Here is a 53130-nt window from a genome sequence, read left to right as displayed (position 1 = left end):
CGAGCAGCCGACGGAGGAGGGCGCCGCCTGCGGCCATTGCCCGAGCTGCCACGCCATCGAGGTCCGCACCCATGCCGACCTCTGCGTGCTGATGCCCGAGGTGGCGATGCTGGACCTGGGCTGGCCGCTCGACGAGAAGGCCCAGGCCGACATCGACGACAAGAAGCGCAAGGCCAGCCGCGAGATCCGCGTCGAGGCGATGCGCGACGCGGTCGGTTTCGCGCAGCGCACCAGCGCGCGCGGCCGCGGCAAGGTGGTGCTGGTCTATCCGGCCGAGCGCATGAACACCATCACCGCCAATGCGCTGCTCAAGACGCTCGAGGAGCCGGTGGGCGACGTGCGTTTCGTGCTCGCGAGCGAGGCCGCCTGGCAACTGCTGCCGACTATCCGCAGCCGCTGCCTCGGCTTCACCTTGCCCTGGCCCGACACGCAGCAGGCCGAGGCCTGGCTCGCAACGCAGGACGTTCCCGCCGCGGATGCCGCCGCCCTGCTGCGCGCGGCCGGCGGACGCCCGAGCGACGCCTTGCGGCTCGCGCGCACCGGCCAGTCGCCCAAGGCCTGGGCGCTGCTGCCCAAGGCCGTGCTGCGCGGCGACGTCGGCGCGCTGGCCGACCAGGCGCCGGCGCAGGCGGTCGGCGCGCTGCAGAAGCTCTGCCACGACCTGATGGCCGTCGGCAATGGCGCCGCGCCGCGTTTCTTCGAACCCGGCGACCTGCCGGCCGCGCCGTCGCGGCTCGCGCTGGCGCGCTGGTCGAAATCGCTGGCCGCGTCGGCCCGGACCGCGGAACATCCGTTCAATGCAGGACTCATGCTGGAAGCGCTCGTGAGCGAAGCGCGCAGCACCCTCAACTCAGCCGCTCGCCGCCCATGAACCAACCCGCAGCCCCTTCCGCCAATTCCGCAGCCACCGCTGCCGCAGCCGCAGCCGCAGCCGCCGCCGCTGCGGGTGGCGCCACGCCGCACCGGCCGAGCGTCATCCAGCTCGCGATCAAGGAGAAAGGCGCGCTCTACGCGGCCTACATCCCGCTGTTCTCCGAGGGCGGTATCTTCATTCCGACATCGCGCGAATACCGGCTCGGCGACGACGTCTACGTGCTGCTGACCCTGCCCGAAGACCCGCAGCGCTATCCGGTGGCCGGCAAGGTCGCCTGGATCACGCCGGCGCGCGCGGCCGGCAGCCGCGCGCCCGGCGTGGGCATCCGTTTCCCGTCCGACGAGAAATCGCGCCAGCTCAAGGCCCGCATCGAAGCCGCGCTGGGCGGCTCGATGGCTTCCGACCGGCCGACGCAGACGATCTGACATCCGGGGCGGCCTGGCCGCCTCTTGCGCTCGCCAGTTTTCGGCTCCCTTCGTTTCCTCAGATTCCTGGCGATGTTCACCGACTCCCACTGCCACCTGACCTTTCCCGAATTCGCCGACCAGATGGACACGGTACGCGCCGCCATGGCCGCCGCCCAGGTCGACCGGGCTCTGTGCATCTGCACCCGGCTCGAGGAGTTCGACGAGGTGCAGGCATTGGCCGCGCGCTACGACAACTTCTGGGCCAGCGTGGGCGTGCATCCGGACACCGAGGACACGCTCGAGCCCAGCGTCGACGACCTCGTGCGCCTGGCCGCGCGGCCGCGCGTGGTGGCGATCGGCGAGACCGGCCTCGACTACTACCAGATGGAGGAACGCAAGGGTGGCCGCAGCATCGCCGACCTCGAATGGCAGCGCGAGCGCTTCCGCGTGCACATCCGCGCCGCCCGGCAGACCGGCAAGCCGCTTGTGATCCACACGCGCGAAGCTTCGGCCGACACCATCGCGATCCTCAAGGAGGAGGGCGAGGACGGCTCCGCGGGCGCGGCCGGCGGCGTGTTCCACTGCTTCACCGAAACCGCCGAGGTGGCGCGCGCCGCGCTGGACCTCGGCTTCTACATATCCTTCTCGGGCATCCTGACCTTCAAGAAGGCGCAGGATCTGCGTGACGTGGCGGCTTTCGTGCCGCTCGAGCGCATGCTGATCGAGACCGACAGCCCGTACCTGGCACCGGTGCCGTACCGGGGCAAGACCAACACGCCGGCCTACGTGCCGTACGTGGCGCGGCAGATCGCCGAGCTGCGGCAGTTGCCGGTCGAGGCTGTGGCCCAGGCGACCAGCGACAACTTCGAGACACTGTTCAAGGGGGTTCGACAATGATGAAGAAAAACTTCAAGAAACTCGTTTATCTGTCTGCTTTTGCAGCAGTTTTCTCCGTGCACGCGGGTTCGTTCGAGGACTTCTTCCGGGCCGTGCGCGCCGACAATCCGAGCGGTGTCCGCAGCCTGCTGCAGCGCGGCTTCGACCCCAACACGCGCGACGAGCGCGGCCAGACGGGTCTGCTGATCGCGCTGCGCGAGCCGTCGCCGAAGGTGATCCAGGTGCTGCTCGAGTCGCCGCAGACCAACGTCGAGCTGCGCAACGCCAAGGACGAGAGCCCGTTGATGCTCGCGGCCATCAAGGGCCAGCAGGACCTCGTCACCCAGCTCATCAAGCGCGATGCCGACATCAACAAGCCCGGCTGGACGCCGCTGCACTACGCGGCCACCGGCGGGCACCTGGCGATCATGAAGCAGCTGCTCGACAACTTCGCCTTCATCGACGCGCAATCCCCCAACGGCACCACGCCGCTGATGATGGCCGCGATGTATGGCTCGACCGACGCGGTGAAGCTGCTGCTGGCCGAGGGTGCGGACGTCACGATGAAGAACCAGTTGGGCATGACCGCGGTCGATTTCGCCAACCGCGCCAATCGATCGGAAGCCGCGGCGCTGATCGCCGCGACGTCTACGGCGAAGCCGATTCCGAAGGATGGGAAGTGGTAGTAAATTGTTAATAAAGTAGTAGTTTTTGTTTCTGACGGCTGTAGTTCGTGACTTATTTCCTGCCAATCAAGTGAAAGCTTGATGAAGTTTGTATTTGTTGGAAACAGGCGCGGACAGAATGAGGGCTTCGATGAAGCCCTTTTTTTCGCCCTGAACATCCATGCAAGTCACCATCCAGCAGCTCGGCGGCGGCGCCTTGGCATGGCAGATGTCTTTGCTCGCAGCGATCCTGATCGCCGGCACGCTCGTGGGCTGGCTCCTGTACCTGGTCATCAAGGCCGGTGTGCGTGACGGCATGAGCGAGGCGCTGCGTCGGCGCCGCCAGATCCGGCAAGCGGATCTGGCGATCCATGGCGGGTTGGACGCGCGGGATTGAGGTTTCGCATGCGGGGCTGAGAGCCCGCGAGTGCAGAGACTGCGATCGCAGTCGTGGGCATCGAAGCCTCGTGCCGGGCAGTACCCGGATCAGGTTCCATAAGCGCCCGAGCAGTAACGTCATCGAGCGACATTCCTGCAGCACTGGAGCCATGGCCCACGAAACCCCGCCTCTCTGCTTTCCCGGTTAATCCGCACAATGTGCACTACGGTAAAACCGCAGACACAACGACGCTTATGTCAAGCTTTTCCAGCTTGAAAATCGTAAGTCTCTGCAAGACTAGCAGCAAAATCGGGCCTCCACACGGAGGCCTTTTTTCATGCCCGTCGACCAGACAGCACGTGCTATCCAGAACATCGAGCGCGTGGCCGCACAGATGCTCATCGCCGAGATCGCCATGACGATCATCGGCACGCTGATCTTTTTCTACCTGCTGTATCTAACGATCCGCTATGCCATCCGCGATGGCCTGCGGGATGCGCAGCGCGCCGATCGACGGCCGACCGTGACACGTGATCGCGATCGCATCAGCGCGCCAGACATGCGCGCCGACTAGGGCAGGGGCCGCAAGCGGCTTCATCGAGATCTATCGCATCAGGCACTAGCCGCATCGGCAAGTCACCAGTCGCGCCAGTCGGCTGCGCCTTGTCGCTGCGCTGTGTCACGCCTGGTGCTTTTGCCGCTGCTACGCGGTGAAAAATCCGCCCAGCTTGGAACCCCGCAAACACCCCCGTTGACCCCACACTTTGTGAGGGGCGCAACGGGGGTGTTTTTTATGCGGGGTTCCGGCGCTGGCCGGATTTTTCTTGTGGCACGACGAGCCCACTCCCCCCCGCCCCTCGCCCTGCGAGGGGAGCGAGGAAGCGACTGCTGAAGGTATTCCCAAAACACCAACAGCCATGATCGCAGCCAACTACCGCCGATACGCCGATGCGCTGATCCGCCAGCTCGAGCTGGACCTCAGCACGCCGGCCGAGGCCGCGCCGCAGCAGCGCGCAGCCTGGTGGTCGTGGCTCATGCAGGCCGGCATCGTGCAAGCGCTGCCGAAGGCCTCGCGGCCGGCCTGGCTGGTGGACGCGATGCGTGTCGCACGTGCAGCTGCACGTGCTCTGCGCGGCGCGATCGGGAAGCTCTTCTGATCGATCCACAACCTCGCACTTAAGGACCGCCATGGCCACGAAGAACCGCAAGACGCCGGCAGCGCCGGCAACCACCACCCCCGCACCTCAGCTCCAGTTCGTCGAGCTCGGCCACATCCGAGCCGCGGCGCAGGTACGCACGGAGTTCAACGACGAGGACCTGGCTGAGCTGGCCGCCAGCATCCAGCAGCAGGGCATCCTGCAGCCCGTGCTGCTGCGACCGGACCCGGACGCGATCGAGAGCTACATCATCATTGCCGGTGAACGACGGGTGAGGGCGGCGCACCTGGCAGGACTGACGGCGGTGCCGGCGCTGATCGGCGAGGTCGACCAGGCCAAGGCGGCCGAGATGCAGCTTGTGGAGAACATCCAGCGGGAGGAACTGAGCATCACGGAAATGGCTGCGGCCATTGCACAGCTCTACGAGAAGCACAAGGCGCTTAAGCCGATTGCAACGCTCACGGGCAAGTCGATATCGTGGGTGTCAAAGCACCTGGCACTAGGGCGCGGCCTCGGCTGGCGCGCAACCAGGCTCCTAGATAGCGGAAAGAGCGAGGATCTCGAGCTGGTGCTCATGGTGTCGCAGATCGAAAAACTGGCGTGGGGCCGGCCGCAGCAACAGCTGCTCGAAAACATCGAGCAAGGCACGGCAGGGCGAGAAGAGGCGAGGGCGCTGCTGGCAGACATCAAGGAGAGCGTCGCGGCAGAGAAGAAGAAGGCCAAAGCGAAACAGGCCAAGGCGAGCAAGTCCAAGCAGCCAGCGCCCTGGACGGCGCACGACGGCATGGGCAAGCTGGGCGAGCTGATAAACGCGAGGGGACCCTTCGACATCGACGCCGTACTGGCGACATGGACAGCCGAGCAGCAAGATGCCATGTGCGCACTCGTGAGGAAGTCGTGGGACGCCGGCACCCTGACCAGCAGCGCCGACAAGCTACTGAGCATGCGACGCATGGTGCAGCACAAGAACGTTCGATACGGTGACGAAGAGGACGACGCAGCCTACATCCTCGGCGCGAACGGCATCGAGCTCAGTTTGCGCGACCTGGTCATTGAGTGGCGCGCGATCGCAGACTGACTTTCGCATGCGAAAAAATCAAAGCCGCCCGCGGGCGGCTTTTCGTTTAAGCAGCCGCCTAATTCAATCGCGCTCGATGTCGCGCTTGATAAGCAGCATGGTGCGCACAACGAGAACCAGGACCCCGACCACCCACGCCACGAGGGCCGCTGCCTCAACACTCATCGCTGACGCTCCCGATCAATGCGCTCGACCTCGCGCCAGATCTCGGCGACCACATCCGGCCTGGCCAGCCATCGGAGGAAGCGATACAGACCGAAGGCCATCGCGACGCCCCAAGCAAAGTCCGGATCGATCGTTTCCATGGTCACTTTCTACGGCCGAAACGACCAGGGCGAATCGGACTTGACGCGCGGCTGCGCAGAAGGCTCAGGAGGGGCCGCAGGCGGGCTCGGCGCGGTAGGGATGCCCCCACCGATCAAAACGAGCCCTGGCGAGGCGCTGGCGGCCGTCTGGACGGCTTCGGGAGGCTTCGCCGGTTGCTGCACCTGGTTGCGCCCCGTCAGCTCACCTTCCGCCTGGAAGGCCAGAAACACACCATGGGCAACGATCTGCCGGCACATCATCAGATCGACAGGGTAGGGCGTGGCGTCCTGCGTGTAGCACTTGCAGCCCTTCGTGGGCATCTCCACACACGCAGCAGGGACCGGGACCCGTTTCGGCGTCGTCAACCCGTCGTAGGCCGGCGCAGTGTGCATCAGCGACGAGATGCGAGGCTTGTAGCTCTCGATGTATTCCGCCGACGTTTTGACCTGGCCCACAGCACCATTCGCCGCGGCACCGCCAACGACTTTCGCGGCCTCGGCTTTGTCGCTGGACTTCTTCGCACTCTCGCCCCTACCGACCTTCGAAAAGCCGCTCCAGAACAGGTAGGGAATCAGCACGACCGCGAGCAAGATGAACCACACACGCCAGGGGATGCGCTTCCTCCCGGTGTGAATGGTGGCCGACTCGTACCAGGCATACACCTCGGTCGGATACGGGCGCGTCCGCGAGTTGGCATCCTTCGCGCTGCCGAACTTCTCGCACTGCAGGTTGACCGCATCCCACTGGTGGAACATCGCGACAGGCATCGCACCACCGAGCCGCTTGATGTGCTCATGCCAACCAGGTGCCTGCACCAGGTTGCGCACGAAGCTGTCGATGTTCTTCGGATGCTGCGTGAGCAAGAAAAAATCGAAGCCTCGCGAACGATGCTCGGTGAGACGCTGGATATGCGGCGGCGGGACCTTAGTCGACCTGACCGGCAGATCGTAGTGACACTCATCGATCAGGAAAATCGTGTTGTCATCCTGGGCTTCCCAGTCCTCGAAACGAACGAGCTTCCAACCGAATTCCGCCAGCTTCTCGGGCCTGATATTGCAGTAGGGAAGATTGGGCTTCTTCTCGTCAGTGGCAGGCCTGATGTTGATGCAAACAGGCCTACCAGTCTCCAGCTGGAGCGCACGAACGTCCTTGAGCGTAAGCAGCGTCTTGCCGGAGCCGTTGCCACCAGTGCGCAGGTACAGCATGGCTCAGAGCTTGAAAAAGCGTTTCACGGCGAGCGCACCCGAAGCGGTGCGGATCATCGTCATGCTCATGCGAGCGACCATCGCGCTCGTGACGATGTTGATGAAGACACCGACCTTGGCATAGCCCAGCGCGCCGATCATTTCCGCAGGTAGACCACCAAGTGCCTGGATGGCCTGCTGCTTGAGGTATGTCAGGCTGATGTCCATGCCGCTGTATGTGACCAGGCCGATGCCGAGGCCAACCAGTACCTGAACAGCGAGAGAGCCCATGACATAGCGCAGGCCGCCGAAAAAGGCCGCAAGGACCCAAGGAAGAAATGCCGGCATGGTCAGCCCCTTATAACGATGCGGGCCGCGAGCAGGGAGCCAACGACCACGAGGATATTGCCCAGGATCGCCAACCACGGGCAGACGATGGAAAGCGGAATGGCAACAGATCTGCCCCAGATCGACACACTACGATCCGTGAAGCACTGCTGGGGACCAATCGCACTCGAGTAGTCGAAATCACCAGGACCGATGGTGACCTCACGCCTTGAGCTCGCAGGCAAATCGGCAGTCTGATCAACGCCTTGCTTGCCCTTGGCGCGCATCTCATCGTGGGCCTGCGTGTCCTCGGTCGGATCGGGCGCCTTCTCGAAAAACTGACAGTTACGCTTGTACTGTTCCTCCGCCATGGCGTTGAGCACGGCGTCCTCACTGACCGCTTTAAAACCTGCAACACAGTTGCCATTGAACGAGTTGCCATCACCTTCGCCGCCACCGGCTCCACCCGCACCGGTCGCTGTGCATGCGCCGTTGCCCTTGTCACGCGCACAAAGAGAGCCCGCACTCTCTTTCGTCGTCGTCGTGTTCGTGCCAATGACCGTGCCGGAGCTGTCGCGCGTCGTCTCCTTCGTGGTCGTGTTGCACATGCCGTCCTTGCACTTCGTGTCGCTCTCGGTCGTCTTGGTCGTACCGTCCGAATTGATCTCAGTCTTCGTACCGGCCCAATCGATGCCCTTAGACGTGTCGGGCTTTGCGCAGACCGTAGTGCCATTGACAGTGCCCTCATAACCGCCCACGCACTTCGGCGGCTTGGCCTCAGGCTGCTTCTCTGTGCCTGCGGGATCACCAGCCGCCGGGTCACTCTCCCGGCATGTGCCACCAGTCACAGAGGCATCGCCCTGGGTGTACCAAGAGCCATCGGCATCAGGAAACGAGCGACTGTTGCCGAGCGTGATCTTGCAGCCAGCGTCCTGCGGCACCTCACCAGGGATGTAGCCGGGCGTGCTGATCGGAGAGCCAGCAAGCGTCAGGTTCTGACAGCCCGAACGAACGTTGCGGCCGGGCATTTCGGCGAAGCCAAGCGACTGCCCAGCAGCAGCCTGACACCACGCCTTCCATTTTTCCGAGGCAGTCGGAACAGGGACACACGCGTTGTGCGAAGCGTTCTCCTGATAGCCTGAGTTGCAAGCGCACTGTGTCCCACTCAACGTGCTGTTCGAAGGGCAGAACGTTGCGCTACGCTGAGTGATCAGGATGGTGTAGGTGTTCGGATTCCCCAGGCTGCTGGTGTATGGATATACACACCGACCGGAGCTACTCGCATAGGAGGGACTACCCCAGTTCGTACCAGTCGGAACGATCACATCTCTCACTCGCGGAAAGTAGTCCAGGCAAGCCGCCTCAGGAGTGTCCCTCCACGACATATCGGAGCTAACGCGATACTGCAAGCCGCTCACCTGAGGTATGAGCGCATGGGCAGCCGACGAGCCCAGCAGCATCACAGCGACGATCAGGCGGAAAACAACAGCCACGCAGCCCCCAAGATCGCGATCATCACAAACAGCCCCATTTGCTTTCCCTCTGCGAAACGCTCGACATGAGCGCTTTGAAGAAGCCCCCGGGTGATCAAGCCGGGGAAGCAACCACCGAGGTGATTACTTGATGGAACGACGCACCCAGACGATTGCAGCGATGGTCAGAACCACCAGCAGAATCGCGCCGCCGATGTTGACGATGGGCGAGTCAGTGCCGCTGTATTCGGCGATGCCGGCGGTTACTGCCGACACGTCGATGGCAGCGCGTGCGGGCAGCGCGAGAAGCGTGCCGAGCACCGCAGCACCACTGCCGACAGCGGGCGCGACGAAGCGCTTTGCCTTCGCCTTGAATTGACCGATTGCGAAATTGTTCATGGCTCTATTTCCTCTTTGTCTGCACCGGATTTACGAATGGTGAGAATGACCTGCCGGATGCCCCAGGCCACTGCCCACACGCTCACGATTGCGAACGCGATTTGCTCCCCTTGCTCGTGTGTGATTTCGAGCAAAGGGAATGTCAGTTCGTGCACCACGGTCACAGTGCACGCGGATACGCACTGGATGATCTGTGGATCAGCCATAAAAGCCCCTGACGATGCCGACTACCGCCACGGCGGCGAGTGCGCCAAGCTTCCACACGAAGCTACGGCCGAAGGTGCGCAAGAGCCAACGGAACATCACTCGACCCCTTGCCCGAACCGCAAGGCCTCGCGGCGATTGCGCTGCGCTATGCGCGACCACAGGGCCACAGCACGCTCTCTGCGCTCCTCAAGGCGCCTTGCACGCTCCGCGAATGGAACCGCAGCACGACGCGCACGCAGCCGGTCGCGGATGGAACACGCGATTTCACCGATCCCCCTGGCAATGAAATAACCAGCAAACGCCGTGAAGAGCGGAATGAAAGCGACCATGAGCGTGAAGTACTCCCAGTCAGCCACGGGGATGGCAGTGCATGTCATGACGGCTCCTTCCAACGCATCGGCGGCACCTTCGAGTGATCGCGATGGCGGGCCTTGTAGATGCGCTCCCCGCGACGTGCGACGGCATCAACCCACATGGCAACCTCAAGCGCCACGCAGAACACCGACACAGCAACGAGGAATGCATCCATCACTCGACCGCGTCCAACGTCATGTCCACCGGCGTAACCATCGTCGTCTCGCCGGTGTCCTTGTCGGTCGTTCGGAACGCCTTGCGCGTATAGCCGCCAAGCTTGCAGCGCTGATCGATCTCGTCACCGACGCTGCCGAGGGACTGCTTGCTGCGGATCTCGACCACCTGCGGGCGGCTGTATGCGTCCGCTGCCGGCGTGAGAACACGCGTGTAGTGGGTGCCGTCATGACGGCGGCGCGCATCGATTCGGCCGCGAATCAGAACCTCCATCGGGTTCGCCTGCGTTTTCGCATGCGAAATTGGGGCAGGGGAGGCCATGGGTTGCACAACTGCGTTCATCTCTTCAACTCCTACGCCGCAAGGCGCATCAAATCCCGGCTGACGTGGTACTCGGGGCGGTTCCGAGCCGGTTGATTGCAGAACCGCCTGTCGCCCCTCATGGGCGTGAAGTCGTGGATCAGGGAGTCATTGGCGACCAGAACGATGTCGCTACCGCGCCAGCTCACGCCGACCTCCTCGAGGAGCTTGCGATTGCGATAAAAGGTGGCTTTCGTGTACCGCTCCTTCGCCTTGTCATCACCGCGCGTGGCCATCGTTTGCCAGAACGCATGCAGCACATGGGCGAGCTTTTGGGGGTAGCGCGACTGGAGGCGCTGCCATACGGCCTCCTCGGTGCGTACGGTGTCCATGCCTTGTTTCCCTTCCCGAAGGATTCGCTCTATCTCGCTGTCGTGAATGCGCTGCAGATATTCGTCCGTGACCTGGGAGGCGAGGGGGTTCCGCCCGAAGTCGTACTGCAGCTTGTCGCTGTGGATCTCGACCTCGACGCGCAGGCGTCGATCGGCGAGACGTTGAAGGGCGCGCAGCTTGTGCTCGACCCGGTCCAGGTTCTTCACGTCCGTGCCGTACAGGTGATCGAACAGCAGCTTGAAGAAGCGACGCAAACGCGCGTAGTCGTGAACCTTGAACTCGGGACCCTTGTGATAGAACTTCACGGTGGTGGTCTTGCCCGGGAAGTAGATGCTGTTTGCACACTTCATCGCCTTCGCGCCGCGGCGCGGGAAGCTCATGAGCTGCATGCTGTCGAAGAACTGCCTGATTGCAGCTGGCGCCAGGTCGAAGACGTTCGCGACATCGACGCGATGCACTGTCCAGTTATCAGCCGGGGGCAGCTCGGTGTCGAGCAGCTTCTCAATCAGCGCGATCAGATCGCGCGCGGCCGCGAGGAAGTTGGTCGGGCCACCATAGACGTTGTGACCCAACATGACCTTGTGCACGCTGGCCTCGACAAGCAAGTAGGGCTCGCATGGCTGCAGTCGCACGCGTCCGTTCTTATCGGCCACATGCTCCTCGTGCATCGGCTTGATGCCAATGCGGGCATCCCAACTGCCCAGCAGCTCACCAGCGTGCAGCTCATACAAGATCTCGCCGGTACCGAGGTGCATCCCCGAACGCAAAATGCATTGCTGTTCGATGCGGCGCATCACAGACAGGTCCATGAAGGGAGAACGAAGCTTGATCGTGTCGTAGGCCACGCTCAACGATCCCCACTCATCAGCTGCGACTCGGCATAGCGCTCTTCAGACGCAGCCAACTCGTCCGCCTCGCGCTCCGCGCGACCCACTTCCCACGCTTCACCCATCGCGTCCAACTCGCAACGCGTTTTCTCATCCATGAGACTGTCAGGCGGTGCTACCACGCCCGCCTGACAAAAAATCGGGGAGGGGAGCACCGCCGAACGGCCCGTCGCGGCCGCCTGCGGCTGGCCGCTCATGGGCTCGTTCGTCGGGCTGACGCCCCACCCGATCAAATCGCCGGCGAGCAGCCGCACGCGGTGCTCGTCCTCGAAGATCTCGCGATCGCGCTGGGGGTTGCGAGAGGGGTTCTCAAGGCGATAGAGCACCGAGAACCACAGACGGAGGAAATGCTTTGCCTGGGCGCTCATACAAGCCCTCGCAGCCAGGTCCCGGCCCGGCATTTCCCGTTGCGTCCCTCACGCGCCATAATTACCTCGGTTGGTCATTACGCACGACTGGTTATTACCCAGAAGTGATATAGGCTAGGACCATACCAGAAGTGGGTATACATGAAACATCTTGACTCATTGAATGAACTAATCGACCAAGCACGGTCCATTGCGGGTAGCGATTACCGCCTCGCGAAGACCCTCGGTGTTCCGCCTGGCCACGTGAGCGACTGGCGTCACGGTCGACGGACAGCGACACCGGCGGACCAGGCTCTGATGGCCCACATCGCCGGCCTCGATGCAGTTCAGACCCTGGCGCGCGCGACGGTCCAGCAGTACGAGGGCAAGGCGAAGGGAGATGCGCTGATGAAGGCGCTGGGAAAAGCTTCGCTAGCGACTGGCGCGGTGCTCGGTTCCGTTGGCGCCAGCGCACACCAGATTTTTTCGACGACCCCAATGGGCTCTCACGTCCTTGAGTGGATAGCGAGAATCTTCACAATGTGCATTATGTAAAATCAATGATCTTGTTGTTTGGCCGAATGGCGGCCAAGCGAGGCAAGACCGTTGTGACGTGTGATTGCGGAAATGCGGCCTGAAGAGGCCACCGCTGCCCCCGTCCCCACGAAGCCCGTCGACCCCGCAAAAGAAAAGGCGCCCGGCACCAAGGCCGGGCGCTCAAGAACCTACAGCTGTCACGGTAGGTGCCCCAAGCCAGGGAGGAGGAGTCGCTCGGGACACCGGGATGCTGAGTCTTCGTGATGAACGTCCGTGTCGGACGGCGCCGATAGTTCGGGGCTTTCGGGAGGCCCTCGAATCCGCATGAATTCGGCGAGTACTCATATTCTGTTCATATTTGCCGCCTAGCATCCGCCGCATGCTGCTGGCCAGGCTCCGCCGATGGATCGACGCGCACCGATGCATCGGGTGCGTGATCGGCCTTTGGCTGGTGCTGCTGCACCCGTTCATCTCGGCGCATTTCCACAGCGACGGCCTCGAGGACGAGCCCGGCCTCAAGGTGCGCAATGCCGGCGAGACCGTGCGCTTCGAACCCGACGAGCGCGCCGGCCATGCGAAAAGCCTCGAGACCACCATGTTCGCGCAGGCCTCCTGCTGCACGGTCATGGTCAATGCCCTGACCGCGGCCTTCGATGGCTTCATGGGCATCGTGCTCGCGCTGCTGCCGTTGACCATCGTCGTGGCGACCGGCCTGACCGGTGCGCGCCACGAACCGCCGCGGCGCATCGGCGCGCGGAGTGGGGCGCCTCCCCTGCCCCGCCCCTGGCTGCGGCTGCCGCCGACCACGGCACCGCCGTCCTTCGCCTGATCCATTCCGACGGCGCGCCCGCGCCGCATCCATCGCTTCCCTGACGCCCCCTGCGGCAGGGCCGCTTCACTTCGCCCACGAGGCCTCCTCCATGTCCTTCGCCCGTCCGCGTCCTTGCCGCGCCGCTCGTGCCTGCCCGCGCACTGTCTTTGCCCCTTCCCGTTCGTTCCGGGAGGCTGCATGAACGCATTCCATCTCGATCTGCTGCAATGGCTCGCCGCCGGCACCCATCCCACGCCCTGGGTGCTGGCGATCGCGGTCGGGCTCGCGCTCGGCGGTCCCTGGCTCTCCACGGCCGTGATCGGCGCCGCTGCCTGGCGCCGGCCCGGCCATCGGGCCTATGTGCTCTTCATGCTCGCGGGTGCCGGGCTCACCGCCATGCTGTGCCAGGAAATCGCCGCGCGCATCAACATGCCGCGGCCCTTCATCCTGGGCCTGGTGCCGGCCTACATCCCGCACGGCGCCAGCGCCGCGCTGCCGAGCACGCATGCCTCGGTGATGTTCATGGTGGCTTTCGCCTTCCTCGCGCGGCCGGCGCTGCGCGCACCGGGCATCGCGCTGTTCGCGGTGGCCGCCGCCACGGGCTGGGCGCGCATCCACGTGGGCGTGCATTTCCCGCTCGACATCGCGGTCGGGCTGATGTTCGGCGCACTCATGGCGGGCCTGCTCGGCGCCGCCTGGTGGATGCTGGAACTCGGGGCACAGCAACTCGCTGCCCGCATACCGGGCCTGGCGGGCAAGCGCTGGCCGACGATGCCGAGGCCGCGCGCCTGAGCCGCGCGGCATAAGAAAACTCGAAAAGCGCATTTCCCAATCGAAGGGCGCGGCTGCAAAGTCGCTGCCCCATGGAATCCCTCACGCATCCGCCGCGCACCGCGCCCGGCACCCCATCGCCTGTGGCCGTGCCGCCGCGCGCCTCGCAACCCCAACCGCCTTCCTGCGACCAGCTCGCCGACCGCTTTCGCCCGATCTTCGCGCGCATCGCCGAAGGCGCGGTGCAGCGCGAGAACGAACGCCTGCTGGCCCACGACGCCGTGGCCTGGCTGGCCCAGGCCGGCTTCGGCGCGCTGCGCGTGCCGGTCGCCCAAGGCGGACTCGGCGCCTCGGTCGAGCAGTTCTTCGACCTGTTGATCGAGCTCGGCGAGGCCGATTCCAACCTGCCGCAGATCCTGCGCGCCCATTTCGGCTTCATCGAGCGCCTGTTCGCCGAGATCGATCCCGCGCTGCACGGCCCCTGGCTGCGGCTCGCGGCTGACGGCGTGATCTTCGGTAACGCGACCACCGAGCTCGGCGAAGGCCCGCTCGGCCAGATGCAGACCACGCTGCGCCGCGACGGCGACGGCTGGCGCCTCGAGGGCGACAAGTACTACAGCACCGGCACGCTCTATGCCGAATGGATCGCGGTCTCGGCGCAGCGCCACAACGACGACGGCAGCAGCGACCGCGTGATCGCGCTGGTGCCCTCCGAAGCGCCGGGCGTGGAACGCGTCGACGACTGGCGCGGCTTCGGCCAGCGCCTGAGCGCCTCGGGCACCACGCGCTTTCGCAACGTGCGCGTCGATCCGGCGCATGTGCTGCTCTACGTGCGCGACCAGCCCACGCCGCTGACCGCGCAGTTCCAGCTCACGCACCTCGCCACCCTGGCCGGTATCGCGCGCGCGATCGTGCGCGACGCGGTCGACTTCGTGCAGCCGCGCAAGCGCGTCTACAGCCACGGCAGCGGCAGCACGCCGCGCGAGGACCCGCTGGTGCAGCAGGTCGTCGGCCAGCTCGCCAGCACGGCCTTCGTCGCGAGTTCGACGGTGCAGGCGGTGGCGCGCACCCTGGGCGAGATCGACCGCCTGCGCCAGCGCGGCGAAGCGATCCCCGATCAGTTGCTGTTCCAGGTCGAGCTCGAGACCGCCAAGGCGCAGGCCGGCATCGTCGACGCGGTGCTTCAGGCCGGCACGCGGCTGTTCGATGTCGGTGGCGCCTCGGCGCTGCAGGAGGACATCCGGCTCGACCGCCACTGGCGCAACGCGCGCACGCTGGCCTCGCACAACCCGACCATCTACAAGGGCCGCGTGGTCGGCGACCACCTGCTCAACGGCGCCCGGCCCACCTTCTACTGGGCCGTGGGCGCGAACGTCTCGTCCTGAAGGCCCCGGCGGCGACATGCCGCAGCCGACGAATCCGCATATCCATGCGTGCATTCATTCGTTGGCCGGGGCGGGTGCAGCGCCAACACTCGCCCTTCCCTTCTTCATCCTCCGGCGGAGCAATTCCCATGACCCTCTTCGACGATCACCCTGCCACCGGGAGCGCCCAGGCATGACCTCGGCCGATCACGCACTCGACGTGTCCGGCGTGCTGAACGCGCCGGAGTTCCGCGGCACCACGGCGGCCCCGACGCCGCGCGCGCCGCGTCCGCCCGCACCGGTGGCCACCGATGCCGCAACCGTGCTCGCGCGCCGCCACGCGTTGCCGCCGGGCGTCTGGCGCACCGGCGTGCTGGCCGCCGCGGCCTGGCTGGCGCTGGGCCTGCTCACGCTGCTGTGGCCCAACAAGCCGATCGGCTTCAGCGACTGGAACTTCACCGAGGAATTCGGCTACGCCACGCTCGTGATCGCCGCGGTCTTCCTCGTCATTGCATTGCTTGGCCCGCGCGCCGGCCGCGTCGCGCGCACGCTGCGTCCCGCCGGCCAGTGGCTGGTGGCCTCGGCGCTGGTGCTCGCGCTGTGGGAGATCGCCACCGCCAAGCTCGCCGTGCTGCCCTCCCCCTTCTTCGCGCCGCCGCAGAGCCTGATCGACGTGCTGCACGAGGACTGGCAGCGCCTGGGCCTGTCCACCGCCTACTCGCTGCGCCTGCTGGCCAACGGCTTCGTGATCGGCGCGCTGGTCGGCTTCGTCACCGGCGTGGCGGTCGGCTGGTCGCGCATCGCGGGCTACTGGGTGCATCCGCTGCTGCGCTTCCTCGGCCCGGTGCCCGCGTCGGCGCTGCTGCCGCTGGCCTTCTTCTTCGCGCCCTCGAGCTACGTGGCCGCGGTGTTCCTGGTCGGCCTCGCCACCTTCTTCCCGGTCGCGGTGCTGACCTGGTCGGGCGTGGCCTCGGTCGGCAAGAGCTATTACGACGTGGCGCGCACGCTGGGCGCCTCCGAGCGCTTCCTGGTGCTGCGCGTGGCCATCCCGGCCGCGCTGCCGCAGGTCTTCGTGGGCCTGTTCATGGGCCTGGGCGCCTCGTTCTCGGTGCTGATCACGGCCGAGATGATGGGCGTGAAGGCCGGCCTCGGCTGGTACCTGCAGTGGGCCCAGGGCTGGGCCTCGTACGCCAACATGTATGCGGCGCTGTTGGTGATGGCCGCGCTGTGCTCGGGCCTGATCACCTTGCTGTTCAAGGTGCGCGACCGCGTGTTGTCGTGGCAGAAGGGAACCGTCAAATGGTAGAAGCCGTCCTCTCCCCCGCCGCCGAGGCAGGCACCGCCGCCCGCACCGGCGCGCTGATCGACATCCACGGCGTGAGCCATTGGTTCGAGGTGCCCACGGGCGTGCTGCAGGTGCTCGACAACATCGACCTGCGGGTGCGCCCCGGCGAGTTCGTCGCGCTGCTCGGCCCGAGCGGCTGCGGCAAGTCGACGCTGCTGCGCCTGGTGGCCGGCCTCGAACCCGCGACCACCGGACGCATCACGCAGAACGGCGAGACCATCGAGAAGCCCGATCCCTCGCGCATCGTGGTGTTCCAGGACCCCACCTTGTTCCCGTGGCGCAGCGTCTGGGACAACGTGGCGCTGGGCCTGCAGGCGCGCGGCGTGCTCGACGCGCAGCGCGGCCGGGTCGACGAGGCGCTGCAGCGCGTGGGCCTCACCGAGTTCGCGAAGGCCTATCCGCATCAACTGTCGGGCGGCATGGCGCAGCGCGTGGCGCTGGCGCGCGCGCTGGTCAACGACCCGCAGTTGCTGGTGCTCGACGAACCGCTGGGCAAGCTCGATTCGCTCACGCGCATCGCCATGCAGAGCGAGCTCGTGAACCTCTGGCAGCGCGACGGCTTCTCGGCGCTGCTGGTCACGCACGACGTCGAAGAGGCGCTGTTCCTGGCCAACCGCGTGATCGTGCTGAGCGACCGGCCGGCACGCATCGCGGCCGAGCTGGTGGTGGACCTGCCCTACCCGCGCCATCGCGGCGATCCGCGCCTGGCCGAGTTGCGGCACGAGGCGCTGCGCCACCTGGGCCTGGACGCGACCTGGTGAGACCGGCCTTCGAGGCGCGGGCGCGATGAACGCGCTGCCCGATGCGGCCTGGCTCAATGTCCTGATCGAGGGGCTGCAGACCCTGCAGTTGCAGCTGCTGCGGCTGCTCGATGCGCTGGGCCTGGTCGCCCATGCGCACGGACAGCCCGCCTGGCCCTGGGCCGAGCGGCTGTCGGGCGAGAACCTGCTGATCGATCTGGGCCAGGCGCGCCGGCTCGGCATCAGTGTCGTGCTGCTGGGACTGTCGCTGCTCGTGCTGGTCGTGGCCCTGCTTTGGCGCCGGCGCCGGATCTGGCGGCTGGGCGCCGCGGTGTTGCCCGTGGTGCTGGCACCCTGGCCCGATGCCAATGTGGTCCTCGTGCCCGCGCATCCCACGAGCTTTCAGCAGCATGCGGCGGGCTTCAGCGCCGAGGCCATCGCGCGCGGCCGCACGCTCTATGCGCAGAACTGCGTGGCCTGCCACGGCAGCGACGGACGCGGCCAGGGCCCGCTGGCGGCGGCACAGCCCGTGTGGCCGCCCAATCTCACCGGTCCGCTGCTCTGGCGCCGCGCCGACGGCGACCTGCTGTGGCGCGTGCTGCACGGCACGCGCGATCGCCATGGCGCAGCGACCATGCCGGGCTTTCAAGGCCGCTTGAGCGAAAGCGACGCCTGGGCCCTGATCGACTACATGAAGGCCCAGGCCGCCGGCGAAAGCCTGCGCGTGGCGGGCGTGTGGGCCCAGCCCGTGAGCCCGCCCGACATGGCGGTGCGTTGCGACGGCAAGCCGGTGCGCATGCTCAGCAGCTGGCGCGGCCAGCGCATGCGGATCGTGGCCGGTGGCGATAACGCAAGTGCGTTGCTCGAGGACCCGCGCCTGGTGACGGTGCTGCTCGAGCGCGAGCCCGCGGCTGCTTCGAAACAGGACGACCGGAGCATCGCCTGCGTGGCCGATTCGCCCGCGGCGTGGGAGGCCTTCTCGCTGATCGCGGCCACCGAGAAGCTCGAAGGCACGCAGTTGCTGGTCGATCGCGCGGGCTGGCTGCGCGCGCGCGGCGAGCCCGGCAAGAGCGCATGGAGCGACGACGATCTGCTGTGCCGCGCGGAGACTGCTTCAGGCACGGCAACCACGCCGGTGGCCGCGGCCGACGGGCTCGGCGCGCTGATCACGCGCATGGATGCGCAGCCGGTGCGTTTCGTGAAGGGCGGCTTCGTGCATTGACGGCGCGGCGCCGTCGTTCACCACGAATGCATCAGCACCGCGGGCCGCAGCGTGGCCATGGCCTGCAGGCGGCGCAGCGCACGGCGCGGCACATGGCCGTAGGCCGCGCGGCGCGCGATCGCATGGGCCGACGCGGGCGGCACCCGCCACGCGGTGGCGGTGCGCGAGATGACGAGCTGGGCCTGGTCGGCCACGGAATGGTAGGTGCGCAAGGGCATGGGGGACTCGATGGGTAACGCATCGATTCTGCGCAAGGCATGCGGCAACTCAAAGACGGATTGCGAGTTACCTGATGCATTCCGTGATCGCCCTGCCGCGCGGTGCGCGGCGTACGATGGACCGGCATCCTTTCTTCCCTCCGCATCGCTGCACATCAGGAGATACCGACCATGTCGAACCACGTCTACAAGAGCCTCGAACTCACCGGCTCGTCCACCACCAGCATCGAGGACGCGATCCAGGGCGCGATCGCCAAGGCGCACGAGACGGTGCGCAACATCCAGTGGTTCACCGTCGTCGAGACGCGCGGCCATGTGGCCGAGGGCCGCGTGGCCCACTGGCAGGTCACGCTGAAGATCGGCTTCACGCTCGAGTGAGCGTGAGCGCCGGCTCGTTCAGGCGAAGTCGGTCGACGGTTTTTCCCAGAGGTTCACGCCGCCCTCGACCGCATGGCGGTCGATCTCTGCGAGCTCCTCCGCGCTTAGCGGCGCACCCTTGAGCGCGGCCACGTTGTCGACGATCTGCTCGGGCCGGCTCGCGCCGATCAGCGCGGAACTCACGCGCGGATCGCGCAGGGTCCAGGTCAGCGCGAGCTGGGCCAGCGACTGGCCGCGGCGCTGCGCGATCGCGTTCAGCGCGCGCGCACGCTCGATGTTGGCATCCGACAGATGCTCGGGCTTCAGCGAGCCGCCGCCCGGGCGGTTGATGCGTGCATCGGCCGGCACGCCCTGCAGGTACTTGTCGGTCAGCAGGCCCTGCGCCAGCGGCGTGAATGCGATCACGCCGGCACCGAGTTCCTCGGTGGCGCCGAGCAGGTCCTTCTCGATCCAGCGGTTGAACAGGTTGTAGGCCGGCTGGTGGATCAGCAGCGGCACCTTCCATTCGCGCAGCAGCGCGGCCATCTCGCGCGTCTTGCCGGCCGAGTACGACGAGATGCCGATGTACAGCGCCTTGCCCTGCTGCACGGCCTGGGCCAGCGCCGAGGCGGTTTCCTCCAGCGGCGTGTGCGGGTCGAAGCGGTGCGAATAGAAGATGTCGACGTAGTCGAGGCCCATGCGCTGCAGGCTCTGGTCGAGGCTGGCCAGCACGTATTTGCGCGAGCCGCCGCCCTGCCCGTAGGGGCCGGGCCACATGTCCCAGCCGGCCTTGCTCGAGATGATCAGCTCGTCGCGGTAGGGCTTGAAGTCCTCGCGCAGCAGGCGGCCGAAATTGGTTTCGGCGCTGCCGTAGGGCGGGCCGTAGTTGTTGGCCAGGTCGAAGTGGTTGATGCCGAGGTCGAAGGCGGTGCGCAGCAGCTGGCGCTGGGTGGCGATCGGCGTGGTGTCGCCGAAGTTGTGCCACAGGCCGAGCGAGATGGCGGGCAGCACGAGGCCGCTGCGGCCCACCTTGCGGTAGGGCATGGATTCGTAGCGCGTGGAGGCGGCGAGGTAGGTCATGGGCGATGGAAGAACGCGAAGAGAAAGAGAAAGGCGCCATACCGGCGCCGGTACTTCGCGTTCGAGGATAGCGGCAATCGCGTCGGCGCGCAGGCCGCCGGCCCGCTGCGTTACGACGCCACGGCCGTGTCGCGTCCGAAGGCCAGCGCCGCGAGTTCCTCGTCCGATGCGGGCAGCACCGGCGGCACCAGCGCGTCCTGCAGGAACAGCCGCAATGCGGTCCATCCCGAGCCTTCGGCCTTGCGCGCCTGGCGCCATGCGGCCGCTTCGAGCAACAGCACCGATTGGTAGGTGCGCGCCATGCCCCAGGCCAGGCGCCGGCCATCGCTCTCCTGCGCGCGCGGCATCAGCTCCGCGAGCGTGCGCCGCGCATGCACGATGGCATCGGGCGCGCGCGTGCCATGGCCCGCGAGCGTCGAGAGCCGCCCGTCGATGTCGGCGAGAAAGGCCTCGCCCGCTTCCGGCGCGCGCAGCGCCCGCAGCACGTCGTGCGCGAGCACCGAGGTCGTGCCCTCCCAGATGCAATGCACGTGCAGGTTGCGCAGCACGCGCGGGATGCCCGTGTCCTCCACATAGCCCGCGCCGCCGAAGCTCTCGACCAGCTCGCTCGCGGCCCAGATGCTCTGGCGCGCGCAGGCCAGCTTGGTCAGCGGCGCCAGCAGCCGCGCGAGCCCGGGCGCGCCGGTGCCGCGCTCGTGGCGATTGAGCGCGAGCGCGGTTTCGAAGTTGAGCGCGAGCATCGCCTCGTACTCGGCCGTGATGCGCGCGATCCACTGCGCATGCAGCGGCTTCTCGGCGAGCAGCTGGCCGAATACGCGACGGCGGGTCGCGTAGTCTCGCGCCAGCATCAGCAGATGGCCCACGCCCGCCGGGCCGCCCCACGAGGCCCACAGCCGCGCGACGTTGAGCAGGTCGCCGATCTTCGCCACGCCGCGATCGATGCCGCCGACCGGCACCGCGACCGTGCCTTCGAGCTCGAGCTCCGCGGTCGGCAGGGCGCGCGTGCCGAGCTTGTCCTTCAGGCGCCGCACGGCGATGTGGTTCCAGCTGCCGTCGGGGCGGCGCAGCTCGACCAGGAACAGCGACAGCCCGCGGCTGCCCGGCACCGCGTCGTCGGGCCGCGCGAGCGCTAGCGCCATCTGCGAGGTGGTGGCCGAGGTGAACCACTTGGTGCCGTGCAGCGACCAGGTGCCGTCGCCGCGCGGACGCGCGACGGTCGAGGTCTGGCCCACGTCGGAGCCGCCCTCCTTCTCGGTCATCCACTGGCCCGAGGTCCAGCCGCCCTGCCGCGCCGTGAGCTTCGGCTTGTAGCGCGCGGCCAGTGCCTCGTCGTGCAGCGTGAGCAGGCGCGCGGCGCCATCGGTCATCACCAGCGGACACGAGGCCACCGCGCCCGCGCCGTCGTACAGGTTCACGAGGCCGGCCTGCACCACGCGCGTGAACTCGCCATAGGGGTTCTCGTAGGGCAGCGCGACCAGGCCCTCCTCGAGGCCGATGTCGACCAGGCGGTGCCAGGCCGGATCGACCTCGATGCGGTCGACGCGCCTGCCCCAGGCATCGAAGGGCTCGTGGCGCGGCACGTTGTGCTCGGCCGTCGCGGCCAGCGCGGGAATCTCCCGCATCGCGCGCTCGCCCATGCGCTGGAACAGCGGGCTCGCGTCGGCGAAGACCTCGGCGGGCAGCAGGCGTTCGAGCGTGTGGTGCAAGGTGCGGTCGCTCGCGAAGCGGTTCGACAGCTCGGGATGGGGCTGGATGAAGTCGGTCATGGTGTCTCCTTTGCCGAAGGCGGAACCGGCGCATTCGCGCCCTGCCCTTTCTTCGCGGGGGCGGTTCGCGCGGCGTGGTCGAGCACCGCGGCCAGGCACAGCGCGACGATGTCCTCGACCACGCGCTGCGCCGCGCGCTTGGACAGCACGCCGAGCGCGAGCGGGCCGATCATGGCTTCGGCCAGCGCGCCGACGATCGCCGCGGCGCTGGTGTGCGCGTTCTGCGCGCGAAACTCGCGGCTGTCGATGCCGTCCTCGATCACGGTCACGAAGATCGCGCGATAGGGCTCGCGAAAGCGCAGCCGGTCCTCGTCGATCTGCGGCGCCACCGGTTCGGCCAGCAGGGCCCACGCGAGCTTGGGCCGCTTGAGCGCGCGGTGCGCGAAGGTGCGGATGATCGCGGCCAATCGCTCGCCGGCACCGCTCTCCGAGGCGGCCGCGGCGGCGCAGGCGTCGATCTCGCGCTGCGAGGCCTGGCGGAAGACCTCGTCGAACAGGTCGGTCTTCGACGGGAAGTACTGATAGAGCAAGCCGGTCGAGACCTCGGCCGTGGCCGCGACCATCGGCATGGTGGTGCCGCCGTAGCCATGGGTGGCCACGAGTTCGAGCGCAGCCAGCACGATGCGCTCGCGCGTGAGCGTCATGCGCTCTTCGACTTTGGATGTGCGTCGGTAGGTCACGCGAAGAATTGAATCACAGTTCATTTCTTATTGCAATTGCACTCCGGCTCCCTATACTTCGACGCCTCGGCCGCATCGCAACGATCACGCCGCCGGCGGCCACGGCGTCCAGTTCAACCACCAAGGAAGCTTCTCCATGCGCAGGTTCGACGACTCCTCTTTCGGTCATGGCTGGTTCCAGGCTGCCTACAGCGAGGGCCTTCGCAAGGGCGACGTGCAGCCCCTCACGGCCATGGGCCGCGAGTTCGTGCTGTGGCGCGACATGCAGGGCCAGGCCCATGCGATGGATGCGCACTGTCCGCACCTCGGCACCCATCTCGGCCACGGCGGCCGCGTCTGCGGCACCTTGCTGCGCTGCCCGTTCCACGGCTGGCAGTTCGCAGGCGACGGCGCCTGCACCGACATTCCCTACAGCCCGAATCCGCGCCTCGAGATGCGGCACCTGAAGTCCTGGCCGCTGGTCGAGCGCAACGGGCTGGTGATGGTGTGGTGGCATCCGCGCGGCATCGCGCCCAGCTTCGAGGTGCCGGTGATGCCCGAGCATGGCGATGCGCAGTGGTCGCGCTACCGGCGCCAGCGCTGGGAGGTCGCGACGATCTGGCAGGAGGTGCAGGAGAACATCGTCGACACCACGCACTTCCACCACCTGCACGGCGTGGCCACGCTGGCGCGGCTCGACCGCTTCGAGCCCGCGGGGCCGGCGCTGCACGTGAACATCCTGCACGACTTCAACACGCCGCGCGGCCGGCTGCCAGGCTTCCTGCAGACCTCGCTGTACGGCCCCTACTTCGCGACCGTGCGCTTTCGCATCGCCGACCTGGCCGAGATCCTGTTCGTCGATTCGGTGGTGCCGATCGAGGCCGGCCGCGTCGCCGTGAGCTTCAGCCTGATGGCCCGGCTGCAGGGCATCGCCTCGCCCGACATGAGCCTCGCGCTGATCGACGAGGCGATCCACCAGGTGAGCCAGGACGTGCCGATCTGGGAGCACAAGATGCGCTGGAAGCGCCCCAGCCTCGCCGAGGGAGACGGACCAATCATGCGCTTCCGCCATTGGGCCGAGCAGTTCGAGACCGAGGACGAAGTCCCGGCCCCCGCGCCCCTGCGCCGCATCGAGATCGCCGCCCATGCATGAACTCGCCGCCACCGATGCCGTCTTCGTGCGCGAGGACGCGAACACCTGGCGCGCCAGCGAGCTCGCGCGCGGTCCCTGGGATCCGCGCGCGCAGCATGGCGGCGCGCCCTGCGGCCTGCTCGCGCACATCGCCGAATCGGCCGTCGAGGGCGAAGGCTGGCAGCTCGCGCGGCTCACGGTCGAGCTGATCCGGCCGGTGCCGGTCGACCTGCTGTTGTCCGCCGTCATGACCGAGGCGGGCCGCACCACCGCGCGCGTCGAGATCTCGCTGCTGGCCCAGGGCAAGCCGGTGGCGAAGGCGCATGCGCTGCTGGTGCGCACGCAGCCCGTGGTGCCGCCCGAAGAAGCGTTGCAAAGGCCGCTGGCCCCTGCCCTGTCGATGCCGGCACCCTCGGACTGCACGGCAGCGCTGCGCATCCCGGGCCTGCCCGACGTGCGCTCGTTCTATTACACGGCGACCGAAAGCCGCGTGGCGGCCGGCGATGCCGCGGCGCCCGGTCCGGCCGCGGCATGGTTTCGATTGCGCGTGCCTCTGGTGGCCGGCGCGGCCAATTCGCCCGCGATGCGCGCGGCCGCCGCGGCCGACTTCGGCAATGGCCTGAGCTGGGTACTGCCGGTCGAGCGTTTCAACTTCGCCAACGCCGACCTCTCGCTGCAGCTCGCGCGGCAGCCGGCCGGCGACTGGATCGGCCTCGATGCCGTGACCACGGTCGCGCCCGACGGCAGCGGCTGCACCTTCAGCCAGCTGCACGACGAGCGCGGCCGCTTCGGCTTCGCGACGCAGACGCTGCTCGTCTTCGCGCGCTAGCGTTTCAGCTCAAGCGCTCGTCAGCCCGCGCGACACCGGCAGCTTGCGCACGCGCTTGCCGGTCACCGCGAAGATCGCGTTGGTGATCGCGGGCGCGATGCCCGAGGTGCCGGGCTCGCCCATGCCGCCGGGCGCTTCGCCGCTGGCCACGATGTGGGTCTCGATCGCCGGCGTCTCGTTGATGCGCAGCGGCCGCACGTCGTGGAAGTTCGACTGCTCGATGCGTCCGTCCTTCACCGTCGCCTCGCCCCACAGCGCGCCCGAGATGCCGAAGATCACGCCGCTCTGCACCTGGGCCTGCACCGTGTCGGGGTTGACTACCACGCCGGTGTCGAGCGCGCACACCACGCGCCTGACCACCGGCTCGCCGCCATCCTTCGGCACCTCGACCTCGGCCACCAGCGCCATGAAGGTGCCGAAGGCGAACTGCAGCGACACGCCGCGCCCGTGCTGCGGCGCCAGCGGCGTGCCCCAGCCGGCCTTCTGCGCCGCGAGTTCGAGCACGGCCTTGGCGCGCGGGTTGGCGCCCAGCAGCGCGCGCCGGTAGTCCACCGGATCGGCCTTGGCCGCATGCGCGAGCTCGTCGATGAAGCTCTCGACCACGAACACGTTGTGCGTCGGTCCCACGCCGCGCCAGAACGCGGTGGGCACTGGCGGCTCGTGGTTCACGTATTCGATGCGGATGTTCGGCAGCGCATAGGGCGGCTTCTCGGCGCCGTCGATGGTCTCGGGATCGAAGCCGTTGTTGTAGGCCGGCGGCAGCCAGCGCTTGAGGATCGACGAGCCCGTGATGCGATGTCGCCAGGCCACCGGCCGGCCCTGCGCATCGAGGCCCGCGCTCACGCGGTCGTAGAAGTACGGCCGGTACATGTCGTGCTGCGTGTCCTCCTCGCGCGTCCACACCACCTTGACCGGGCCGTCGACCTGCTTCGCGATCTGCACCGCGCGCGTGATGCTGTCGACCTCGAGCCGGCGGCCGAAACCGCCGCCCAGCAGGTGGTTGTGCACCGTGACCTTCTCGACCGGCAGGCCCGATGCGGCCGCCGCCGCGGCACGTGCGCGCGTGATCACCTGGGTGCCGACCCACACCTCGCAACCATCGGGCCGCACATGCACCGTGCAGTTCAGCGGCTCCATCGCCGCATGGACCAGGAACGGCACCTCGTACACGGCCTCGAGGCGCTGCGCCGCGCCGGTCATCGCCGCCGCGTTGTCGCCTTCGTTGCGCGCCACCGCGCCGGTCTGCAGCGAAGCCTGCTTCATCGACTCGACGATCGTCGCCGAATCGATGCCCGCATTGGCGCCGCCGTCCCATTCGATCGCGAGCGCCGCCAGGCCCTTCTTCGCCGCGCCCATGTGGTCGGCCACCACCGCCACGCAGTCGTCGAGCCGCACGATCTGGCGCACGCCGCGCACCGTCTTCGCCTTGCTGTCGTCCACGCTGCGCAGGCGGCCGCCGAACACCGGCGACTGCGCGAGCGTGGCGACCTTCATGCCCGGCACCTTGGCATCGATGCCGTAGAGCGCGCTGCCGTCGACCTTGGCCGGCGAGTCGAGCCGCTTCGCGGGCGTGCCGATCAGCCGGAAATCGGCCGGCGCCTTGAGCGCGACCTTCTCGGGAAGCGGCAGCTTCGCGGCGTCGGCGACCAGCGCGCCGTACTTCAGGCGCCGGCCGCTGGCCGTATGCACGACCTCGCCGCGGGCCGCCTTGCAGCTGTCGGGCGCGACCTTCCAGCGCTGGGCCGCGGCCTGCACGAGCACCGTGCGCGCGGTGGCACCGGCACGCCGCAGCGGCTCGTAGGCGGCGCGGATGGTGGTCGAGCCGCCGGTCACCTGGAAGCCCAGCAGGGGATTGCCATAGAGCTTGTCGTCGGGCGGCGCATGCTCGACGCGCACCGCGGCCAGGTCGACCTCGAGCTCCTCGGCGATCAGCATCGGCACGCTGGTGTAGGTGCCCTGCCCCATCTCGATGTAGCCCATGGTCACGGTCACGCGGCCATCGGGCGCGATCTTCACGAAGGCATTGGGTGTCCAGGGCGGGGTTCCCGTGGAGGCTCCTGCGGCCTCTGCCGCATCGGGCACGGCGCCCAGGCCCACGCCGATCAGCAGGCCGCCGCCGAGCGCGGCGCCGATGCTCAGGAAGCCGCGGCGCGACAGCGCGGGCGAGTCCGCCGGCGCGTGTTCCGTCAGTCGATCGATCAGCATCTCAGGCCACCGCCTTTCCGGAGAGCGCGCGTGCCGCCTCCTTGATGCCCGTGCGGATGCGCACATAGGTGCCGCATCGACAGACGTTGCCGCTCATCGCGGCATCGATCTCCTCGTCGCTCGGTGCCGTGTTCTTGCTCAGCAGCGCGGTGGCCGACATCAGCTGGCCCGATTGGCAGTAGCCGCACTGGACCACGTCGAGGTCGAGCCAGGCCTTCTGCAGCGCGCGGCCCACGCGCGTGGCGGCGAGCGACTCGATGGTGCTCACGTTCGCCTTGCCCACCGATTCCACGGTCGTGAGGCAGGCCCGCGTGGGCGCGCCGTCGACATGGATGGTGCAGGCGCCGCACAGGCCCATGCCGCAGCCGAACTTGGTACCGGTCATGCCAAGCACGTCGCGCAAGGCCCAGAGCACCGGCGTGTCGCCGTCGACGTCGAGCGGGCGTTCGATTCCATTGACTTTCATGTTGTTCGTGTCCTTGTCGTGGGGTGGTTCGCTGCCCCCGCGACGCACCCGGCGGTGCGGCACGCAGGCAGGCCGACCGGAGGATGTCACGCCGTGCGAATTCCTGCAGGACGCGCAAGCCTCCTTTCGGGACATCGTGCGTAGGCCATGTCCGGCCGCACGATGCGCGGCGCGGCCGTTCCCAGGCGCCGATCGGGCGTCGATCATCCACAGACCGCCAGCAAAGGATCACCATGTTCGACCACATCGGCTTCAGGGTGCGCGACCTGCGTGCTGCGCGCCGCTTCTACGACGCGGTCGCGGGCGCGCTCGGCCTGCAGACCCTCGACAACAGCGCCCATTCGTTCCTGCTCGTGCGCAGCACCGAGCAGACGGTGCCCTTCGTCTGGATCGGCACCGACCAGCCGGCCTTCTGGAACGGCGCACACCAGGTGTCGGCCAGCCCGATCCACCTCGCGCTCTCGGCGAAGACGCCGCAGGAGGTCGATGCCTTCCACCGCGCGGCGCTGCAGGCCGGCGGCATCGACAACGGTTTTCCCGGCCCGCGCGGGCCGGCCGAGATGCACTACTACGGCGCCTACGTGCTCGACCCCGACGGCAACAACGTCGAGGCCGGCTGCCGCGGCGCGGGCTGACGCGGCCGGCTCAGGCCGCGACCGCGCCGGCGTACATGTAGCGCCGCGACCAGGGCAATGTCTTCGCGGCGCGGCCGGCCTTGCGGCCCACGATCTGGTAGATCGCCACGTCGTCGTTCTCGAACGCATAGGCGCAGCCCGCGAGGTACACGCGCCAGATGCGGAACTTCTCCTCGTCGACCATCGCGCGCACCTGCTCGGTGTGCGCCTCGTAGGCGTCGCTCCACAGCCGCAGCGTGCGCGCGTAGTGGCGGCGCAGGTTCTCGATGTCGAAGGCCTCGAGGCCGCCCTGCTGCATGGCTTGCAGCGCCAGGCCGATGTGCGGCAGCTCGCCGTTCGGGAACACGTAGCGGTCGATGAAGTCGCCGCCGCCGTACGAGACGCCGCCGCCCTCGGGGTCGGACGAGGTGATGCCGTGGTTCATCACCACGCCGTCATCGGCCAGCAGCTCGCGCACGCGCTTGAAGTATTCGGGCAGGTTCTTGCGGCCCACGTGCTCGAACATGCCGACGCTGGTGATGCGGTCGAACTGCCCGCCCACGTCGCGGTAGTCCTGCAGCCGGATCTCGATGCGGTCGGCCAGGCCCGCGGCCTGCACGCGCTCGGTCGCGAGTTCGAACTGGTTCTGCGACAGGGTCACGCCCACGCAGCGCGCGCCGAACTTCCGTGCCGCGCGGATCACGAGCGCGCCCCAGCCGCAGCCGATGTCGAGCAGGGTCTGGCCCGGCTGCAGCTGGATCTTGGTGAGGATGTGGTCGATCTTCTTGAGCTGCGCGGTCTCGAGGTCCTCGTCGCCGTTCTCGAAGTAGGCGCACGAATAGACCATGTTCGGGTCGAGCCACAGTTGGTAGAAGGCGTTCGAGACGTCGTAGTGGTACTGGATCGACTTGCGGTCCGACGCCTTGGTGTGCGTGAAGTAGCGCGCCATGCTCTTGAGCGCGCTGGCACCGGCGCCGGTGCCGCTGTCGAGCGAGCTCTTCGCGAGCGCGTAGGCGATGTCGATGATGTCGCTGAGCTTGCCCTCGATGTCGATCTTGCTCTGCACGTAGGCCTCGCCGAGGTTGGCCAGCGTCGGCTCGAGCATCAGCGACAGCGCCGAGGGCGACTTCACGTGCAGGGTGACGGCGGGGCCGCTGAAGTCGCCGAAGTCGTACGACTTGCCGTCCCACAAGGTCAGCCGCGCGGGCAGATTGGCACGTGCGCGGACGGCCGCGCTCCACTGTTCGACCTTCTTTTCCCAAAGCATGCATTTCTCCGTGTTGGTGTTGCTTGCGATTCGGGAAAGCACGATAGCGAGATTCCTTCGGATGTGCAGGGACATGCCGCGCTCGACCTGATGGCGACACGACTTAGCGTTGGAATCTGACGGGAAGCCGTGGGTGCGGCGGCAACGTGCGGGAAAACTACAGTATTCAGAAATCTGACAATCTGTAATACAAATGCACTATTTACAAAGAATAATTGCGGGAATCGTAACGAAGCTGCGCACAGGCCTCAGAGCCTCGGCTAGGGAAAAAGCTCGGATGAACACCAACCTTGAATTCCAATGCCGATGGCTATTTCATCTTCCAACTGCGCCTGCGGGCTGGCTCATCTCGAACGCATCCCGCGCCGCACCTGGATGCGCTGGCTTCCGTGGTTGCGCTACTACCAGTGCACCTTGTGCGGCGGCCGGCGCATGGCGACCGAGAACGCGGTGAATGCGGCCGTGGCCGCCCGCGCGAGCCGCGAAGCCGTCGCGCGACGGTAATCGCCCGGCCCTGACCATCGCCTGAACAGGCGCGCCCGCGGGGCGCGAACCGCTCCACCCGGCCTTGCGCCGGGGATGGTCCGAATCTTTTCCCCCGACTGTTCCGGGGGCGCGCTCAGTCGTAGCGCACGGTCACGAGCGCAACGGCGGCCGCCTGCGCCGCCATCGACAACACCCCACCGTCCTGCCCGATCGACCGCTCGCTGCTTGGCGCGAGCGGCGTCGTGCGCCCCCGCGCGTCGATGAACGCGATGGCCAGCGGCTGCTCGCCGAGCGTATCGACCCGCACGCTGGCACTGGGCGGATCGATCTCCTGGCGCAGGAAGCGGATTTCCATGGTGCGGCCCGTCACGCGGTGAACGAGCGCGCCGGGCCTCGCGTCGACGCGCATCTCGTAAGGTGCGCCGACGATCGCACCGGTGAAGTGGATGGTCCCGTCGGCGGCCGTGGCCGCCAGCGGCAGAAGGCACAGGGCAAGCATTGCCCGAGGTGCCAGGTTTCGAAGCGTCGACCCGTGATGGTTCACGTTGACTCCCTTCTCGCTGCTCAGTTGGCTCCCTTATTTCTGAACAGAATGAAACCATTCTTTACAAGTGAATGCAAGCAATTGTTTCCGTCATTGCGAGGGGTTGCCAGTCGATCCGGGACGCTGTACGGGGCTGTCACCACGCTGTCGCGCCAGCGTGTTCCGCGCGGCGGCGGCGTCCGCGATCAGGAATGCGGGGCCGGCTCGGGCGGCGCGTCACTGGCCTCGATGAACAGCCGCTTGATCATCGGAAAGCGCGCGCGCACCTGACGCTCGATGGCGGCGATGGCCGCGGCGGCTTCGCCGGTGTCGGTGTCGTCCTTGAAATTGACGTCGACGATGGCGAGCACCTGGTCGGGTCCGATGTACATCGACAGCACCCGGCCCACCTCCTCCACGCTGGGCTGCGCCATCGCCAGTTCGCGGATCGCGCGCGCCGTCTCGGGCCGCACGCCCTCCCCGATCAGCAGGCCGCGCGACTGGGCGATCAGCAGCAGCGCCACGCCCGCGAGCAGCAGGCCGATCACCATCGAGGCCGCGCCGTCGAACACCGGCATGTCGAAGCGGTGCCCGAGGTAAATGCCCAGCGCCGCCACCGCGAGGCCGGCCAGCGCGGCCGAGTCCTCGGCCAGCACGGTGTAGGTGGTCGGGTCCTTGCTGCGGTCCAGCGCCTGCCAGAACGGCGTGCCGCCGGCCTGGGCGCGGAACTGCCGCAGCGCGATCAGGAAGCTCGTGCCTTCGAACACCGCCGCGGCCGCGAGCACCACGTAGTTCCAGGTCGGATCGCGCAGCGGCTCGGGATGGCGGATGTGCTCGATGCCTTCATAGAAGGACACGCCGCCGCCGAGCCCGAAGATCAGCACCGCGACGATGAGGCTCCAGAAGTAGAGCTCCTTGCCGTGGCCGAACGGATGCTCCACGCTCGCCGGGCGCTTGCTCAGCCGAAGGCCGACCAGCAGCAATACGCCGTTGAAGGTGTCGACCGACGAATGGATGCCCTCGGACAGCATCGCCGAACTGCCGGTGATGCCGGCCACGACGAACTTCGTGACCGCGATGGCGATGTTGGCGCCGATCGCGCCGTAGATGGCGATGCGGGATTCGGCCATGGGCGGGGCGTGGCCGTACGCCGGGCGGATCAGGGCAGGCCGAGATAGATGCGCAGGTCGTCCCGCTGGGTGCCGGCCGAGGCGACGGCGGTGCGAAGCCGTTCTTCCGACACGCCGAACCATTCGGTCCAGTAGTCGACTTCCTTGAGATCGGTCACGTCGATCCGGTCATCGTCCCTGGGGATGCGGATCTGAAGGTCTTCGGACATCGGGCGTTCTCCTGCGTTGAAGCCACGCAGTGTCGCGAGCGCGCGGCGCCACGAGGCCGGACGCGGACGACACCGCGTGCAGGACGGCATCCATGCGCGCGGCGCAGGCAAGAAGCTCAGGCGGCCTCGCGCGATGCCGCCCCGAGCGCGTCGTTGCCCGCTTCCCCGAGCCAGCGCCGCTTGTCGCGCAGCGGCGGCGCGCCGAACATGCGGCCGTACTCGCGCGCGAACTGCGAGGGGCTTTCGTAGCCCACGTCGTGCGCGGCCGTCGCCACGTCGGCACCGGTCAGCAGCATCAGCCGCCGGGCCTCCTGCAGGCGCAGCTGCTTCTGGTACTGCAGCGGGCTCATCGCGGTCACGGCCTTGAAGTGGTGGTGGAACGAGGACACGCTCATGTGCACCGCGCGCGCCATGTCCTCCACCTTCAGCGACTGCGCGAAGTTCACGCGCAGCGCGCTGATCGCCTTGGCCACGCGCTGGGTGTGGCTGTCCTGCAGCGCGATCTGCCGCAGCCGCGCGCCCTCGCCGTTCACCAGCAGCCGGTACATGATCTCGCGCTTGATCAGCGGCGCCATGATCGGCACGTCCTCCGGCGTTTCCAGCAGGCGCAGCAGCCGCAGCACCGGCTCGAGCACGGGCATCGCGATGCGGTTGACGTACATGCCGCGCGAGGCCGGTGCATTGGCCTTGGCCGGCAGCTGCTCGTTGCGGATCAGCTCGCCGATCTCGTCGACCGCGAGCTCGAGACGCAGGCCCAGGTAGGGCTCCTGCTCGCTGGTCACGCGCACCTGGCCGCACACCGGCAGGTCGACCGAGGTCACCAGGTAGTGCATCGGGTCGTACACGTAGATGTCGTCGCCCACCATGATCCGCTTGGAACCCTGCGCGATCAGGCCCAGCGCGGGCGTCTGCATCGCGTGCTTGGGACCGTCGGGCTTGCTGACGCAGTAGACGAACAGGCCGGGCACCGCGGTGTCGACGGAGCCGTCGCGGCCGCCGGTCACCAGGTTGATCAGGCGCACCAGCTCCTTGCGGGCTTCGTCGAGTTCGGGTTCGAGCGGCAGCGGCGTGCCGATGGCGGAAAGGATGTCGGGGGTTTCGTCGGACATGTGGCGGGGTCCTTGTCACGGTGGAGAAACAAGCGGCTCGAAGCTTAAACCTGCCCTGGCGCCAGCGCGCGCCCGCGGCCACCGGTCTGGAGAATTAGGCAAGACCTTTGCAGGAACGCGCTGGCCCCGGGACGCTGCCCGGCCGGATACTTTTCGCAGCCCTCCGGGCTTCCCAACGCAAAGGAATTCTTTCGATGCAATACCGCAAATTCGGCCGCACCGGCCTCTTCGTCTCCGAACTCTGCCTCGGCACCATGACCTTCGGCGGGTCTTCGGGCATCTGGGGCCAGATCGGCGATCTCCAGCAATCCGACGCCGAGGCGCTCGTCGGCCGCGCACTCGACGCCGGCATCAACTTCATCGACACCGCCGACGTCTATTCCGAAGGCCAGTCGGAAGTCATCACCGGCCAGGCGCTCAAGAACCTCAAGGTGCCGCGCGACAAGGTGGTGGTGGCGACCAAGGTGCTCGGCGAGACCGGCAGCAAGGGCGTCAACTCGGCCGGCGCCTCGCGCTACCACATCATGGACGGCGTGAAGGCCAGCCTGCAGCGGCTGCAGCTCGACCACATCGACCTCTACCAGATCCACGGCTTCGACCCCGCCACGCGGATCGAGGAAACCGTGGAGGCGCTCGACACCCTGGTGCGCCACGGCCACGTGCGCTACGTCGGCGTGTCGAACTGGGCCGCCTGGCAGATCGTCAAGGCGCTGGGCATCGCCGAACGCAAGGGCCTGGCGCGCTTCGAATCGCTGCAGGCCTACTACACCATCGCGGGCCGCGACCTCGAGCGCGAACTGGTGCCGATGCTGCGCAGCGAGGAGGTCGGCCTGATGGTCTGGAGCCCGCTGGCCGGCGGCTTCCTCAGCGGCAAGTACAGCCGCTCGGGCGAGGCGCAGCAGGCCGAGCAGGGCAGCCGCCGCATCGCCTTCGACTTTCCGCCGGTCGACAAGGAGCGCGCCTTCGACTGCATCGACGTCATGCGCGAGCTGGCCGAGGCGCGCAAGGTCTCGGTGGCGCAGGTCGCGCTGGCCTGGCTGCTGCACCAGCCGGTGGTGACCAGCGTGATCATCGGCGCCAAGCGCGTCGACCAGCTCGACGACAACATCGCCGCCACCGCCATCCAGCTCGATGCCGACGAGCTCGCGCGGCTCGACAAGGTCAGCGCGCTGCCGGCCGAGTACCCGGGCTGGATGCTCGAGCGCCAGGGCGGCGTGCGGCGCCAGCGCGTGGCGGATTCGCTGTCGCGCGGCTGAGCCGACGAAAGGGCCGCCGCGCGGCGGCCCTGCCCTACTTCTTCGGCTGCACCTCGAAGGCCAGCAGCTGCGTGATCTGGCTCGCGGTGTTGAAGTTGTTGTCCGACACCAGCACCAGCGTGTCGTTGCCGTTGGGCAGCTTCGGTCCCCAGGCGATGCCCTCGATGTTGTCGAGCTTGGCCAGCCCCAGCGTGTTGAGGTCGAGCACCAGGCGCTTGCGCACCGGCTTGTAGTCGGCGCCCACGAGGCTGGCGAGGCCGCGCACGTCGGTGGCGCCCTCGGTCTCGATCTCGTAGAGGCGGATGTAGTTGCTGTAGTTGCCGTCGGCCGCCTGCACGCCCGCGCGCTCGATCACGAGGAACTGGTGGTCGTTGATCGCGAGCATCTCCGACACGCCATTGTCGGCGTTCGGGCCCGTGGGCGCCTTGGGGATCGCATCGATCGGATAGGCCACCTGGCGCAGCACCGTGCCCGCGCGGTCGAACTGCGTGAAGCGCGAGACCGCGCCGCTCGTGGGCGTGGGCAAGGGGCCGTCCTCGTAGATCGGCGCTTCCATGCCGACCCACAGGCTCTTGCCGTCGGCCGAGAAGCTCAGCGCCTCGTAGGTCGCGTTGTTGCGCGAGCCTTTCTCCTGCGTCGGCGACATCCTGAACATCGCGGGCGCCGGCAGGATCAGGTTGGCCACGCCATCGATCGCCATGCGCGCCACGAAGGGATCGAGGCCGCGTGCGCGGTCGCCCTCGCTGCCCCACCACAGGCCGCCGCCCTGCGGGTCGATGCGGAACGATTCGGGATCGGCCGCGATGCTGGGGCTGCCGGAGGCGTTGGAATAGACCTTGCCGTTCATGTCCTTGAGCGCGATCGTCGAGCGGAAGCGCACCGAGGAAAAGCGCTGGCCGTCGTAGTCGAGTTCAGCCGTGTGGAAGCGCGACGAGGTGCGGTCGTCGCTGAGAAAGTACCAGAGCCTGGTGGCCGGGTCGTAATCGACCGCCGAGAGCCCGCCGACCTGCACGCCGTCGATCTTCAGGTCGTTGGCCAGCACCTGTTCGCCGATCAGCCGCACGCTCTGCACGCTGCGTTCGGGTGCGGGCGCCGGCGCGGGTGGCGGCGCCGCGGGTGCGGGCGCCGGTGCCACCGGCAGGAACACGGCGCCGTCGCCACCCCCGCCGCAGGCGGTCAGGACCGTGGCCGCGCAGAGCGCCGCGGCCAGGAGACGAAGAGCGGCGGGCTTGAAGGGAGGAACGAAGGAAGGCATCGGGCGCTGCGCGAGTGGGCGAAGCGCCGGATGCTAGGGAGGGCAGATGACGGTTCGGTGAAGCCGCGCCGCCCGCGACCCCGGGAGCGCCCCGCTCAGCCCGTGTTCCGGCGCACCAGCGCCGCGATGTATTCGCGCAGCGAGACGCGCCCGCGCTCGGGGTTCTCGACCTCGTACTTCTTCTCGAGCGTGACGCGCGTCATCGCCGCATACGAGGCCGCGCCCGCGTCCGAGAAACCCATCGCCTTGAACGCATGCTCCCACTGGCTGCGCGGCGTCTGGACCGCGCGCACCGGCTTGTTCAGCGCCAGCGCGAAGGCTTCGGCCACGTCCGCGCTGGTGTAGGCCTCGGGCCCTTCCACGTGGTGCGGGCCCGAGTCCTTGGCCGGCCCTTCCATCAGCCGGGCGGCGAACTGGCCCAGGTCGCGCGGCGCCACCATCGGCAGCGCGAAGTCGACCGGGTACATGGTGTGGACCACGCCCTGCTGCTGCGCCGTCTGCAGCGACAGGTCCCAGTTGCTCATGTAGTAGGCCGCGCGGATCACGGCGGTGGGAACCGGCTGGGCCGCGAGCGCCTGCTCCATCTCGTAGAGCACGCCGAGGTCGCCGATGCGCTCGCCGGGCTGCGCGCCATAGGCCGACTCGGCCACGATCTTCTCGAGGTCGGCGCCTTCCACCGCGCGCAGGATGCTGCGCAGGCTGCGCCGTTCCTCGGCCGCGGTGTCGGTCGAGGGTGCCGCGGGCGGGTTCAGCAGGAACAGGCGCTTGCCGCCGGCCAGCACGCGCCGGAAAGCGGCGACGTCGAACACGTCGACCACCGCGACCTTGGCGCCCTTCTTGCGCAGCGCCTCGGTCTTCGCGGCCTGGCGCGTGATGACGGTGACGGGCTGGCCCTTGGCCAGCAGGGCTTCGGCCAGGGCCGAGCCCACGTGGCCGGTGGCTCCGAGGATGATGTGCATGGTGTCTCCGTGAGTGTGCTTGCGCTCAACCGCGCTGTTCGTTGCGCTTGCGCGTGGCCGCGGCCTTGCGCGCCGAAGCCGATCGCGCGGCCGCGGGCCGGCTCGCCGCCGCGGCACCGCCCTTGTGGCCACCCTTGCGCGACGGCGCATGGTTCTCGGCCTTGCCGCGGCCCGAGCCGCTCTTCTTGCCGCCGCCGGTCTCGGCATTGACGGTGGCCCAGGCACGGCGCTCGGCCTCGCCCTTGCCGACCCCGCGTTTCTCGTAGCCGTCTTCGATGTGTTCGGCCTTGCGTCTCTGCTTGTCCGTGTAGGACGACTTGTCGCCTCTTGGCATGGTCATCGCTCCTGTGTGGATGAAGATGAAAACCATGCTGCGCGCGCCGCGTGCACCCCGGGTAAGAAAAGCCAAGCGGCCTGCGTCAGTGCTGTCCGTCGTCGGCGACGCCACAGGGATGCATCGAGGTGTGTGGCAGAAGGCGGCGCTTCAGGCCTCTGGCAGCCCGCGATGGCGATGCAATCAGCGGATGCCTTCGCGCTGGGCGACCGAGCGCGCGTCGCGCGCCCACACCTGCAACACGAAGTCGTCCTCCTCGTGCAGCACCAGCCGCGCCAGGCCGAGCGCGGCCAGTGCGCCGTGCACGTTGGCGGTCGAGAGGCTGCGCTGCGCGAAGTCGGGGCGCCAGTCGCAGGCCACCAGCGTGCCGTCGGCATCCAGCGTGCGTTCGCAGCAGGCGGCCACGCGGTCCATGGCCTCGCGGTCCAGAAAGTAGCCGATCTCGCTGAGCACGATCAGATCGAAACGGCCGGGGCCCGGCTGTGGCTCGAGCGGCCAGTCCTCGGGCAGCGTCTGCTGCCGTACCTCCACGTGGCCGAGCCCGGCCGTGCGCCGTCGCGCGGTCGCCACCGCCTGCGTCGAGAAATCGCTCGCGAGCAGCCGGTCACAGCGCGGTGCCAGTTCCAGCGTGAGTTCGCCGATGCCGCAGCCGGGCTCGAACGCGTCCCGGTAGTGCGGTCGTGGCAATGCGGCGAGCAGCACCGCGCGTTTGCGCGCCTCGTACCAACGCGCGCGCAGCGCGTACGGATCCTCGCTGGCCGTGTAAAGCGCGTCGAAGTACGGGCGGTGAGTGTCGCCGCTCACAGGAAGACCACTTCGTACGGCCGCTGCGCGCGCGCCAGCGTGGTGGCGCGCAGCACCGGCGGCGCACCGGTCGATGGATCGCGCCGCAACTGGCTCGTGAAGGCGCGCACCGCGTCGCGCTTGCGCCGCAGCGCCTCGGGGTCGAGCAGCAGGCGCCGGGCGTGCCGCCACGGCATGCGCGCATCCGCGGGACGCGCCCAGTGCCAGCCCCAGACCGGCACCTCGACCAGCCGCGCGCCCGCGCTCGCGGCCGCCAGCGCGCAGGCCTGGCCCGTGGCCTCGTGGTCGGGATGGCCATCGCGGCGCCAGGTCGTGAAGACCACGTCGCGCGGCCGCAGCAGCGACACCAATTGCGCCGCCAGCATGGCCTGCATCGCCTGCAGCCCGCCGTCGGGCAGCTCGAGCCGCACCGGCTCGATCGACAGGCCCAGCCGCTCGAGCGCGCGCAGGCTTTCGCGCGGGCGGTTGCGCGCCAGCCGCTCGGGCGGCCACACGGCCGATCCGCGATGGCTGGCGGTGCCGTCGGTCACGGCGATCACCACCACCTCGCGGCCCTGCTGCGCGAGCTGCGCCAGCAGGCCGCCGACCGCGAGCACCTCGTCGTCGGGATGCGGCGCCACGACCACGACGCGCGCGCCCGCGGGCACCAGTTGTTCCGCGTCGATGGCGGGCAGCCGGGCCAGCCCGGGCCAGTCGTTCCACTCGTCCTCGGTGGTGCCGTCGCCGCGGATCGCACGGCGGGCCGGGTCGTCGAGTGCCTTGTCCGTCACAGCGCCCATGCGGCACTCCTTTGGTCGAAAACGATCTGGCCCAGCGCGGCCAGGTCGCGCTCGGCATGGCTTTGGCGCAAGTACACCGGCAGGTCGGCCATCGCGTGCGCGAAGCGCGCATCGCGGCACAGCGGCGCGGCGCCGAGCGCGCGGCCCGCGTGGCGCAGCACCGTCTCGGCGGACTGTTCCACCACGAGGCGCGCATTCAGGGCCACGCGGCGCGCGTCGTCGGCCGGATGGGTGTCGATCCAGTGCGCGGCCTGCTGCAGCACCGCGGCACCGCCGGCCAGCGCGGCATCGATGGCACCGAGGTGCGCGAGCCGATGCGCGTCGGGCTTGGCGCCTTGTGCCGCGAGCGCGAGCACCTGGCGCGCGATGCCGAGCGCGCCGCCCCACCAGCAGGCCGCGATGCCGGCACCGCCCTGCCAGAAGCCCGGCCGGCTCACGTAATCGCCCGGCTTGCCGATCGGTACCGCGAGCGCATGGTCGAAATGCACGTCGACGCTCGCGCTCGCCGCCATGCCGACGGCCTCCCAGCCTTCGTCCGAAACGCGCACGCCCGGCTGCCGGAGCGACACGGCCGCGAGGCAGGCACGGCCCTCCTCGTCGTGCACGCTGACGATCGCATGCGTGAGACCCGCGGCACCCGAGCACCAGGCCTTGCGCCCGTCGAGCCGCATGGCGCCGGGGCAGCCCTCCTCGGGCCGCATGGCGACGCGCGCATCGGGCGGCTCGGCGCACCAGGTGCCCCAGCGCGAGCCGGGCGGCACGGCGGGGCCATGCAGCTCGGCCAGGATCGCGAGCGCATCGGTGTGGCCCTCGTAGAGCTTGGCCAGCGAGAGATCGTGCGCCGCGACCTCGGCCAACGCACGCCAGCGCATCAGCGTGCGGCCCTGGGCGGGCCATGGCACGCGGTCGGCGCCAGCTTCGACGAGGCGGGTCAGTGCGGCCGCGGGATCGGCGGGAAGCCGAAGCCGCTCGAGGGTGTCGCTGCTGAGGTCCTCCGTCATGGATCGTGGGCGTCTCTGTGTCTGTGTGGGCCTGTTGAACTCACGCGACCATAGACAGCGCCTTTCCCCCGTCCCGTCGGCAGGCAGCCTCCGGCCTTGTAGGAGCAGCGGTGACGCGCCCCTCCACCGGGCGCGATCAGTCAGTCCCCGAGCACCTTCCCGAGATCCGCCTTCAGGCTGGTGGCGCGCTCGGGCGCCTTCGCCAGGCCCGTGTCGACCAGCGCCTGGGCGATCGATCGCTCGCCCAGGTGCACCGCGATCCGCGCGAGGTGCAGCGCCGTGCGCGCGTGGATCGCGGTCGGATCGGTCTCGCGCAGCATCTGCACGAAGCCCTGCGGATAGCTGCCGTGCCGCGCGAAGAAGGCGCGTCCGGGTCCGGACCATTCGCTCACGATGAACGCGACCGTCTCCTCGGTTTCCGCCATCGAGCTGCCATAGGCCCAGCCGAAGGCAGGCCCGGGCGGCGGGTCCATGCGGTCTCGGAACACGCAATGCGATTCCTCGATTTCCGTCGGCGCGACCTGGCCACCGCCTTCGGTCGGCAGGAAGTCGAGGTGCGCGCCGAGGTTCAGGTAGCACTGCTTGCCGCCGCTCGCGCCCTGCACGTTGAACACGTGGATCACCGGGCCCGCGATGCGTCGCAAGGTCTGGCCCGTGCCCTCGAAGCCTTCGGCCTGAAGCACGGGATAGAGCTGGCGGGTCAGCAGCTTGAGGAAGGCGGCACGGGTGGTCATCGGCTTCGTGGTCGGAGTGGATGGAAGGCGCATTCTGACCGCGTCATCGTGTTCGCTATGCTCGCCCCGCGTTTCAGGAGAACAACGGATGGCAGTGGCGGCACAGGATCAGCGGATGGCGGCCTTGCGCGAGCTCGGCGTGTCCGAGGCCATGCAGCGGCTCGCATCGGGCGACTGCCTGCACGAGGCCTTCAGGGGCTGCTGCCTCGGACCGCCCTTCTATGCCTACCGCGGCGCCGCGGTGCCCGAGGGCCCGGCGCTGGTGCCGCTGTGGGACCGCGACAGCCGCGTTGCGGCCGTCTGGCGCCAGCACGACGGCCTGGCGTTCATCGAGTTCAGCATCGAGGACCCCGGCGCCTTCGAAGTGCTGGCCCGAACCGAGCAAGGCTTCTGGGTCAGCCGCTTCGACTTCCTCTACGAATGCGACCTCGCCATCGAGACGCTGCAACAGGCCGCCGACTCCGTGGGCTTCCGCTTCCTCGATCGCCACCTGGCATCGCGCGAAGCCGCCGAGGACGGCCTGACGAGCTTCGCGGCGCATCGCAGCTGGCTGCACGCCCTGGTCGCGGAGATCGACCGCGAAGCGGCCGACCCCGGTCTCAGCGCCCGAGCGGCGCGAAGGCCGTCGCCTTGATCTCGACCAGTCCCCCGTCGGGGTTCAGCTCGGCGACGGCCAGTTCCACCGCCGCGGGATAAGGCGCCGCGAAGAACTCATCGCGCACGCGCGCCATGGCCGCGAGCTGGCCGGCCTTGTCCAGGCGCAGCTTCGCGCTGCCGAAGACATGGAACATCTGCAGCTCGACCACGTCGTCGAGCCGCGCGTCGCAGGCGAGCAGCAGGCGCTCGATCTGGCGGAAGACGCTGCGCAGTTCGTGCTCGAAGCCGGCCTCGTCCATCGCCTCGGTGCCGCGCTGGCAGGCCACGATGCCCGAGAGATGGACGACATCGCCGGCGCGTCGCGCGGGTGCGTAGTGGAACTGCGCGACATCCGCCGCGAGCGCGTCGGGGATCACGACCTTGCCGGTGCGCGTGGGAATCTCGCGCATGCCGTCGATGGAAATCGGGTTCATCGTCTCAATGGAATGATTGTTCAAGAATTGGGCGGAAAAAGCGGACCGCAAAGGTCCGCCGTCATGAAACGCAGGCCGGCGTCACAGCCTCGCGAGCGTCCCCTCCATCGCGTCCTCGAGAAAGGCGCGATCGGGCATCGACTGGCCGAGGATGCGCAGGCCGTAGTAGCTCGCGAGAAAGGCGCGCGCCATCTCCAGCGGCTGCCGCTCGCCGCCGAACTCGCCGTTGCGCTGCCCCACCGCGAACAGGTGGCACAGCAGCTGTTCGAGCCGCACCACGTAGACGCGGCTGATCTCGGCCACCGCCGGGTCCTTGCCTGCCCGGTCCAGCGCCGCGAGCAGCGCCATGCAGCCACGCCGCTGGCGCGGATCGAGGTCGCCCTCGATGCCCCAGAGCATCAGGCCGCGCAGCCGCTCCTTCGCGCTGCCGGGCCCGTTGAGGATGCGCGTCTGTGCCTCGATGCCGAGCTCCTGGTAGCGCAGCAGCGCCTGCTCGTAGAGCTGCTGCTTGCTGCCGAAGGCGTTGTAGAGGCTGCCGCGGCCCAGGCCGGTCTGCTGGCACAGCGCCTCGGCCGAGCTGCCGTCGTAGCCGTTCGACCAGAACACGTCCATCGCCGCCTCGACCACGGCGGTGTCGTCGAAGCCGCGCGGCCGGCCGCTCATCGCGTGGCCTCGGCCACGGCCCAGCTGTCCTCGAGCATGTGATAGCGCACGATCAGGCCGTCGCGCACGCCGATGTCGAAGGCGAAGGCGGTCTCGATCAGCCGGCCGGTGCGCTTCACGCGCGTGGCCAGGTCGCCGAGCACCACGGCACGCCCGGGCCCCACGAGGATGGCGTCGATCGCGAAGCGCTCGGGCGCCACGTGTTCGCGCAGCTGGCGGAAGAACTCGGCCACGCCATGCCGGCCGCTCTTGCGGCCGATCCACGGCACGGTCGCCGTGTCGCCCGCGATGAACCAGTCGACGTCCTCGCTGAACAGGGTGGCGATCTCGGCCGGATCGGCTCCTTCCCGGTTCTTGCGGAACAGGGTCTCCACGAGTTCTCGCACCGCGGCATCGGTCATGTCTACATCCCCAAAAAAGAAGGGGCCGGTCCCGTACCGGCCCCTCGAATCTATTTTAGGGCTTACTGTAACGATCGATCAAATATCAACGGCCGATGCCCCCGCTCACGCGAGGGGCGGCACGTCAGCCCGTCACGGGGATGGGCCTGAACGACCAGACCAGCGGCGTGTAGTTCGCGTAGTCCACGTCGACCACGACCGCGATCGGGTCGGGGATCGTCGGGGCCGCCGCATTGCTGGTACCGATGACCTTGGCATTGAGCTCGTTGCTCACCACGGACTTGCTCTGGATGAACCAGTAGCCGAGGACTTCGCTGGGCATCAGGCACCAGAGTTGGTTCTTGCGCTGGTCCTCGTCCTTGGAGATCGGCGCCACCACCACGTTCTGCTCGGTGGCCAGGGTGAGCACGAAGCCGGTGGTCATGGTCGTCTGCAGGTACCACCAGCCGGGTGCGCCCGCGGGGATGAAGCGCCACGCCTGGTTGGGTCCATCGTTCGGCGGATAGACGATGACCTGCCGGTTCGGGGCGGGGTTGTTCCCGTAGACGTCGAGGACCAGGCTCGGCTTGCCGAACTGACCGATGACGAAGGGCTGTTCCGGCGTGATGAAGTAGGCATCGGGTGCAATGAATCCCGGGTCGGTGATCGGCATCATTTCTCCTGTTCGCAATGGGTGGGAATGGCAGCGTTCAGGGCTCGAGCGGCTGATCGCTCGAACCGCCCGGCCAGTACTTGTCGATGAGCTGGTAGGCCGTCTCGAGATCCAGCTTGTTGCCGTGGTCTTCCAGCAGCGAGATGGCCTGCGGGCTCGTGGAGTTCTCGGGGATGAAGCACGGCAGCCGCGGATTGAGGTTGGTGAAGCGGTCCCCGAGCATCAGCTTGGCCAGGGTCGGCATGAGGTTGTCCGAGGTGCCGTTGAGGCACATGTCGAGCATCGGCGAGGACCGCTCCTGGTTCATCAGGAACGGTGTCGTGTTCTCGAACGGATTCGGCACGCCGTCCATCCATTGGCGCGCGCCCCATTCGTAGGTGTTGGGCGCGACCCAGTCGGGCATCAATCCGGTGCCGATGGTGATGGCCGAGATGTCCTCGAGCTTGTGGCCGTTGTGCACGGCCAGCGCGATCGCGGCCATCGTGGGATCGTGGTTGAAGAAGGCACCGTCGACATTGCCTTCGAAGGAATTGAGCTGGCCCGGCATCGAGCCGCTCGAGGTCGCGGCCTTGGCGATGGGGTAGTTCACATGGCCGTCGAAGCCGTCCTTCAGGTCGGCCTCGGTCAGCATGTTGGTGACCATCCAGGGCGACCACGGCTTGGGGACCACGATGCCGTCGACCAGTTCGAGACCGCCCACGTTGAAGGTCACGAACAGCACCTTCTTCCGGGTCTCGTCGCCGACCTTCTTGGCGCCGTGCAGCAGGTCCTGCGTTTCGTACACCGACTTGATCGGATAGGCCGGCGCCGTCGGATCGGTGTTCATGTTGTCGTAGAAGTTCAGCTCGCCGTGCGTGAAGAGATGGATGATCTCCTCGGGTGTCTTGCCCGCCAGCAATTCGCTCGTGATGATCGAGCCGGTCGAGCAACCCGCGATCAGGTCGACATCGCGAATCAGGTCGGGCCTGTATTCCTTCAGTCGCTTGAGAATCGTGACCGACATGAGTCCGCGAATTCCGCCGCCCACGAAAGCCAGGATGGTGAATTTCTTTGCCACTGGAAAGACTCCTTTAGGACATATCCCGAGATGGGACGCGGAGTCTCTTCTTCGCCGTCAATCGTCGTCTACGAGTGGATTCCCGCTGAATTGGAATGTTGTACAGCCCAATGGATTAGCGCCCACGGCAATCCGTTGCGAGAAGAAAGTTCAATGGCGGAATCGATAATTCCGCATCAATTGGATGGTCTATTCGACATGGCGAATGATCGCATTGCAATGCATTCGCCGGAATTGAGATTGCAGCTTTCGATTGGCAGATCGATGTGACGGCATCGTGACCGTCAACGTCCGAACACCAGCAGCAGATTGTTCGCCGGCATCTCGTGCCGCGCGTGCAGGCGCAGTTCCGCATCACGCGCCTGCGCTTCCACGTCCTTCAACGGGCGGATGCCCCAGGCCGGGTCGCGCTCGCGCAGGCTCCGGTCGAACGCGAGGTTGCTCGGCGCCGGCACCGTGCCTTCCTCGAAGTAAGGCCCGTAGGTGACCAGCACGCCCCCGGGCCGCAGATGCCGCGCCGCGCCCTGCATCAGCGCGGCACAGGTGGCCCACGGCGAGATGTGCAGCATGTTCGCGCAGTAGATCGCATCGAACTCCTGCGCGAAGGCCGTGCCTTGCGAGGGCCAGGGTGCATCCGTCACGTCGAGCAGCACCGGCGGCTTGAGCCCGGGCAGCCCGGCCTGCTCGACGCGGCGCGCGAGCGCGGGAAGCGAGCGCGCATCGGCATCGCTGGTCTGCCAGGTCCAACCGGGCAAGGCCGTTGCGAACCACTCGGCATGCTGGCCGGTGCCCGAGGCGATCTCGAGCGCCGCGCCCTCGTCGCCGAGGAGGTCGCGCAGCCGCTCGAGGATCGGTTGCTTGTTGCGGTCGGCGGCGGGACTGAAGGACAGATCGGACATGCGGTGCTCGGTGGCGATGGGCGGGAGCCGGAGGCTATCAGCCCTCGACCGGCACGTGGAAATCGATCACCGCGCCGGGCCGCGTGGGTTCGAACTTGCCGTCGTAGAGCTCGAAGTCCGGGCTGTCGGCCAGCTTGAGTCCCGAGGCCGGGATCAGTTGGCCCCAGATGGTCGCCATCGCGTTCTTCACCTGCGGGTGCAGCGCCGATCCGTCGAGCGTGATGCGGAACACCGCATAGGTCGCGGCCGGGATGCGCTTCTCGCTGAAGCCCGCGGGCAAGGTGCTGCCGGGCGCGATGCCCACGCCCGCCATGTAGTCGAAGCTGCCCTCCTCCCGGTCGACGCTCCAGACCGCGCCGTAGGTGGCCCAGCTCGGTTCCTGGCCCTGGAACGGCAAGGCGCCGATGAGGGCGGACCACAGCTGTGGAATCTCGGAGCGGCTCTCCTGGTCGAAGCGCCGGGCCGGGCCGGCGATGCTGAAGGCCTCGAGGCGCACGAGGTCGGGCAGCCGGGTCACGGCGGTGGAAGTGCTGGCGGGCAGGTTCATGGGATATTGGCCTTCGATGGGTGTGAGCGCGAAGCCGGCGCGAAAGCGGCCGGGCGACACGCCGAAGATGCGCTTGAACGCGCGGGTGAATGCTTCCTGCGACTCGAAGCCGCAATCGAGCGCGAGCTCGACGAGCTTGAGCTCCGGCTCGTCGCAGAGCCGGCGCGCGCCGCGCACCAGCCGGCGGCCGCGCACATAGGCCATCACGCTGCGGCCCATGCGCGCCGTGAAGAGCCGCGAGAAGTGATACGGCGACAGTCCCGCCTGCTGCGCGATGCGATCGAGCGTGAGCGTGTCGTCGAGCCGCGCCTCGATCCAGGCGATGAGCTCGGCGATCAGGTCGGGGGTGGGTCGGTCCATGCCGCGATCATCGGCCACGCGGGCGCGGCGCGTCCTGACCGAACTTGCTGTCCAGCCCTTCGCGTTCGCTAGATCAGCCGCTGGATCGGCCTGCGCTTCCACACGCCGTGGAAGTACAGCGCCTGCAGCCCCAGCGCCACCAGGTAGGTCAGCGGATAGGCGACCCAGACGCCGCGCAGGCCGAGCGCCTGCTGCAGAACCCAGGCCAGCGGAAACAGCAGCACGGCCAGGCAGCCCAGCGAGATCGCCGTGGGCACGCGCACCGTGCCGGCCGCGCGCATCACGCTCGTGAACACGCTCGCCATGCCGAAGGCCACGCTGCCCCAGACCGTGATGCGCAGCACCGAGGCCGCGAGCTCGATCACGACGGGGTCGTTGCTGAACAGGCTCACCGCGAGCGGCGCCGCCAGCGACACCAGCGCGGCCAGCCCGGCCGTGAGCGCGAGGTTCATCCACAGACCCACGCACTTCACGTGGTCGATCTCGTCCAGGCGGCCGGCACCGATGGCCTGCGCCGCGAACACCGAGGCGGCGATGGCGATCGACATCGCCGGGAACTGCACATAGGCCATCACCTGGCCCACCGTGCCCCAGGCGGCCGTCGCGCCGGGACCGTGGCGGTTCACCAGCGACAGCAGCATCGCGTCGGCCAGCGAACTCGTGATGAAGAACAGCCCGGTGGGCACGCCGAGCCGCGCCACCGTCGCGAGCACGGGCGCGTTCCAGCGCAGGTGCTCACGCAGCTTCGCGGGTGCGAGCAGGCTGTCTTTGCGATGCAGGTGCCAGGCCAGCCACAGCACGGCCAGCGCGTTGCCCGTCATGCTGGCCCAGGCCGCGCTCTGGGTGCCGAGCCGCGGCAGCCCGAGCCAGCCGAGGATGAAGGCCGGTGTCAGCAGCACCCAGACCGAGGACGCCACCGCGAGCGCCTTGAGCGGCGTCACCGTGTCGCCCAGGCCGCGCAGCAGCGCCGCCAGCATCAGGTGCACGAACAGCACGGGCATCGCGGCGAACAGCACGCGCGCATAGCCCACGGCATCTGCGAGCACGTCGCCCGGCGTTCCCAGCGCCTGCAGCACCGGGCCGATCCCCGCCGCGCCGATGCCCGCGATGACGCACGACAGCAGCAAGGTGCCCAGCAGCACCGAGCCCGCGATGCGCCGCACCTTGTCCGTGTCGCGCGCGCCCCAGGCCTGGCCCACGAGCACCGAGGCGCCCGTGCCCAGCCCGATCGCGAAGGCCATGCAGCACATGAAGAGCGGAAAGAAGCTGACCGCCGCCGCCAGCGCACGCGTGCCGAGCAGCTTGCCCAGGTAGATCGTGATGGCCGTGCCGCCGAGCGCCTGCAGCACGTTGGTCAGGACCAGAGGGCCGAGGAAGACCAGGAAGCGTTGCCAGAGGGGGCGTGTGGAAGTGGACTCCATGGGGGGCGGATCGTAGCGCGCGCCCTGCCCCGGCCTCCGGCCTGCCTCAGCGGTCGTCGTCGTGCCACGCCGGGCCGGGCGTTCCCACCCTGCGCCGCGAGCGCGTGCGCAAGGTGATCGAGTAGCGCAGCGCCGGCGTCGGCGCGATCGCGTGCTGCCATTCCCAGCGCGCGGCGCCGCGCAGCAGGTAGATCGAGCGCGGCTCGATCCCCAGCTGCACCATGGGATCGTTGGCCGCGTAGTGGCCGTCGCGCCGGTAGGGCCGCAGCTGCATCACGGCGTCGCCGCGCAGCGAGATGCCGACGATGTGCTCGAAGTCGGGCACGTCGCGGTGCCAGCCCAGCGGCGTGCCGGGCTGGTACTCGGAGATCAGCGCATGGGTGAGCTCGGCCTCGTCGATGCCGGCCCAGGACGCCGCGCGGCGCCGCAGCGGATGCAGCGATTCGGGCAGCGGCGCGCCGGGCAGCAGCCGGTTGGCGTCGAAGTCGTAGCGGCCGCCGAAGCCGATGCCGCGGCGGCGCGCGGTGTAGGCCTTGTAGCGCATCTCGCGCAGCGTGAAGCCGCCGACGATGGCCAGCAGCTCGGCCTCCTCGGCGCGGCTCAGGAACTCCGGCGCATAGCGCAGCCCGTCGATGGCGGCGACCGGCGCGGCGCCGAACAGGTCGGGCTGCGCGTCGTGCCCGATGCGTCTAGCGGCGCGCATCGTCGCCCCTCCCCGGCCCACCTTGGCCACCCTGCCCGCCAAGGCGCACCTCCCACCAGCGCGGCAGCAGCTCGCGGATCTCGGCGCGCGAGAAGCGGTCGTCGAGCAGGTGCAGCACGCCCTCGTCCTCCTCGGTGCGGATCACGCGGCCCGCGGCCTGCACCACCTTCTGCAGGCCCGGGTAGAGGTAGGTGTATTCGTAGCCCTTGCCGAAGCGCGCGTCCATGCGCTCGCGCGTGATCTCGTTGAGCGCGTTGTACTGCGGCAGCCCGAGGCTCGCGACGAAGGCTCCCACGAGGCGCGTGCCGGGCAGGTCGATGCCTTCGCCGAAGGCGCCGCCGAGCACCGCGAAGCCGATGCCGCGGCCGCCGACGGCGAAGCGCTCGACGAAGGCCTGGCGGTCGGCCTCGGGCATGCCGCGGGTCTGGCTCCACACCGGCACCTCGGGATGCCGCGCGACGAAGGCGGCGCAGGCCTGCTCGAGGTAGTCGAAGCTGCTGAAGAAGGCCAGGTAGTTGCCGGGCCGGCGCGCGTACTGGCTGCCGATGATGCCGGCCACGCTGCGCAGCGAGTGCGCGCGGTCGCGCCAGCGCGTGGAAACATCCATCGCCACCTCGACATGGAGCTGGCGGCCGCTGAACGGCGAGGCTACGTCGAGCTCGGCCACGTCCTCGGGCAGGCCCAGCGCATCGCGGTAGAACGGGAACGGCGAGAGCGTGCCCGAGAAGCAGACGGCCGAGGCTGCATCGGCGAAGCGGCCTTCGAGAAAGGGCGCGGGCACGAGGTTGCGGATGGCCAGCCCGCGCGAGCCGTTCGGCCCCAGCGTGCGCTCGAACACCGAGTGGTCGCCGAAGCTCTCGGCCAGCCGCGCGAAATGCAGCGCATCGAAGAAGAAGCGCTGCAGCGGGCCCTGCGCCGCGTCGGGCGTGGCCGCGAAGTGCTCGGCCATCGCGGTGTTGGCGGCCTGCAGGCTGCGCGCGAAGCGCTCGGGGATCTCGTCGGCGGTCTCGTAGTCGACCGCGTTGGCCTGCTGCGCCTCCTGCAGCGCGCCCCATTCGCGGTGCAGCCGCGCGAGCGGGCCGCGCACGGCGGCCGGCGCGGCGCGGTGCGCTTCTTCGAGCGCGCCGTCGTCGAGCGGCGCGGTGTACATGCCGCGTGCGCGCTCGAGCAGGTTGTGGGCCTCGTCGACCAGCAGCGCGGCGCGCCATTCGCGTTCCTTCATGGTGGCCCAGAGGAAGGCGCTGCCGTCGAAGTAGTAGTTGTAGTCGCCGACCACCACGTCGCTCCAGTGGGCCATTTCCTGTCCCAGGAAATAGGGGCAGACCTCGTGCGCGAGCGCGATGCGGCGCAGCGCCGGGCGGTCGAGCCAGGCGGCGCGCGCGGCCTCGGCGCGCGCCGCCGGCAGCCGGTCGTAGAAGCCCTTGGCGAGCGGACAGGCATCGCCATGGCAGGCCCGGCCCGGGTGCTCGCAGACCTTTTCGCGCGCGGTCAGCTCGAGCACGCGCAGCGGATCGGCCGGCGCCTTGCCGCCCGCAGCGGCCTGGCGTTCGAGCAGCCGCAGCGCCTCGAGCGCGATCGCGCGGCCCGAGGTCTTGGCCGTGAGAAAGAACACCTTGTCGACGCGGCCGGCCGCGCGCGCCTTGAGCAGCGGAAACAGCGTGGCCAGCGTCTTGCCGATGCCGGTGGGCGCCTGCGCCATCAGGCAGTGGCCCTTCGAGGCGGCGCGGTAGACCGCCTCGGCGAGCTCGCGCTGCCCGGTGCGAAAGGCGCCATGCGGAAAGGCCAGCGCGCCCAGCAGGTCCGCCAGCGCCGCGTGATGCCGGCCCTCGCGCTCGGCCCAGGCGATGTAGCGACCGCAGAGGTCCTCGAAGTGGGCCTGAAGTTCCTCGCGCGTGTGCAGTTCCTCGAGCACGGTTTCCTCGCCGCTCGCGAGGTCGAGGTAGACCAGCGCCACGGTGATCGCCGCATGGCCGTCGGCTTCGCAGAGCATCCAGCCGTAGCAGCGCGCCTGCGCCCAGTGCAGCGCGCGGTGGTTGCCACGGATGGCGTCGAAGTCGCCGCGGAAGGTCTTGATCTCCTCGACGCGGGCACTGCCCGACTGCAGCTCGTAGCCGTCGGCGCGGCCGCGCACCAGCAGGGCCCCGCATTCGGACTGCAGCGCGACCTCGCTCTGGTAGTTCTCGCCGCGCCGCCCCTGCACCAGCGCGTGGCCCGCCATGCCCTCCTGCGCGCTGGGCGCGGGCACGAAGCGCAGGTCGAGGTCGCCGGCCTTCGCGCCGAAGGCGCACAGCGCCTTGACGGAGACGGGCGCAACGGTGGCGCAGAGGAGGGCTTCGCGGGACATCGGCGTGGAGGTTCGACAGGATGCGGCGGCCGCCAGTATATGGATATTCATCCAGTGTGCTGGTGGAATCCACAGTATCCCTGCCGGCGCGTAGGCTGGAGCGCACGGGCGTTTCCGGGCCGAACCGGCAGCGGCGGCCTGTCGGGAAAGGTCCGATGTGCCACCGCCTTCGCCCTGCCCGTCCGACTTCCGAAAGGAGACAACGATGACTGCCCTGAAACCCGCCACCGAACTCGCCGCCGCCGCGAGCCGCCCCTACCCCAACGACAGCGCGGCCTACCGCCAGGCCCGCACCGCCCTGCTCGCCGAGGAGATCGAGCTGCGCCGCCACGTCGAGCGCGTGGCCGCCCAGCGCCGCGAACTGCCGCTGGGCGGCGAGCCGCCGCCCTACCGCTTCCGCGACGAGAACGGCCGCACGGTCGGCCTCGACCACCTGTTCGGCGACCACGACACCCTGGTCACCTACTTCTGGATGTACGGCCCGCAGCGCGAACGGCCCTGCCCGATGTGCACCGCCTTCCTCGGCGCGCTCGACGTGCCGGTGCGCGACATCGCGCAGAAGGTGGCATTCGCGGTGCTCGGCCGCTCGCCGGTGGCGCGCCAACTGGCTTTCGCGCGCGAGCGCGGCTGGCGCAACCTGCCGTTCTACGAAACGGTCGGCGACGACTTCGCGCGCGACTACCGCGGCCTCGCGCCCGACGGCAGCGAATGGCCGGCGCTCGACGTCTGGGTCCGGCGCGAGGGCCGCGTGCATCACTTCTGGGCGCCGGAACTGGCCGAAACCGCCGACCCGGGCCAGGATCCGCGCCTCGCGGTCGATCCCACGCCGCTGTGGAACATCCTCGACCTGACGCCGGCCGGCCGCGGCAGCGACTGGTATCCGCGGCTAGAGTACTGAGCCTCGGGGAGGCCCGCGGCCTCTCCTCCCCTCCTCTTCCCTCGCGCCTTGCCGCCGTTCCGGGGCCGGGCGGGCGGCCGCGCGCCGCCCGTCCCGTCCGGTCGAAGACAATGTCAATTGTTCGTTCACAACTACGTTCGAAATGAAAACTGCTGCCGCGATCGACACCGCCGACTTCGAGCGCCTGCTGAGCCGCAACATCAAGCTGCCGCTGCTCGGGGGGCTGTTCGGTGCCGTCGTCTTCGTCGCCCTGATCCTGTACCTGCTGTCCACCATCGCCTGGGTCGAGCACACCGACCAGGTGGTGCGCAGCGCCAGCGAGCTGCAGCGCCGTTCCATCGACATGGAAACCGGCATGCGCGGCTTCCTGATCAGCGGGCAGGACCGCTTCCTCGAACCCTACGACGCCGCGCTGGCGCGCGTGAAGACCGACACCGCGGCGCTGCGCCAGCTGGTCGGCGACAACCCGCAGCAGATCGAGCGCGTCGACCGCATCGGCTCGCTGCAGGGCGCCTGGAACGAGTTCGCGGCCGACATGATCGCCGCGCGCCGCAGCGGCGGCGACTTCGAGGCGGCCGTCAAGCTGGGCCGCGGCAAGCGCCTGACCGACGACATCCGCAACGAGTTCGACAATTTCATCAACACCGAGCAGTCGCTGCGCTTCCAGCGCAACGCCGAGGTCAAGCGCACCAGCTGGATGGTGGTGGGCCTGTTCCTGCTGTTCACGCTCACCTTGAGCGGCCTGGTCGCCTACTTCGGCCGCCGGCAACTGGTGCGCCTGTCCGAGAGCTACGACGCGGTGCTGCAGGAGCAGGAGGCGCACACCGAGCGCCTGACCGAGCAGGCCTGGCTGCGCACGGCCCAGACCGAGCTGGTCGGCGAACTGGTCGGCGAGCTCAGCGCCGCCGACATGGGTCGCAAGATCCTGGCCTTCTTCTCGCGCCACCTGGGCAGCACCGTGGGTGCGCTCTACGTGCGCGAGCGTCATGGCCCGCTGCGCCGCGCGGCCAGCTACGGCTTCTCGGTCGAGGCCGAGAACGCGCAGCAGGTGTTCTCGCCCACCGAGAGCCTGGTCGGCCAGGCCGCCGCCGAGAAGCGGCTGATGCTGATCGATCCGGTCGAGGCCGACTACCTCAAGGTCAACTCGGGCCTGGGCGAGATGCGCCCGCGCGCCGTGGTGCTGCTGCCGGTGGCCAACGACGGCGTGTCCAACGGCGTGGTCGAGCTCGGCCTGCCCGGCACGCCCGACCAGCGCGCGCGCGACCTGTTCGAGGTGGTGGCCGAGGACATCGGCACCTCGCTGGCCGCGGCGCGCTACCGCGAGCAGCTGCAGGACGTGCTGGCCGAGACCCAGCAGCTCAACGAGGAACTGCAGGTGCAGCAGGAAGAGCTGCGCACCGCCAACGAGGAGCTCGAGGAGCAGTCGCGCGCGCTGCGCGCCTCGCAGGCCATGCTCGAGAACCAGCAGGCCGAGCTCGAGCAGACCAACAGCCAGCTGTCCGAACGCACCGAGGCACTCGACCAGCGCAACATGGCGCTGCGCCACGCCCAGCGCGACCTCGAGGAACGCGCCGACGAGCTGCAGCGCGCGAGCCGCTACAAGTCGGAATTCCTCGCCAACATGTCGCACGAGTTGCGCACGCCGCTCAACAGCGCGCTGATCCTGGCCAAGCTGCTGGGCGACAACCCGCAGGGCAACCTGAGCACCGAGCAGGTGAAGTTCGCCGAGTCGATCTATGCCTCGGGCAACGACCTGCTGGTGCTGATCAACGACATCCTCGACATCGCCAAGGTCGAGGCCGGCAAGCTCGACCTGGTGCCCGAGGACACGCGCCTGGACCGCCTGGCGCAGGGCCTGGAGAGCACCTTCCGCCCGCTGGCCGACGAGAAGCGGCTGAGCTTCCGCCTCGAGCTGCATCCGGCCGCGCCGGCCTCGCTGGTCACCGACCGCCAGCGCGTGGAGCAGATCCTCAAGAACCTGCTGTCGAACGCGCTCAAGTTCACCGAGCAGGGCGAGGTCTCGCTGGTGATCTCGGGCACGGCCGACGGCGGCGCCTCGTTCGCCGTCTCCGACTCGGGCATCGGCATCGCGCCGCACCAGCAGGAAGTGATCTTCGAAGCCTTCCGCCAGGCCGACGGCACCACCAGCCGCCGCTACGGCGGCACCGGCCTGGGCCTGTCGATCTCGCGCGACCTCACGCAGCTGCTGGGCGGCACGCTCAGCGTGCAGAGCGAACCGGGCCAGGGCAGCACCTTCACCCTGCACCTGCCGGCGCAGGCACCGCAGGCGCCCGCGCAGCAGGAGCCGGCCGCCGCGCCATCGCGCGCCGTGGGTGCCGCCGCGCCGGCCCTGTTTCTTATACCCAT

63 protein-coding genes (1 of these 63 only partly in view) are annotated in these 53130 nt (G+C 68.4%); 24 read left to right on the top strand and 39 right to left on the bottom strand.

The features are described 5' to 3' along the window. The 8 genes from AC07PU_RS40300 to AC07PU_RS40265 all read left to right on the top strand — a co-directional run. A protein-coding gene (locus tag AC07PU_RS40300) for a DNA polymerase III delta subunit-related protein (RefSeq protein ID WP_495323433.1) crosses the window boundary here: on the top strand, nt 1-871 show its 3' portion. The gene continues 143 nt to the left of window position 1, outside the view; only the last 871 of its 1014 coding nucleotides appear in the window; its start codon lies beyond the left edge, outside the window; its stop codon occupies nt 869-871. Then, nucleotides 868-1299 (top strand): PilZ domain-containing protein, encoded by a 432-nt coding sequence (locus AC07PU_RS40295; protein WP_495323432.1) that lies wholly within the window; start codon nt 868-870, stop codon nt 1297-1299. The genes AC07PU_RS40300 and AC07PU_RS40295 overlap by 4 nt, the downstream gene beginning before the upstream one ends. Nucleotides 1300-1371: 72 nt before the next feature. Continuing rightward, nucleotides 1372-2178 carry a TatD family hydrolase gene (locus AC07PU_RS40290; RefSeq protein ID WP_398493723.1) on the top strand — a complete coding sequence of 269 codons (807 nt, stop codon included), beginning with the start codon at nt 1372-1374 and terminating at the stop codon, nt 2176-2178. Beyond that, nucleotides 2178-2843: an ankyrin repeat domain-containing protein gene (locus tag AC07PU_RS40285; protein ID WP_495323462.1), complete on the top strand. Its 666-nt coding sequence runs from the start codon at nt 2178-2180 to the stop codon at nt 2841-2843. The genes AC07PU_RS40290 and AC07PU_RS40285 overlap by 1 nt, the downstream gene beginning before the upstream one ends. Before the next feature lie 160 nt (nt 2844-3003). Next, the gene (locus tag AC07PU_RS40280; RefSeq protein ID WP_398493726.1) at nt 3004-3219 is read left to right on the top strand and encodes a hypothetical protein; all 216 of its coding nucleotides are present in this window, start codon (nt 3004-3006) and stop codon (nt 3217-3219) included. Between the two features lie 319 nt (nt 3220-3538). Further along, entirely contained in the window at nt 3539-3775 is a 237-nt protein-coding gene (locus AC07PU_RS40275) for a hypothetical protein (RefSeq protein WP_495323431.1), read from the top strand. Nucleotides 3776-4118: 343 nt separating this feature from the next. Continuing rightward, the gene (locus AC07PU_RS40270; RefSeq protein WP_495323430.1) at nt 4119-4358 is read left to right on the top strand and encodes a hypothetical protein; all 240 of its coding nucleotides are present in this window, start codon (nt 4119-4121) and stop codon (nt 4356-4358) included. A gap of 31 nt (nt 4359-4389) precedes the next feature. Continuing rightward, nucleotides 4390-5436, top strand: a complete 1047-nt coding sequence (locus tag AC07PU_RS40265; protein ID WP_495323429.1) for a ParB/RepB/Spo0J family partition protein — start codon at nt 4390-4392, stop codon at nt 5434-5436. 161 nt (nt 5437-5597) lie between these two features. Here AC07PU_RS40265 and AC07PU_RS40260 read toward each other — a convergent pair whose 3' ends face one another. The 11 genes from AC07PU_RS40260 to AC07PU_RS40210 form a co-directional block, all read right to left on the bottom strand. Continuing rightward, complete coding sequence (locus AC07PU_RS40260; protein WP_495323428.1) at nt 5598-5741, bottom strand: hypothetical protein; 144 nt, start codon at nt 5739-5741, stop codon at nt 5598-5600. Between the two features lie 9 nt (nt 5742-5750). After that, nucleotides 5751-6947: a zonular occludens toxin domain-containing protein gene (locus AC07PU_RS40255; protein WP_495323427.1), complete on the bottom strand. Its 1197-nt coding sequence runs from the start codon at nt 6945-6947 to the stop codon at nt 5751-5753. 3 nt (nt 6948-6950) lie between these two features. Then, nucleotides 6951-7274 carry a DUF2523 domain-containing protein gene (locus AC07PU_RS40250; RefSeq protein WP_495323426.1) on the bottom strand — a complete coding sequence of 108 codons (324 nt, stop codon included), beginning with the start codon at nt 7272-7274 and terminating at the stop codon, nt 6951-6953. Nucleotides 7275-7276: 2 nt separating this feature from the next. Then, entirely contained in the window at nt 7277-8281 is a 1005-nt protein-coding gene (locus tag AC07PU_RS40245) for a hypothetical protein (RefSeq protein ID WP_495323425.1), read from the bottom strand. A 588-nt stretch (nt 8282-8869) separates the two neighbouring features. Further along, on the bottom strand, nt 8870-9124 hold the full coding sequence (locus tag AC07PU_RS40240) for a major capsid protein (protein WP_495323424.1): 255 nt from the start codon (nt 9122-9124) through the stop codon (nt 8870-8872). Then, nucleotides 9121-9330, bottom strand: coding sequence for a hypothetical protein (locus tag AC07PU_RS40235; RefSeq protein WP_495323423.1), 210 nt, complete (start codon nt 9328-9330; stop codon nt 9121-9123). Before AC07PU_RS40235 ends, AC07PU_RS40240 begins: the two co-directional genes overlap by 4 nt. Before the next feature lie 96 nt (nt 9331-9426). After that, on the bottom strand, nt 9427-9708 hold the full coding sequence (locus tag AC07PU_RS40230; RefSeq protein ID WP_495323422.1) for a hypothetical protein: 282 nt from the start codon (nt 9706-9708) through the stop codon (nt 9427-9429). Further along, complete coding sequence (locus tag AC07PU_RS40225) at nt 9705-9860, bottom strand: hypothetical protein (protein ID WP_495323421.1); 156 nt, start codon at nt 9858-9860, stop codon at nt 9705-9707. The genes AC07PU_RS40230 and AC07PU_RS40225 overlap by 4 nt, the downstream gene beginning before the upstream one ends. Continuing rightward, nucleotides 9860-10201: a single-stranded DNA-binding protein gene (locus tag AC07PU_RS40220; protein ID WP_495323420.1), complete on the bottom strand. Its 342-nt coding sequence runs from the start codon at nt 10199-10201 to the stop codon at nt 9860-9862. The genes AC07PU_RS40225 and AC07PU_RS40220 overlap by 1 nt, the downstream gene beginning before the upstream one ends. Before the next feature lie 11 nt (nt 10202-10212). Further along, a complete protein-coding gene (locus tag AC07PU_RS40215) occupies nt 10213-11397 on the bottom strand; it encodes a phage/plasmid replication protein, II/X family (RefSeq protein WP_495323419.1) in 1185 nt (394 codons plus the stop codon). A 2-nt stretch (nt 11398-11399) separates the two neighbouring features. Beyond that, nucleotides 11400-11807 (bottom strand): hypothetical protein, encoded by a 408-nt coding sequence (locus AC07PU_RS40210; protein WP_495323418.1) that lies wholly within the window; start codon nt 11805-11807, stop codon nt 11400-11402. Nucleotides 11808-12104: 297 nt separating this feature from the next. On the opposite strand from AC07PU_RS40210, the gene AC07PU_RS40205 reads away from it, so the two are divergent. From AC07PU_RS40205 to AC07PU_RS40175, 7 genes are all read left to right on the top strand, one after another. Then, nucleotides 12105-12341: a hypothetical protein gene (locus tag AC07PU_RS40205; RefSeq protein WP_495323417.1), complete on the top strand. Its 237-nt coding sequence runs from the start codon at nt 12105-12107 to the stop codon at nt 12339-12341. Between the two features lie 415 nt (nt 12342-12756). Further along, complete coding sequence (locus tag AC07PU_RS40200; RefSeq protein WP_495323416.1) at nt 12757-13152, top strand: hypothetical protein; 396 nt, start codon at nt 12757-12759, stop codon at nt 13150-13152. Nucleotides 13153-13332: 180 nt separating this feature from the next. Continuing rightward, entirely contained in the window at nt 13333-13926 is a 594-nt protein-coding gene (locus AC07PU_RS40195) for a phosphatase PAP2 family protein (RefSeq protein WP_495323415.1), read from the top strand. A 71-nt stretch (nt 13927-13997) separates the two neighbouring features. Continuing rightward, on the top strand, nt 13998-15290 hold the full coding sequence (locus AC07PU_RS40190; RefSeq protein ID WP_495323414.1) for an acyl-CoA dehydrogenase family protein: 1293 nt from the start codon (nt 13998-14000) through the stop codon (nt 15288-15290). Nucleotides 15291-15462: 172 nt separating this feature from the next. Beyond that, on the top strand, nt 15463-16575 hold the full coding sequence (locus AC07PU_RS40185) for an ABC transporter permease (protein ID WP_495323413.1): 1113 nt from the start codon (nt 15463-15465) through the stop codon (nt 16573-16575). Then, nucleotides 16569-17375, top strand: coding sequence for an ABC transporter ATP-binding protein (locus AC07PU_RS40180; protein WP_495323412.1), 807 nt, complete (start codon nt 16569-16571; stop codon nt 17373-17375). Before AC07PU_RS40185 ends, AC07PU_RS40180 begins: the two co-directional genes overlap by 7 nt. A 25-nt stretch (nt 17376-17400) precedes the next feature. Continuing rightward, complete coding sequence (locus tag AC07PU_RS40175) at nt 17401-18576, top strand: c-type cytochrome (RefSeq protein ID WP_495323411.1); 1176 nt, start codon at nt 17401-17403, stop codon at nt 18574-18576. A gap of 17 nt (nt 18577-18593) precedes the next feature. On the opposite strand, the gene AC07PU_RS40170 is transcribed toward AC07PU_RS40175, so the two are convergent. Next, on the bottom strand, nt 18594-18794 hold the full coding sequence (locus AC07PU_RS40170; RefSeq protein WP_208511691.1) for a hypothetical protein: 201 nt from the start codon (nt 18792-18794) through the stop codon (nt 18594-18596). A 171-nt stretch (nt 18795-18965) separates the two neighbouring features. Here AC07PU_RS40170 and AC07PU_RS40165 point away from each other — a divergent pair, with 171 nt between their 5' ends. After that, nucleotides 18966-19172 (top strand): dodecin, encoded by a 207-nt coding sequence (locus tag AC07PU_RS40165; RefSeq protein ID WP_093341942.1) that lies wholly within the window; start codon nt 18966-18968, stop codon nt 19170-19172. A gap of 18 nt (nt 19173-19190) precedes the next feature. Here the strand turns inward: AC07PU_RS40165 and mgrA are convergent, their stop codons facing one another. The 3 genes from mgrA to AC07PU_RS40150 form a co-directional block, all read right to left on the bottom strand. After that, on the bottom strand, nt 19191-20231 hold the full coding sequence (gene mgrA, locus AC07PU_RS40160; RefSeq protein WP_208511690.1) for an L-glyceraldehyde 3-phosphate reductase: 1041 nt from the start codon (nt 20229-20231) through the stop codon (nt 19191-19193). Nucleotides 20232-20341: 110 nt separating this feature from the next. After that, nucleotides 20342-21997 carry an acyl-CoA dehydrogenase family protein gene (locus AC07PU_RS40155; protein WP_495323410.1) on the bottom strand — a complete coding sequence of 552 codons (1656 nt, stop codon included), beginning with the start codon at nt 21995-21997 and terminating at the stop codon, nt 20342-20344. Beyond that, nucleotides 21994-22641, bottom strand: a complete 648-nt coding sequence (locus AC07PU_RS40150) for a TetR/AcrR family transcriptional regulator (protein WP_495323409.1) — start codon at nt 22639-22641, stop codon at nt 21994-21996. Before AC07PU_RS40150 ends, AC07PU_RS40155 begins: the two co-directional genes overlap by 4 nt. A 172-nt stretch (nt 22642-22813) precedes the next feature. Between AC07PU_RS40150 and AC07PU_RS40145 the strand changes: the two genes are divergently transcribed. Together AC07PU_RS40145 and AC07PU_RS40140 are read left to right on the top strand one after the other, a co-directional pair. Continuing rightward, nucleotides 22814-23809, top strand: coding sequence for a Rieske 2Fe-2S domain-containing protein (locus tag AC07PU_RS40145; protein WP_495323408.1), 996 nt, complete (start codon nt 22814-22816; stop codon nt 23807-23809). Further along, entirely contained in the window at nt 23802-24617 is an 816-nt protein-coding gene (locus AC07PU_RS40140; protein ID WP_495323407.1) for a thioesterase family protein, read from the top strand. The genes AC07PU_RS40145 and AC07PU_RS40140 overlap by 8 nt, the downstream gene beginning before the upstream one ends. A 9-nt stretch (nt 24618-24626) precedes the next feature. Here AC07PU_RS40140 and AC07PU_RS40135 read toward each other — a convergent pair whose 3' ends face one another. Both AC07PU_RS40135 and AC07PU_RS40130 read right to left on the bottom strand, forming a co-directional pair. After that, nucleotides 24627-26816 (bottom strand): xanthine dehydrogenase family protein molybdopterin-binding subunit, encoded by a 2190-nt coding sequence (locus AC07PU_RS40135; RefSeq protein ID WP_495323461.1) that lies wholly within the window; start codon nt 26814-26816, stop codon nt 24627-24629. 7 nt (nt 26817-26823) lie between these two features. After that, on the bottom strand, nt 26824-27288 hold the full coding sequence (locus tag AC07PU_RS40130) for a (2Fe-2S)-binding protein (protein WP_093342451.1): 465 nt from the start codon (nt 27286-27288) through the stop codon (nt 26824-26826). Nucleotides 27289-27521: 233 nt separating this feature from the next. On the opposite strand from AC07PU_RS40130, the gene AC07PU_RS40125 reads away from it, so the two are divergent. After that, on the top strand, nt 27522-27923 hold the full coding sequence (locus AC07PU_RS40125) for a VOC family protein (RefSeq protein WP_495323406.1): 402 nt from the start codon (nt 27522-27524) through the stop codon (nt 27921-27923). Nucleotides 27924-27933: 10 nt separating this feature from the next. On the opposite strand, the gene AC07PU_RS40120 is transcribed toward AC07PU_RS40125, so the two are convergent. Next, the gene (locus tag AC07PU_RS40120; RefSeq protein ID WP_495323405.1) at nt 27934-29169 is read right to left on the bottom strand and encodes a class I SAM-dependent methyltransferase; all 1236 of its coding nucleotides are present in this window, start codon (nt 29167-29169) and stop codon (nt 27934-27936) included. 306 nt (nt 29170-29475) lie between these two features. On the opposite strand from AC07PU_RS40120, the gene AC07PU_RS40115 reads away from it, so the two are divergent. After that, the gene (locus AC07PU_RS40115; protein WP_208511682.1) at nt 29476-29673 is read left to right on the top strand and encodes a hypothetical protein; all 198 of its coding nucleotides are present in this window, start codon (nt 29476-29478) and stop codon (nt 29671-29673) included. Between the two features lie 115 nt (nt 29674-29788). Here the strand turns inward: AC07PU_RS40115 and AC07PU_RS40110 are convergent, their stop codons facing one another. The 4 genes from AC07PU_RS40110 to AC07PU_RS40095 all read right to left on the bottom strand — a co-directional run bounded on the left by AC07PU_RS40110 (nt 29789) and on the right by AC07PU_RS40095 (nt 32626). Continuing rightward, complete coding sequence (locus tag AC07PU_RS40110) at nt 29789-30199, bottom strand: hypothetical protein (RefSeq protein WP_495323404.1); 411 nt, start codon at nt 30197-30199, stop codon at nt 29789-29791. Between the two features lie 185 nt (nt 30200-30384). After that, on the bottom strand, nt 30385-31308 hold the full coding sequence (locus AC07PU_RS40105; protein WP_495323403.1) for a cation diffusion facilitator family transporter: 924 nt from the start codon (nt 31306-31308) through the stop codon (nt 30385-30387). Nucleotides 31309-31337: 29 nt separating this feature from the next. Next, nucleotides 31338-31517: a DUF3606 domain-containing protein gene (locus tag AC07PU_RS40100; protein WP_093341927.1), complete on the bottom strand. Its 180-nt coding sequence runs from the start codon at nt 31515-31517 to the stop codon at nt 31338-31340. A gap of 116 nt (nt 31518-31633) precedes the next feature. Then, entirely contained in the window at nt 31634-32626 is a 993-nt protein-coding gene (locus tag AC07PU_RS40095; protein WP_093341925.1) for an AraC family transcriptional regulator, read from the bottom strand. Between the two features lie 194 nt (nt 32627-32820). On the opposite strand from AC07PU_RS40095, the gene AC07PU_RS40090 reads away from it, so the two are divergent. Continuing rightward, nucleotides 32821-33882 (top strand): aldo/keto reductase, encoded by a 1062-nt coding sequence (locus AC07PU_RS40090; protein ID WP_495323402.1) that lies wholly within the window; start codon nt 32821-32823, stop codon nt 33880-33882. A gap of 34 nt (nt 33883-33916) precedes the next feature. On the opposite strand, the gene AC07PU_RS40085 is transcribed toward AC07PU_RS40090, so the two are convergent. The 7 genes from AC07PU_RS40085 to AC07PU_RS40055 form a co-directional block, all read right to left on the bottom strand. Further along, nucleotides 33917-35137 carry an esterase-like activity of phytase family protein gene (locus tag AC07PU_RS40085; protein WP_495323401.1) on the bottom strand — a complete coding sequence of 407 codons (1221 nt, stop codon included), beginning with the start codon at nt 35135-35137 and terminating at the stop codon, nt 33917-33919. 95 nt (nt 35138-35232) lie between these two features. Beyond that, nucleotides 35233-36096 (bottom strand): NmrA family NAD(P)-binding protein, encoded by an 864-nt coding sequence (locus AC07PU_RS40080; protein ID WP_495323400.1) that lies wholly within the window; start codon nt 36094-36096, stop codon nt 35233-35235. Nucleotides 36097-36121: 25 nt separating this feature from the next. Continuing rightward, nucleotides 36122-36430: a plasmid stabilization protein gene (locus tag AC07PU_RS40075; RefSeq protein WP_495323399.1), complete on the bottom strand. Its 309-nt coding sequence runs from the start codon at nt 36428-36430 to the stop codon at nt 36122-36124. A gap of 183 nt (nt 36431-36613) precedes the next feature. Continuing rightward, entirely contained in the window at nt 36614-37234 is a 621-nt protein-coding gene (locus tag AC07PU_RS40070; RefSeq protein ID WP_495323398.1) for a class I SAM-dependent methyltransferase, read from the bottom strand. Continuing rightward, nucleotides 37231-38013: a PIG-L deacetylase family protein gene (locus tag AC07PU_RS40065; protein WP_296782571.1), complete on the bottom strand. Its 783-nt coding sequence runs from the start codon at nt 38011-38013 to the stop codon at nt 37231-37233. Before AC07PU_RS40065 ends, AC07PU_RS40070 begins: the two co-directional genes overlap by 4 nt. Beyond that, the gene (locus tag AC07PU_RS40060) at nt 38001-39014 is read right to left on the bottom strand and encodes an acyl-CoA dehydrogenase family protein (protein WP_495323397.1); all 1014 of its coding nucleotides are present in this window, start codon (nt 39012-39014) and stop codon (nt 38001-38003) included. Before AC07PU_RS40060 ends, AC07PU_RS40065 begins: the two co-directional genes overlap by 13 nt. A 140-nt stretch (nt 39015-39154) precedes the next feature. After that, the gene (locus tag AC07PU_RS40055; protein WP_495323396.1) at nt 39155-39748 is read right to left on the bottom strand and encodes a DUF4304 domain-containing protein; all 594 of its coding nucleotides are present in this window, start codon (nt 39746-39748) and stop codon (nt 39155-39157) included. Nucleotides 39749-39836: 88 nt separating this feature from the next. On the opposite strand from AC07PU_RS40055, the gene AC07PU_RS40050 reads away from it, so the two are divergent. Beyond that, complete coding sequence (locus tag AC07PU_RS40050) at nt 39837-40382, top strand: hypothetical protein (RefSeq protein WP_495323395.1); 546 nt, start codon at nt 39837-39839, stop codon at nt 40380-40382. Here the strand turns inward: AC07PU_RS40050 and AC07PU_RS40045 are convergent. The 10 genes from AC07PU_RS40045 to AC07PU_RS40000 all read right to left on the bottom strand — a co-directional run bounded on the left by AC07PU_RS40045 (nt 40348) and on the right by AC07PU_RS40000 (nt 49865). Next, the gene (locus tag AC07PU_RS40045) at nt 40348-40818 is read right to left on the bottom strand and encodes a Rid family hydrolase (protein ID WP_495323394.1); all 471 of its coding nucleotides are present in this window, start codon (nt 40816-40818) and stop codon (nt 40348-40350) included. The two genes, AC07PU_RS40050 and AC07PU_RS40045, sit on opposite strands and share 35 nt — an antisense overlap. 81 nt (nt 40819-40899) lie before the next feature. Continuing rightward, complete coding sequence (locus tag AC07PU_RS40040) at nt 40900-41481, bottom strand: TetR/AcrR family transcriptional regulator (protein WP_296782561.1); 582 nt, start codon at nt 41479-41481, stop codon at nt 40900-40902. Continuing rightward, entirely contained in the window at nt 41478-41882 is a 405-nt protein-coding gene (locus AC07PU_RS40035; protein WP_431508939.1) for a nuclear transport factor 2 family protein, read from the bottom strand. The genes AC07PU_RS40040 and AC07PU_RS40035 overlap by 4 nt, the downstream gene beginning before the upstream one ends. A gap of 124 nt (nt 41883-42006) precedes the next feature. After that, nucleotides 42007-42534: an RICIN domain-containing protein gene (locus tag AC07PU_RS40030; RefSeq protein WP_495323393.1), complete on the bottom strand. Its 528-nt coding sequence runs from the start codon at nt 42532-42534 to the stop codon at nt 42007-42009. Between the two features lie 37 nt (nt 42535-42571). Further along, a complete protein-coding gene (locus AC07PU_RS40025) occupies nt 42572-43561 on the bottom strand; it encodes a patatin-like phospholipase family protein (RefSeq protein WP_256222471.1) in 990 nt (329 codons plus the stop codon). 314 nt (nt 43562-43875) lie between these two features. Continuing rightward, nucleotides 43876-44490: a DUF938 domain-containing protein gene (locus tag AC07PU_RS40020; protein ID WP_495323392.1), complete on the bottom strand. Its 615-nt coding sequence runs from the start codon at nt 44488-44490 to the stop codon at nt 43876-43878. A 37-nt stretch (nt 44491-44527) separates the two neighbouring features. Continuing rightward, entirely contained in the window at nt 44528-45397 is an 870-nt protein-coding gene (locus AC07PU_RS40015) for a GyrI-like domain-containing protein (protein ID WP_495323391.1), read from the bottom strand. Between the two features lie 68 nt (nt 45398-45465). After that, the gene (locus AC07PU_RS40010; RefSeq protein WP_495323390.1) at nt 45466-46818 is read right to left on the bottom strand and encodes an MATE family efflux transporter; all 1353 of its coding nucleotides are present in this window, start codon (nt 46816-46818) and stop codon (nt 45466-45468) included. A gap of 46 nt (nt 46819-46864) precedes the next feature. Continuing rightward, a complete protein-coding gene (locus AC07PU_RS40005; RefSeq protein WP_495323389.1) occupies nt 46865-47521 on the bottom strand; it encodes an alpha-ketoglutarate-dependent dioxygenase AlkB in 657 nt (218 codons plus the stop codon). Next, nucleotides 47508-49865 carry an ATP-dependent DNA helicase gene (locus tag AC07PU_RS40000; RefSeq protein WP_495323388.1) on the bottom strand — a complete coding sequence of 786 codons (2358 nt, stop codon included), beginning with the start codon at nt 49863-49865 and terminating at the stop codon, nt 47508-47510. The genes AC07PU_RS40005 and AC07PU_RS40000 overlap by 14 nt, the downstream gene beginning before the upstream one ends. 205 nt (nt 49866-50070) lie before the next feature. Here AC07PU_RS40000 and AC07PU_RS39995 point away from each other — a divergent pair, with 205 nt between their 5' ends. Beyond that, on the top strand, nt 50071-50763 hold the full coding sequence (locus AC07PU_RS39995) for a DUF899 family protein (RefSeq protein WP_495323387.1): 693 nt from the start codon (nt 50071-50073) through the stop codon (nt 50761-50763). 142 nt (nt 50764-50905) lie between these two features. Further along, on the top strand, nt 50906-53130 hold a 2225-nt coding region (locus AC07PU_RS39990), incomplete at its 3' end, for a CHASE3 domain-containing protein (protein WP_495323386.1).

The organism is Variovorax sp. GW821-FHT10D07 (assembly GCF_059415325.1).
Note: the sequence above shows the minus strand (reverse complement) of the source record. Positions and strands in the feature narration are given on the sequence as shown.

Coding starts and splice junctions, on each gene's coding strand:
- AC07PU_RS40020 (WP_495323392.1), bottom strand. CDS start 44,490: ATGTCCGATCTGTCCTTCAGTCCCGCCGCCGACCGCAACAAGCAACCG.
- AC07PU_RS40250 (WP_495323426.1), bottom strand. CDS start 7,274: ATGCCGGCATTTCTTCCTTGGGTCCTTGCGGCCTTTTTCGGCGGCCTG.
- AC07PU_RS39995 (WP_495323387.1), top strand. CDS start 50,071: ATGACTGCCCTGAAACCCGCCACCGAACTCGCCGCCGCCGCGAGCCGC.
- AC07PU_RS40010 (WP_495323390.1), bottom strand. CDS start 46,818: ATGGAGTCCACTTCCACACGCCCCCTCTGGCAACGCTTCCTGGTCTTC.
- AC07PU_RS40280 (WP_398493726.1), top strand. CDS start 3,004: ATGCAAGTCACCATCCAGCAGCTCGGCGGCGGCGCCTTGGCATGGCAG.
- AC07PU_RS40105 (WP_495323403.1), bottom strand. CDS start 31,308: ATGGCCGAATCCCGCATCGCCATCTACGGCGCGATCGGCGCCAACATC.
- mgrA (WP_208511690.1), bottom strand. CDS start 20,231: ATGACCTACCTCGCCGCCTCCACGCGCTACGAATCCATGCCCTACCGC.
- AC07PU_RS40030 (WP_495323393.1), bottom strand. CDS start 42,534: ATGCCGATCACCGACCCGGGATTCATTGCACCCGATGCCTACTTCATC.
- AC07PU_RS40225 (WP_495323421.1), bottom strand. CDS start 9,860: ATGGATGCATTCCTCGTTGCTGTGTCGGTGTTCTGCGTGGCGCTTGAG.
- AC07PU_RS40270 (WP_495323430.1), top strand. CDS start 4,119: ATGATCGCAGCCAACTACCGCCGATACGCCGATGCGCTGATCCGCCAG.
- AC07PU_RS40125 (WP_495323406.1), top strand. CDS start 27,522: ATGTTCGACCACATCGGCTTCAGGGTGCGCGACCTGCGTGCTGCGCGC.
- AC07PU_RS40190 (WP_495323414.1), top strand. CDS start 13,998: ATGGAATCCCTCACGCATCCGCCGCGCACCGCGCCCGGCACCCCATCG.
- AC07PU_RS40040 (WP_296782561.1), bottom strand. CDS start 41,481: ATGAGCGGCCGGCCGCGCGGCTTCGACGACACCGCCGTGGTCGAGGCG.
- AC07PU_RS40285 (WP_495323462.1), top strand. CDS start 2,178: ATGAAGAAAAACTTCAAGAAACTCGTTTATCTGTCTGCTTTTGCAGCA.
- AC07PU_RS40065 (WP_296782571.1), bottom strand. CDS start 38,013: ATGGGCGCTGTGACGGACAAGGCACTCGACGACCCGGCCCGCCGTGCG.
- AC07PU_RS40005 (WP_495323389.1), bottom strand. CDS start 47,521: ATGCGCGCCGCTAGACGCATCGGGCACGACGCGCAGCCCGACCTGTTC.
- AC07PU_RS40145 (WP_495323408.1), top strand. CDS start 22,814: ATGCGCAGGTTCGACGACTCCTCTTTCGGTCATGGCTGGTTCCAGGCT.
- AC07PU_RS40205 (WP_495323417.1), top strand. CDS start 12,105: ATGGCCCACATCGCCGGCCTCGATGCAGTTCAGACCCTGGCGCGCGCG.
- AC07PU_RS40255 (WP_495323427.1), bottom strand. CDS start 6,947: ATGCTGTACCTGCGCACTGGTGGCAACGGCTCCGGCAAGACGCTGCTT.
- AC07PU_RS40265 (WP_495323429.1), top strand. CDS start 4,390: ATGGCCACGAAGAACCGCAAGACGCCGGCAGCGCCGGCAACCACCACC.
- AC07PU_RS40055 (WP_495323396.1), bottom strand. CDS start 39,748: ATGACCACCCGTGCCGCCTTCCTCAAGCTGCTGACCCGCCAGCTCTAT.
- AC07PU_RS40150 (WP_495323409.1), bottom strand. CDS start 22,641: ATGACGCTCACGCGCGAGCGCATCGTGCTGGCTGCGCTCGAACTCGTG.
- AC07PU_RS40015 (WP_495323391.1), bottom strand. CDS start 45,397: ATGGACCGACCCACCCCCGACCTGATCGCCGAGCTCATCGCCTGGATC.
- AC07PU_RS40080 (WP_495323400.1), bottom strand. CDS start 36,096: ATGCACATCATCCTCGGAGCCACCGGCCACGTGGGCTCGGCCCTGGCC.
- AC07PU_RS40180 (WP_495323412.1), top strand. CDS start 16,569: ATGGTAGAAGCCGTCCTCTCCCCCGCCGCCGAGGCAGGCACCGCCGCC.
- AC07PU_RS40165 (WP_093341942.1), top strand. CDS start 18,966: ATGTCGAACCACGTCTACAAGAGCCTCGAACTCACCGGCTCGTCCACC.
- AC07PU_RS40090 (WP_495323402.1), top strand. CDS start 32,821: ATGCAATACCGCAAATTCGGCCGCACCGGCCTCTTCGTCTCCGAACTC.
- AC07PU_RS40290 (WP_398493723.1), top strand. CDS start 1,372: ATGTTCACCGACTCCCACTGCCACCTGACCTTTCCCGAATTCGCCGAC.
- AC07PU_RS40230 (WP_495323422.1), bottom strand. CDS start 9,708: ATGACATGCACTGCCATCCCCGTGGCTGACTGGGAGTACTTCACGCTC.
- AC07PU_RS40220 (WP_495323420.1), bottom strand. CDS start 10,201: ATGAACGCAGTTGTGCAACCCATGGCCTCCCCTGCCCCAATTTCGCAT.
- AC07PU_RS40115 (WP_208511682.1), top strand. CDS start 29,476: ATGGCTATTTCATCTTCCAACTGCGCCTGCGGGCTGGCTCATCTCGAA.
- AC07PU_RS40085 (WP_495323401.1), bottom strand. CDS start 35,137: ATGCCTTCCTTCGTTCCTCCCTTCAAGCCCGCCGCTCTTCGTCTCCTG.
- AC07PU_RS40120 (WP_495323405.1), bottom strand. CDS start 29,169: ATGCTTTGGGAAAAGAAGGTCGAACAGTGGAGCGCGGCCGTCCGCGCA.
- AC07PU_RS40240 (WP_495323424.1), bottom strand. CDS start 9,124: ATGAACAATTTCGCAATCGGTCAATTCAAGGCGAAGGCAAAGCGCTTC.
- AC07PU_RS40175 (WP_495323411.1), top strand. CDS start 17,401: ATGAACGCGCTGCCCGATGCGGCCTGGCTCAATGTCCTGATCGAGGGG.
- AC07PU_RS40075 (WP_495323399.1), bottom strand. CDS start 36,430: ATGCCAAGAGGCGACAAGTCGTCCTACACGGACAAGCAGAGACGCAAG.
- AC07PU_RS40295 (WP_495323432.1), top strand. CDS start 868: ATGAACCAACCCGCAGCCCCTTCCGCCAATTCCGCAGCCACCGCTGCC.
- AC07PU_RS40170 (WP_208511691.1), bottom strand. CDS start 18,794: ATGCCCTTGCGCACCTACCATTCCGTGGCCGACCAGGCCCAGCTCGTC.
- AC07PU_RS40235 (WP_495323423.1), bottom strand. CDS start 9,330: ATGGCTGATCCACAGATCATCCAGTGCGTATCCGCGTGCACTGTGACC.
- AC07PU_RS40095 (WP_093341925.1), bottom strand. CDS start 32,626: ATGTCCGACGAAACCCCCGACATCCTTTCCGCCATCGGCACGCCGCTG.
- AC07PU_RS40245 (WP_495323425.1), bottom strand. CDS start 8,281: ATGCCCGGCCGCAACGTTCGTTCGGGCTGTCAGAACCTGACGCTTGCT.
- AC07PU_RS40000 (WP_495323388.1), bottom strand. CDS start 49,865: ATGTCCCGCGAAGCCCTCCTCTGCGCCACCGTTGCGCCCGTCTCCGTC.
- AC07PU_RS40195 (WP_495323415.1), top strand. CDS start 13,333: ATGAACGCATTCCATCTCGATCTGCTGCAATGGCTCGCCGCCGGCACC.
- AC07PU_RS40060 (WP_495323397.1), bottom strand. CDS start 39,014: ATGACGGAGGACCTCAGCAGCGACACCCTCGAGCGGCTTCGGCTTCCC.
- AC07PU_RS40185 (WP_495323413.1), top strand. CDS start 15,463: ATGACCTCGGCCGATCACGCACTCGACGTGTCCGGCGTGCTGAACGCG.
- AC07PU_RS40275 (WP_495323431.1), top strand. CDS start 3,539: ATGCCCGTCGACCAGACAGCACGTGCTATCCAGAACATCGAGCGCGTG.
- AC07PU_RS40130 (WP_093342451.1), bottom strand. CDS start 27,288: ATGAAAGTCAATGGAATCGAACGCCCGCTCGACGTCGACGGCGACACG.
- AC07PU_RS40155 (WP_495323410.1), bottom strand. CDS start 21,997: ATGACCGACTTCATCCAGCCCCATCCCGAGCTGTCGAACCGCTTCGCG.
- AC07PU_RS40100 (WP_093341927.1), bottom strand. CDS start 31,517: ATGTCCGAAGACCTTCAGATCCGCATCCCCAGGGACGATGACCGGATC.
- AC07PU_RS40035 (WP_431508939.1), bottom strand. CDS start 41,882: ATGACCGATGCCGCGGTGCGAGAACTCGTGGAGACCCTGTTCCGCAAG.
- AC07PU_RS40045 (WP_495323394.1), bottom strand. CDS start 40,818: ATGAACCCGATTTCCATCGACGGCATGCGCGAGATTCCCACGCGCACC.
- AC07PU_RS40210 (WP_495323418.1), bottom strand. CDS start 11,807: ATGAGCGCCCAGGCAAAGCATTTCCTCCGTCTGTGGTTCTCGGTGCTC.
- AC07PU_RS40050 (WP_495323395.1), top strand. CDS start 39,837: ATGGCAGTGGCGGCACAGGATCAGCGGATGGCGGCCTTGCGCGAGCTC.
- AC07PU_RS40260 (WP_495323428.1), bottom strand. CDS start 5,741: ATGGAAACGATCGATCCGGACTTTGCTTGGGGCGTCGCGATGGCCTTC.
- AC07PU_RS40140 (WP_495323407.1), top strand. CDS start 23,802: ATGCATGAACTCGCCGCCACCGATGCCGTCTTCGTGCGCGAGGACGCG.